Source organism: Arthrobacter sp. 05N425, from assembly GCF_056397125.1.
The window spans coordinates 55,820-106,845 of the sequence record NZ_JBFTMU010000008.1 but is presented as its reverse complement, the minus strand read 5'-3'; the positions used below and the strand labels follow the sequence as shown (position 1 = coordinate 106,845).

Here is a 51,026-nt window from a genome sequence, read left to right as displayed (position 1 = left end):
GCGCAGGGGCGGGGCCGCCGGAAAGAATCCAACGGCCCCGCACCTGTTACTGCTGACTCGCCATCAGGCGGACCGACTTAGACGCGCGGCTTTTCGCGCATCTCGAAGGTCTCGATGATGTCACCTTCGTTGATGTCGTTGTACGAGCCAAGGCCGATACCACACTCGAAGTCCGTGCGGACCTCGGTTGCGTCGTCCTTGAAGCGCTTGAGCGTCTCAACGGTGAGGTTGTCGCCGATGATCTTGCCGTCGCGGGTGATGCGGGCCTTCGCGTTGCGCCGGATGACACCGGAGCGGACGATCGAGCCTGCAATGTTGCCGAACTTGGAAGAACGGAACACTTCGCGGACCTCGGCGGTACCAAGCTGGACCTCTTCGTACTCCGGCTTGAGCATGCCCTTGAGGGCTGCTTCGATGTCATCGATTGCTGCGTAGATGACGGAGTAGAAGCGCATGTCCACGCCTTCGCGGTCTGCCAGTTCGGCAACACGCTCGGCGGGCTTGACGTTGAAGCCGATGATGACGGCGGAGTCGACCGTTGCCAGGTTGACGTCGTTCTGCGTGATCGCACCGACACCGCGGTGGATAACGCGGAGCTGGACACCTTCGCCGACATCGATCTTGAGCAGCGCGTCTTCGAGGGCTTCAACCGCACCGGACACGTCACCCTTGAGGATGAGGTTGAGGGTGTCGATCTTGCCTTCGGCGACGGCCTGGTCGAAGTCTTCCAGGCTGATGCGCTTGCGGCGCTTGGCCAGGGCGGCGTTGCGGTCTGCGGCTTCACGCTTCTCGGCGATCTGGCGGGCGGTGCGCTCGTCAGCGGTCACGAAGAAGGTGTCACCGGCGCGCGGGACGTTGGACAGACCCAGCACCTGAACGGGGCGGGACGGGCCGGCCTCGGTCAGCGCGCTGCCGTCGTCGTCGAACATGGCGCGGACGCGGCCGTGGGCCGTGCCTGCCACGATCGTGTCGCCGACGTGCAGCGTGCCGGACTGGACCAGGACGGTAGCGACCGCACCGCGGCCCTTGTCCAGGTTGGCTTCGATCGCGATACCGCGGGCGTCCTTGTTCGGGTTGGCGCGCATGTCGAGGGCGGCGTCCGCGGTGAGCAGGACTGCCTCGAGCAGCTCGTCGATGTTGAGGTTCTGGCGGGCAGAGACCTCAACGAACATGGTGTCACCACCGTACTCTTCCGGAACCAGGCCGTACTCGGTCAGCTGGCCGCGGACCTTTTCCGGGTTGGCGCCTTCCTTGTCGATCTTGTTCACGGCCACGACGATCGGCACGTTGGCCGCCTGGGCGTGGTTGAGCGCTTCGATGGTCTGCGGCATAACGCCGTCGTCCGCTGCCACCACGAGGATGGCAATATCGGTGACCTTCGCACCACGGGCACGCATGGCGGTGAACGCCTCGTGGCCCGGAGTATCGATGAAGGTGATCTTGCGATCGGTGCCCTCGTGGTTGTGCGTGACCTGGTACGCACCGATGTGCTGCGTGATGCCGCCGTGCTCGCCCGCCATAACGTCGGACTTGCGGATGGCATCGAGCAGCCGGGTCTTACCGTGGTCAACGTGGCCCATGACGGTAACTACCGGCGGACGAGCCTCAAGCTCCTCGTCGCCTTCGGCTTCCAGCTCCGCTTCGAAGTCAATGTCGAAGCCGGAGAGCAGCTCGCGCTCCTCGTCCTCCGGCGAGACGACCTGGAGCTTGTAGCCAAGCTCCTCGCCCAGCAGGGCAAAGGTTTCCTCGTCCAGCGACTGCGTGGCCGTGGCCATTTCGCCGAGGTGGAACAGGACCGTCACCAGTGCGGCCGGGTTTGCCTCGATCTTGTCGGCGAAGTCCGTGATGGACGAGCCGCGGCGGAGCCGGACAATGGTGTTGCCGTCGCCGCGGGGTACGCTCACGCCACCCAGCGAGGGGGCACTCATCTGCTCGAGTTCCTGGCGCTTGGCACGCTTCGACTTGCGCTGCTTGCCGCGGCCTGCACCGCCCTTGCCGAAGGCACCCTGGGTGCCACCGCGACCGCGGCCACCCTTGCCGAAGCCACCGCCGGCCGGAGCGCCGCCGCCGGCACCGGGAGCACCGGTTCCGGGAGCGCCACCCGGGCGGCCCGGACCACGGCCGCCGCCGCCGGGACGGCCGGCACCAGCGGGTGCGGGACGTTCGGTGCGGTTAGGCATCATGCCGGGAGTCGGACGGTTTCCGCCGGCTCCGGGACGGGCGCCGGGAGCGCCGGCCGGACGCGGAGCGCCCGGACGTGCACCGGCAGCGCCGGCCGGACGGGGTGCGCCCGGACGGGGACCACCAGCGCCTGCTGCGGGACGGGGGCCGCCGGGGCGTTCGCCCTCGGTGCGGCTTCCGCCCGGACGCGGCATGCCTTGGGAAGGAGCGAACGGGTTATTGCCCGGACGGGAGGTGCGTTCGTTGTCGCCGCCGCGGCCGCGGGGCATGCCCTGGGACGTGGCGAACGGGTTGTTGCCGGGACGGGGTCCGCCCGGACGCGGCGCCGAGCCGCCCTGGCGTGCCGGAGCAGCCGGGGTTTCGGCCTTCGGTGCCGGACGTGCGCCGGGCTTGGCGCCGGAGGACGGAGCCGCCGGGGCCTCGGCAGCCGGAGCGGCGGCGGGTGCCGCTGCTGCGGGCGCCTCGGCCGGAGCAGAGGGAGCCGACGGAGCCGGGGCTTCAGTCTTGGTTTCGGCGGCCTTCGGCGCGGCCGGAGCCGGCGCGGGCGCCGGTCGTGTCGCTGCGGGGCTGGCCTTGGGGGCGGACGCGGGCGCTTCGGACTTCGGAGCGGCAGGCGCGTCGGGGTAGGCGTTGCGGAGTTTCCGCACAACGGGGGCCTCAATGGTGGAAGAGGCGGAGCGAACGAATTCGCCCAGTTCCTGCAGTTTGGTTACTGCATCTTTGGAAGTAATACCGAGCTCTTTTGCAAGCTCATGTACGCGGACCTTGGCCACATTTCTCCTGTCTCGGTCCGCACCGAGCCAGGCACGAACCGTCTACTTCTTACTGCGGGCCTCCGCCGCGATTGCAGCTGAAAGGCCCATTGCAGAGCGCAACAAAGTTGTCATCGTTGCGCACTCATCGCTGGGAACTCATCGGGTTTCCATCAGTTTTCTGACCCGCTTTCAGGTTGGACGGTTGTTGCTGCGGCCACCGGGGTGTCCACTGCTTGCGTGCCTGCCGTGATCCGGCGTTCGACGTCGGCGGTTCCGGCAGCGCCATTGAGGGCGCGTCCGAACGCTCGACGTTTGACCGCCAGTGCCAGGCACTTTTCGCTGGGGTGCAGCCATGCACCCCGGCCAGCCATCCGGCGTCGTTCATCCACCACGACAGCGGATGAACCGCTGGCATCGGCGACGAGCCGGACTAACTCCGACCGCAGACCCTTCTTCCGGCATCCGATGCAGGTGCGCTGCGGCTGATTCCCGAGGTGTTGCACTTCTGCCACTACGAGTATCTTCCTGCCAGTACGCATCTGCCGGCCCCCGGCTCCCGGTCGGAAAACCGGTCGCGTCGAAGGCACGCGGACACCGGCCGTTAGGCGCGGTCATGTCTATTCTAGCCCCTCCGGCCCCCGTCGCCCGAAACGGGGGCTACGCGGGAACCCCGGAGGGGCCACGGGCGCGGGTGCCGCGGGACGGCCCCGGTCCGGTGCTATTTGTCGCGGTTCTCCGCGGCGTCGGAGACGATGTCGATCCGCCATCCGGTGAGCTTGGCGGCCAGGCGTGCATTCTGGCCTTCCTTGCCGATGGCCAGGGAGAGCTGGTAGTCCGGGACGACCACGCGGGCGGACCGGGTGGCCTCATCCGTGATGGTGACCGAATTCACCCGTGACGGCGAGAGCGCGCTGGCGATGAACGAGGCGGGATCGTCGCTGTAGTCGACGATGTCGATCTTTTCGTCGTTCAGTTCAGTCATCACGGCCCGGACGCGCGAACCCATTTCGCCGATGCAGGCACCCTTGGCGTTGATGCCGGGGGTGTTGGCCTTCACCGCGATCTTGGTGCGGTGGCCGGCCTCGCGGGCCAGCGCGACGATCTCGACCGAGCGGTCCGCGATCTCCGGGACTTCCAGCTCGAACAACTTCCGGACCAGCCCGGGGTGGGACCGGGACAGCGTGATCGAGGGGCCCTTGGTACCGCGGTGCACGTCGATCACGAAAGCGCGGAGCCGGTTGCCATGGGTGTACTTCTCGCCTGGAACCTGCTCGGGCGGCGGCAGCAGCGCCTCCACCGTTCCGAGGTTGACCTGGATCATGTGCGGGTTGTTGCCCTGCTGGATGGTGCCCGCGACGAGTTCGCCCTCGCGGCCCTTGAACTGGCCCAGCACGTTGTCGTCCTCGGCGTCGCGAAGGCGCTGCAGGATGATCTGCCGCGCGGTGCTCGCCGCGATGCGGCCGAAGCCGGCCGGGGTGTCCTCGAACTCGCCGATCGGCGCGCCGTCGTCGTCGATTTCGGTGGCCCAGATCGTCACGTGGCCGCTCTTGCGGTCCAGCTCTGCACGGGCCTTCTCGAAGGCCCCCGGGGTCTTGTGGTAGGCCACCAGCAGTGCCTGCTCGATGGTCGGAATCAGGAGATCCAGCGGGATTTCGCGCTCACGCTCCAGGAGTCTCAGTGCGCTCATGTCAATATCCATTAGGCCTCCTCGGAAGGTCCATTGTCGTTCTCCAGACCGGCCTCTTCGAGGTGGCTGAACTCTATCTCGACTTTTCCACTACGGATCCTGTCGAAAGGAAGTTTGACGGGTTCGCCCTGCTTGGGCTTCATCCCCTTTTTGACGGCCAGCTCCGGAACCAAGGTCACGCCGCCGTCGTCGACGGACTGGATGCGGCCGGTGACGTTGTCGCCCTGGATCACGTTGACCGTGACGAGCCGTCCGCGGGCGCGGTACCAGTGCCGTTCCTCGGTGAGCGGCCGCCCGACGCCGGGCGAGGAGACCTCAAGGTCGTAGGGGCGCGAGTCGGTGCTCGGATCGTTGTCCAGGATGTCCGAGAGGGTCTTCGAAATCTCGGCGATGACGTCAAGACTGACGCCGCCGGTCTCCTCCTGCGGCAGGTCCACCACCACGTGGACCACCCGGTTGGCGCCGGCAATGTGGATGGAAACGTCCTCCAGGTACAGCCGGTTTGCCAGGACTGCAGGCTCGAGGAGCGCGTACAGGCGCTCGGCCTCCAGATTGTGAGCGGGTGCGGCTTCAGCCTTCCCCGTCCCGGTCCGGTCTGTCGAAGTCGTGGCTTCTGCGTTGGTCATGATGCCGCCCGCCTCCCGCTAGATGATGTTGTGTCTACTAGCGTAGCGATATTCCCGGCGACGTGGTGCACCCACTTCCCGGCCGGCATGACAACATGGTCTGTTGTGAAAGACGACAGCAGGGAAGAACGACGGCGGCTCCGGGCTCCCCGGCACCTTCCCCGGCTGGCCCTCCTCGTCTGCCTCGCCCTCGTGGTGGTGAGCCTGGGTATCGCGTTTAGGCCCGGAAATCCGCCGAAACCACCGGAACCGCCCTTCTCGGAGCAGGCGCGCGCCGCCGCCCTGGCCGATACCCTGCAGTTGCGGACCGCCGGCGAGCAGCTCGGCGCCGCCCCCACCGGCACCGGACGCCCCGCCGCGCCGGCTGCCGCCCGGGCCGCCCTCACGCGGACTGTGAGTTTGCTGACAACCCAGGCCCGCGCACTGCTGCGCCCAGGTCAGGCGCCGGCTGCCGCGCCGGCAACGGCGGCTACTTCTGCGGCGGCTTCTGCAGTCCCCGCCGACGCCGCCAGGCTCGCCGCGGACCTCGCAAAGAGCGGACGGCAGCGGCTCAGCGATGCAGCCGCGGCCGACGGCGGGATGGCCCGGCTGCTGGCTGCTGTCGGGACCGCTCAGCTGCTTCAGTCCTCCGCCCTCGCCGCCGCGGCCGGCGCCCCCGACCCTGCTGGCTCGGTGCCCGCCCCGGGGGCGGCCGCACTGGAAGCGGCCCCCGCCGGATCCTGCTCCGCTGCGACGGCGTCGCCTTCGGCCGCGCCCGCCAGCAGCCCCGGAGCCGCAACCGGGAACGCCGGGCTGCCGGGCGCCCTGGCAGCCCTGGTCAGCACCGAGCTGGAGACCGTTTACGGCTACCAGGTGGCACTGACCCGCTTGAACGGTGCAGCGGCCAGGTCGGCCGCCGATCAGCTCGCGCGGCACGAAGCGCTGGTCTCCGGGGCGGAATCCCTGAGCCGATCGCAGTGTGCCCCAATCCCTCCACGGGAACCCGGCTACGCCCTGGACCCGTCGTTCCTGGCTTCCCCGGGGCCCGGACTGGCCGCGCTGGAGGCCGCCACGTTGCCCGCCTACGGGGACCTCGTGGCCCTCAGCGACGGCGAGACCCGAAAGTGGGCCGTCGCGGGGCTGCTGGGCGCTGCGCGCCGCGCCGCCCTCTGGGGCGCGGACCCGGGAGCGGTGCCGGGGCTGGGCGCGGATCCGGCGTCGTTCCCCTCCCTGCCCGCGGGCTGAGGCTGGCCGCGGACGTGTCCGCGTCAAGGCGTCCCGGGCCGGTTCTCCCCCGGACGACCAAGGTCCTGCTTACCTTGCTTAGCCTTCCAATACTGGCCCGCGGCGCCAGCTGATGATTTGCTGTAGGCATGGAAACCAGCGGAGCAGCAGCACTTCATGACAACGAGCCCCACCACAACGACATCGCGCACCGGCTCAACTGGCTCCGGGCCGGGGTTCTAGGCGCCAACGACGGCATCGTCTCGGTCGCTGCGGTCGTCGTCGGCGTCGCCGGTGTGACCACGGATTCGGGGCCGATCCTCATCGCCGGCTCCGCGGCGCTCGTGGGCGGCGCCATCTCCATGGCCCTGGGCGAGTACGTCTCGGTCAGTAGCCAGAAGGACAGCCAGCAGGCGCTGGTCGAGAAGGAACGCCGCGAGCTGGCCGAACAGCCCGAGGAGGAACTGGCGGAGCTGGCCGCCATCTACCAGGGCAAGGGACTCAGCCCGGAAACCGCCCGAACGGTGGCCACCGAGCTGACCGCGCACGATGCCCTGGCCGCGCACCTGTCGGCCGAGCTGCACATTGACGAGACGGACATCGTCAGTCCTTGGCACGCGGCCTTCGCCTCCGCCGTCGCCTTCCTGGTCGGCGCCATCCTGCCGATGCTGGCCATCCTGCTGCCGCCGGAAAACATCCGTGTCCCGCTGACCTTCGCGGCCGTGCTCGTGGCCCTCGCGGCGACCGGAGCCATGGGTGCCTGGATTGGCGGCGGCTCGAAGATGAAGGCAGCCGTCCGGGTGGTAATCGGCGGTGCCGCGGCACTGGCGGCGACCTTCCTGATCGGCAGCTGGCTGGGCGCCAGCGGCATCACTGCCTAGGCCAGCCACTACGCTGGAGGCGATGAGAACGCCAGCAGCCGTCCCGATCCCGCCCGGCCTCACCGGCCGCTACGGCAACAGTGCCGAGGGCCGGTCCTGGCTGGCGTCACTCCCCCGGCTGATCGGACGCTGCCTGGAACAATGGCAGCTCGAGCCTGACCTCGCCTCCGGCGTGCTGCCCTGGCACGGCCACGGCGCCGTCGTGGTCCCGGTGCGCCGCCGCCCTGATAACGGCGGGACTGGGCCCCAGCGGGCCGGCTCAGCGGCGGTCCTGAAACTTGCCTATCCGCACGAGGAAGCACTGGTCGAACGCCACGCCTTGGCGCTGTGGGGCGGCCGGGGCGCCGTCCTGGCCCTTGCATCCGACCCCGACGCCGGCGCGCTGCTACTTGAGCAGCTCGACGCCGGGCGCTCGCTGCAGGACGTTCCGCTGGATGCCGCCGCGGACGTCTGGGGCGGCATCGTCCACCAGCTGAGCCTGCCGCCGGACGGCCGGCCGGAGTGGCGCGAGTTCGACCATGTGGCGGCCCGCGCCGAGCAATGGAGCGACGACCTCCCGGAGAGCTGGGAACAGCTGGGCCGGCCCTTCCCCCGCTGGCTGTTGGAGGCCGCCCTGGAGGTCTGCCAGACCCGCGGCGCCGTCGGCCGTCGCTCCGGCACCGACGTGCTGGTGCACACGGATCTGCACTTCCTGAACATCCTCGCCGTGCCGGGTGCCCCGGCGGCGCCCGGGGACTTCAAACCCGGGGACTTCAAGGCGATCGACCCGCAGCCCATGATCGGCGAAGCGGAGTTCGCGGTGGCCCCGCTGCTCTGGAACCGTCTGGCCGAGCTGCCCCGGTCCGGCGCCGGCGAAGCCTTGCTGCAGCGTTGCCTGGACTTCAGCTCCGCCGCCGGCCTCGACGGCGAGACCGCCCGGCAATGGGCCCTGGCCCGCGAGGTGGACATCGCCTTGTGGTACGCGGCCAAACGGAACCACGACGGCGACCTGGCCCGCTCGCTCTGGGTCGCCAGCACCCTCGCCGGGAACACCCTCGAGGGCCTGCCCGGGCCGCAGGAGCTGCCGGCGCCCGGGGACGCCATCCACCAGCCGGGCCAGCCCTAGCGGTGCCCCCGGACCGCTGCCACAGCGTCCCGCACGGCGTCGACGGCGGCTGCCACGTCGTCGTCGTCCGTGCTCCAGTTGCTCACCGAAATCCGCAGGATGTCCCGGTCCTGCCAGCGTGAGCCGGACATCCAGACCCGGCCCTCGGCAATGATCCGGGCCGTCACGGCGCGCGTGCTCGCGTCGTCGCCGAAGGCCAGCGAGACCTGGGTGTAGCCGACGTCATTGAGCACCTCGACTCCGTCCAGCCCGGCGAGTCGTTCGGCGAGCTGCGCGGCGCGCTGGGCCAGCCTGCGGACCTGCTCTGCCACCCCGGTGCGCCCGAGCGATTTCAGCGCCGCCCACACTGGGACGCCGCGGGCCCGTCGGGAGAGCTCCGGGACGGTTTCCAGCGGATCCCCCGCCCCGTCCCCGGCTTGGATCAGGTAGCTCGTGTGCACTCCCAGCGACGAGCGGAGAGCCGTGCGGTCCCGGACCACGACGATGCCGCAGTCGTAGGGGACGTTGAGGGTCTTGTGCGCGTCGGTAGCCCAGGAATCGGCCAGCCCCATGCCCGCCGTCAGGCCGGCGAGTTCGGGCACGGCGGCGGCCCAGAGCCCGAAGGCGCCATCCACGTGGACCCAGGCGCCGTGCTCCTTCGCCACCCTGACCGCCTCGGCAAACGGGTCGAAGGCTCCGGAGTGAAGGTTCCCTGCCTGCAGGCAGACGAGGGCCGGACCGGCGCCCTCGGCGAGTTGGCGTTCCAGTTCGGCCGGGATGATCCGTCCCTGCCGGTCCGACGGAACCGGGGTGGGCGTCCCGAGCCCGAGGTAGCGCAGCGCCAGGTCCACGGAGTCGTGCCGTTCCCGGCCCACCAGGCAGCGGATCCTGGGGGCGCCGAAGAGCCCGTCCCGTTCAAGGTCCCAGCCCGCGTCGGTCATCAGCCGCCAGCGGGCCGCGGCGAGCCCGGCGAAATTCGCCATGGTCGCTCCGGTGGTGAAGCCGACGTCGGACTCCGCCGGAAGTCCGAGCAGTCCGACGAGCCAGTTCCCGGCGGCTTCCTCGATCGCGGACACCGCTGGCGCGGCATAGCGCAGTAMGGCGTTCTGGTCCCAGGCGCTGACCAGCCAGTCGGCCGCCAGCGCGGCCGGAAGCGTGCCGCCGATGACCCAGCCGAAGAAGCGGCCGGAGGGCATGGCCATCAGGCCGGGTTCCGCCCTGGCCGCAAGGTACTCCACCACTTCGGCGGCGGGGGTTCCTGTCTCCGGCAGCGGGCCGCCGAACTCGGCCGCCAGTTCCGCTGCAGTGGCGCTGGGCGCCACCTTGCGGCTGGACTGGCTGTCCAGCCATTCGTGGGCGTGGCGCACGGCGGCTTCCAGGGCAGCGCGGTAGGGGTCCGGACCGTCAGGCATAGCTGCATGCTACGCCTGGCCGCGCCGGTCCGGGAGGGCTTGGAGGTGCCGGCGCCGGAGGGCCGTGGTCCTTCAGGCGAAGGCGTCTTGCCAGACGTCGGAGCCGAGCTTGAGGATCAGCGCGCCCACCACTACGAGGAAGACGATCCGGATGAACTTGCTGCCCCGGCTGACGGCGGTCCGGGCGCCGAGGTAGCCGCCGGCCATGTTCGCTGCGCCCAGGACCAGCCCGAGCCCCCACAGCAGCGAACCGTGCGGCAGGAAGAACATCAGCGCGCCGGCGTTGGTGGCCATGTTGACGATCTTGGCCTTGGCGCTGGCCTCCAGGAAGGCGTAGCCCATCGCGGAGACCAGCGCGATGATCAGGAAGGAACCGGTGCCCGGGCCGATCATGCCGTCGTAGAAGCCGATTACGGCGCCGATCAGGCAGGCCACGACATAGTGCCGGTGGCCGTCGTGCCGCAGCTTGGTCAGCTCGCCCACGTTGGGACGGAAGGCGGTGAACAGGGCGACGGCGACCAGCGCCGCCACAATGATCGGCTTGAACACGCTGGCCGGCAGGGTCGCCGCCAGCACCGCCCCGCCGAAGCTGCCGGCCAGGGCGATCACCGCCATCGGCACCGCGGTGCGCAGGTCCGGCCGCACGCGCCGGTAGAAGGTGACGGCGCTCGTGGTGGTGCCGAAGATGGAACCCATCTTGTTCGTCGCCAGTGCCTGCACCGGGCTGATCCCGGGGATCAGCAGCATGACCGGGAGCTGGATCAGCCCGCCGCCGCCCACCACCGCGTCGACCCAGCCGGCGGCGAAACCGGCCACCACCACCAGGATGAGCGTGCCGAGCTGGATCGACTCAAGTCCGGAAACCATTCCCTGCAACGCCGGGGCGGGTCAGTTGTTGCGGACGGCGTTGACCACGTAATCAACGGCCTTGTCAACGGTTACGTTCTCGGCGTTGCCACTGCGGCGGTCCTTGATCTCCACGACGCCGTCCACCAGCCCGCGCCCGACGGCGAGGATGGTGGGGACGCCCACGAGTTCGGCGTCGCCGAACTTGACGCCCGGGGACACCTTGGGGCGGTCGTCGTAGATGACCTCGAGGCCGGCGGCCTCCAGGTCGAGGGCCAGCTGCTCGGCGGCCGCGAAGATCTCCTCGCCGCGGCCCACCGCGACGACGTGGACGTCGGCCGGAGCGACGGCGCGCGGCCAGACCAGTCCCTTGTCATCGTGGTTGGATTCGGCCAGCGCGGCCACCGCGCGGGTGACGCCGACGCCGTATGAGCCCATGGTCACGACGACCTGCTTGCCGTTCTGGTCCAGGACCTTCAGGTCCAGGGCCTCGGCGTACTTGCGGCCTAGCTGGAAGATGTGTCCCATCTCGATGCCGCGGGCGGTTTCCAGCGGGCCGGAACCGTCGGGGGCTTCGTCGCCGGCGCGCACCTCGGTGCACTCGATTACGCCGTCCCAGCCGAAGTCGCGGCCGGCGACCAGGCCGAAGACATGCTTGCCGGCCTCGTTGGCGCCGGTGACCCAGGCGGTCCCGCGGACCACGCGGGGATCAACGAGGTAGAGGAGCTTTGAGGCAGCTTCGGCACCGAGCAGCGGCGCGTCCAGGGACAGGCCGGGGCCGATGTAGCCCTTGACCAGTAGGGCCTGCTTCTTGAGGTCTTCCTCGTTGGCTGCCTCGAGCGTGATCTCGCCGCCGATGGGCAGGAAGGCGCCGATGTTCGCTTCGACGCGCTTGAGGTCCACGCCGCGGTCGCCCGGCACGCCGATCACGACGAGCTGGCGTTCCCCGGTGGGCAGGGTCACGGCGAGGACCACGTTCTTGAGCGTGTCCGCGGCGGTCCAGGCGCCGCCGTCGGCCTCGCTGCGGGGAGCCAGGGCGTTGGCGGCGTCGACGAGCGTTTCGATCGTCGGCGTGTCCGGGGTGTCGCGGACCTCCGCGGCCGGGGCGTTGGAAAAGTCGATGTCCGCGGGGACAACGGTGGTGACGGCTTCGACGTTGGCTGCGTAGCCGCCGGCGGAGCGCACGAAGGTGTCCTCGCCGATCTCGGTGGGGTGCAGGAATTCCTCGCTCTTGGACCCGCCCATGGCGCCGGCCGTGGCCGTGACCGGGATGACCTCAAGGCCGAGGCGTTCGAAGATCTTCAGGTAGGCGCCGCGGTGCGCCGCGTAGCTGGCGTCCAGGCCGGCGTTGTCGACGTCGAAGGAGTAGGAGTCCTTCATGATGAATTCGCGGCCGCGCAGCAGGCCGGCCCGGGGACGGGCCTCGTCGCGGTACTTGTTCTGGATCTGGTAGATGCTCAGCGGCAGGTCCTTGTACGAGGAGTACAGGTCCTTGACCAGCAGGGTGAACATTTCCTCGTGCGTGGGGGCCAGCAGGTAGTCATTGCCCTTGCGGTCCTTGAGCCGGAAGATGCCCTCGCCGTACTCGGTCCAGCGGTTCGTCGCCTCGTAGGGCTCCTTCGGCAGCAGCGCGGGGAAATGCACTTCCTGCGCGCCGATGGCGGTCATTTCCTCACGGATGATCTGCTCCACCCGGCGCAGCACACTCAGCCCCAGCGGCAGCCAGGTGTAGATGCCCGGGGCCGCGCGGCGGATGTAGCCGGCCCGGACCAACAGCCGATGGCTGGCCACTTCGGCGTCGGCGGGGTCTTCACGCAGGGTGCGCAGGAACAGCTTTGAGAGTCGAAGGACCACTGGGAGGTATCCGTTTCTGAGGAAGTGCGGGTGGACTGGGTAGGTACGAAAATGTCCAGAGACTAATCTACCGCCAAGCCGGGGCCCGGTTCCCTTCCGGAAATGGAAGAGCCACGCCATGACACGGAAGCCCCTGGCCGTTTCCGGCTGGTCATCCTGTGATGGCGTGGCCCCTGCGACCCCAGTGCCGCTAAGTCCAAGGCTGCCGGGTTGACTGATGCTGCCCTGCCGGGTGGCACCCGCAGCCCACGGTTGGTTTCCCCCTGAGACCGCACGCGCCTGCACGGCGCGGCTAGCTAGAACCTATGTGATCCAAGTCGCTAAAACAAGAGTCTGCAACCAGATTTCTGTCATAAATGGCTGTCACGAACGTGTCTAGAAGAGCACGGTCGCAAAAGTTCCCACCTGGTGGAAACCCACCCGCTCATAGCTGGCGCGGGCACGGGTGTTGAAGTCGTTGACGTACAGGCTCGTGACAGGCGCCAGGGTCTGGGCCAGGACCACGACGGCGGCCATGTAGCCGGCGCTCAGGCCCAGCCCGCGGGAGGCCGGGTTCATCCAGACGCCCTGCACCTGTGTGACCTCCGGTGTCACCGCACCGAGTTCGGCCTTGAACACCACGTCGCCGTCCGGACCCAGATGGACCAGCGAGTGGCCGGCCCGGATCAGGCCCTTGACCCGGCGGCTGTAGTACTCTCGGCCGCCCAGGTAAGGCGAATAGCCCACTTCCTCCTCGAACATGGCCGCGCAGGCGGGCAGGATCCGGTCGAAGTCGGCGAGGTGGCCGAAGCCAAGCGCAGGGTTGGGCTCGACGGCCGGCGGCCCGGCGATGGTCAGGAGTGGCTGCTCGCTGCGGATTTCCTGGGCGGAATGGCCCAACTGCTCCAACGCGGCATGGAGCGCCAGGACCGCCTCGGCGGGGCCGAAGATGGAGGCGTAGCGGCGGCCTGCGCGGTGCGCCGCGGCTGCCACCGGGCCGGCCAGCTCCGGATCCAGCTGCACCGGCACCAGATTGGCGCCGGCCCAGCAGGCGCCGACCAGGGCGCCGCCGTCGAACACGCCGAAAATGCTGGCGCCGCCGGCGGTGGGCGACGCCGTCCCGGCGGTCTCGAGGTGGGACAGGATGAAGACGTTGGCGACGGCGTCCTGCCGGGCCAGGTCCAGCAGGGCACGGGTGTCCGCGCCCGCCAGGACCCTGACGGTGAGGCCGGCGGTGAGGCCGGCGGCGGCGCCGGTTGCGGCGCCGTCCCTACGAGACGCTAACCACGGGGCTACCCTGGACAGCATCTTCGCCATCGGACTCCCCCATCTCTTCAGCGAGACGCATGGCCTCTTCGATCAGTGTTTCAACAATCTGGTCTTCGGGAACAGTCTTGATGACTTCGCCCTTCACGAAGATCTGGCCCTTGCCGTTGCCGGAGGCGACGCCGAGGTCCGCTTCCCGGGCCTCGCCGGGACCGTTCACCACGCAGCCCATGACGGCGACGCGCAGCGGGACTTCCATGCCTTCCAGTCCGGCCGTGACCTGCTCGGCCAGCGTGTAGACGTCCACCTGGGCACGTCCGCAAGAGGGGCAGGAAACAATCTCGAGCTTGCGCGGGCGCAGGTTCAGGGACTGCAGGATCTGGTTGCCCACCTTGATTTCCTCCACCGGCGGTGCGGAAAGGGAAACCCGGATGGTGTCGCCGATCCCGCGGGAGAGCAGGGCGCCGAAGGCGGTGGCGGACTTGATGGTGCCCTGGAAGGCCGGGCCCGCCTCGGTCACGCCGAGGTGCAGCGGCCAGTCGCCCTTTTCCGCCAGCATTTCGTAGGCGGCCACCATGATCACGGGGTCGTTGTGCTTGACCGAGATCTTGAAGTCGTGGAAGCCGTGCTCTTCGAACAGCGAGGCTTCCCAGACGGCGGATTCGACGAGGGCTTCGGGGGTGGCCTTGCCGTATTTCTTCAGGATGCCCGGCTCCAGCGACCCGGCGTTGACGCCGATCCGGATCGAGGTGCCGTGGTCCTTGGCCGCGCGGGCGATTTCCTTGACCTGGTCGTCGAACTTGCGGATGTTGCCCGGGTTCACGCGGACGGCCGCGCAGCCGGCCTCAATCGCGGCGAACACGTACTTCGGCTGGAAGTGGATGTCCGCGATCACCGGAATCTGCGACTTCCTGGCAATGATCGGCAGGGCCTCGGCGTCGTCGGCGGACGGGCAGGCCACCCGGACAATGTCACAGCCTGAGGCCGTGAGTTCGGCGATCTGCTGCAGGGTGGCGTTGATGTCCGTGGTCGGAGTCGTCGTCATCGACTGCACGCTGATCGGCGAGTCGGAGCCGACGCCGACCGAGCCCACCTTGATCTGGCGGGTCTTCCGGCGCGGGGCAAGTACGGGGGGCGGTGCCGACGGCATTCCCAGGCTGACCGAGGTCACGTGGACTCCTCTGTGAATCGAATTCTAGGTCGATGGATCGATGGCGGGATTGGCGGTGTGGGCTAGGCCGCAGGGCCGGCCAACAGGCCGGTCAGCGGAGCCCAAGCCATCGTACGGGTGCCGGAGATAGCGCTGGCACTGGCGAAGGGGTCCTGCTTGAGCAGCTCATTCAGGGCCTCTTCGTCCGCGGCCTTGAAGATGAGCAGGGCGCCGGCGCCGTCCGAGTAGGGGCCGCTGGCCAGGATGGTGCCCTCCTGCGCAAGTGCGGCGGTCCATTCGCGGTGCGCGGGACGGGCAGCGTCCCGGGCTTCGGCGGATTCGGCATCGTAAACGTACTCAACAGCAAAAACAGTCATACAGCTACCCTATCGCCCTGCCCGCCCGGTTCCCATCCGCCCGGGCCCGTTCGCATTGTCGGGGATGTCCAACGCCGGCCCGGCTTCCGTTTGCGCCGCCTGGCGCCGTTTCCGCCGGGACGGGCGTCTCAGCCGAGGAAAAGCACCTTGGCGAGGGCCGCGACTCCGGCCGCCCACAGCAGCGAGGTGAGGGTGCCGATGATGAACCGTTCCGCGGCCACCGGCGTTTCCTTCAGCTCCGCGAAGCGTCCGAGGCCCTTGATCGCCACGACGTAGGCGATCGCGACGGGCTGGCCGGTCAGGATGGCCAGGCAGACCGCCAACCGTTCGAGCACGCCGATGATCGCGCCGCCGCGCAGGATGCGGGTGCCGGCTCCCGGAACCGCGGGCGCCGGTCCGGTGCCGTCCGCAGCAGCCTCCGGGGTGGCGCCGTCCTCCGCGGGCAGGGACGGCGCCGCAGCAGGCCGGGTGATCTCGCCGTCGACCGTTCCGTCCGCGTCGGGACTGTCAGGGGTACGGGAACCGCCGGCGGCGTCGGCCCGGCTGTCCGAGCGGTCATCAATGGTCCGGGCGAGCCGGAACACCAAGGCGGTGACCGGCCAGCCGGCGAACCCGGCAATCAGCAGGGCCAGCGTGATCCAGAGGGTGTTCACCGGTCTCCTTCGCTAGGGGCTTGGCGGGCGGCGTTCCGGCCGGCGTCGTTGTCCGGCCCGGCGGTCAGGCCGTTGGCCAGGGCCAGCAGCATTTCCGCAGCAGGCCTCGCCGCCCATTCTTCCTGCCAACCGGAACGAAGCAGCGCGCGGCTCACCGATTGTTCCGTGATTCCGAGTTGCCTGGCCGCGATCTTCTGGGTCCCGTGGGCGCCGGCGAGTCCCTGCCGGACGCCGCGCAGCACGTCGACCACCTTCCACTGCGCGGCGGTGCGGTCCTGGACCAGGCGCCCGATCAGCCGCAGCACGGCCTCCGCGTTGGCGCACTCACGGGCGCCTGGCGAATCGTCCGCCGGGCCGGCGCCACTCCTCCGCCKTCGGCCGCCGGAGACGACGGCGAGCGGGACGTGGGAGGAGGCGGACTTGGCCCGTTCCACCGCGAGGCGGGCCGCGACAAAGGCCGGCCCCGAGCCTTCCCGCGGGCTCGCGGGCAGCGGGAGGTCCACGGACCCGACGCCGATGCCCACATACCAGCGCCCGCTGCGGAGCGCGTGCAGGGCAATCTCCACGACCTGGCCGGGGCGTTCCAGCACGCCCTGGACCTCGTCGCCGACGGAGCGCTCGAAGCGTGCGCCGGGGCAAAGCTGCACAAGTTCGGCCAGGAGCCCCGGGACGCGGTCGACGTCGGTGCTGCTGCCGCGCTGATCGATGGTCATCACGTACATAGCCCAACCCTAGGCGGCTGATCCTAATGTATCAACCGTTTAGGACTGATTATTCAAAATCAGCCGAAATAAGCTGAGGATAGCTAAACAGTCCCCCACGGTTAAGTGGTTACCGGTTGGGGCGGCCGGAGCCCGCGGCGGCCGGTGCCCGCGGTGCCCGGCCGGCAGGACGTTGCCGGCCTAGCCGAAGAGGTTGACCGGCTTGACGATGTCCGCGTAGATCAACAGCGCGCCCATGCCCATCAGCAGCGCGGCCACAACGTAGGTCACCGGCAGCAGCTTGGCGATGTCGAACGCACCGGGGTCCGGCCGGCCCAGCAGCCGGGCAATCTGGCGGCGGGCCCCCTCGTACAGCGCCCCGGCAACATGGCCGCCGTCGAGCGGCAACAGCGGGACAAGGTTGAACACGGCCAGCGCGAAGTTAAGCCCGGCGAGCAGCCCAACCAGGGCGGCCAGCCGGCTCTGCAGCGGAACCTGTTCCATGGCGGCGACCTCGCCCGCCACGCGGCCCACCCCGACGACGCTGATGGGACCGTTGGGGTCGCGGGGCTCCTCGCTGAAGGCGGCCTGCGCCACGCCGGCCACGCGGGCCGGGAGGTTCACGACGACGCCGGCGATCTGCTTGATGTTCTCGCCGGCCAGCGGCAGCACGGCCGACGCCGGCTGCTGCACGAGCGCGGTCTGGGCGCCGATGCCAAGGAAGCCGACGTCCTGGTAGCGGAGCTTGCCGTCGGCGTCCTTGGCTTGCCGGCCGTCCGCCCCGACGACCGGCCGCGAGGACAGCACCGGAGTGACAGTGGTGGCGACCGGAGCGCCGTCGCGCTCCACCGTGATGCCGACCTGCTTGCCCGCCGAAGCGCGGATCCAGCCGGTGAGCTCCTCCCAGCTGGTGACCGCCCTGCCGTCGAAGGAGGTGATGCGGTCCCCCGGCTTGAGGCCCGCGGCGGCGGCGGGAGTGGGCTTGCAGTCGGCCGAGTTCGGATCCACGGTCTCGCCGGCCTTTACCTGGCATTTGGAGACGTCGGCGATGGTGGTGGTGGACGCGGACACGCCGAAGCCCATAAGCAGCACGGCGGTCAGCGCCACGCCGATCAGCAGGTTCATCGCGGGGCCGCCGAGCATGATGATGATCTTTTTCCAGACCGGGAGCCGGTAGAAGACCCGGTTCCCGTCGTCCGGACCGATTTCCTCGTGCGCCAGGGAACGCGCGTCGGCGGCGAGGGACTGGAACATACCGGTGCTGGAGGGCCGGACGCTGCCGTCGGCCTCGTTCGGAGGGTACATGCCGATCATGGAAACGAAGCCGCCGAGCGGGATCGCCTTGAAGCCGTACTCGGTCTCGCCCCGGCGCTTGGACCAGATGGTGGGTCCGAAGCCGATCATGTACTTCGTGACCCGCACCTTGAAGAGCTTGGCCGGGACCAGGTGCCCCACCTCGTGCAGGGCGATGGACACGGCGACGCCGATCACGACGAAGACGACGCCGAGGATAAAGAGGACAACGGGACTCATGCTGGGCTTTGCTACTTCCTGGGCACTGGTGGGCTACTTCTTAGGCACTTCCCACGGACAAACGCTCGAGCGTCCGCGCACGTGCCCACTGTTCAGCATCCAGCACGGATTCGACCGTCAGCCCCGAGGATCCTGAATGCTCACTGAGGACGGCTTCGATGGTATCGACAATATCGGTGAAGCGGATCCGGCCTGCGTGGAAGGCCGTCACGGCTTCCTCGTTGGCGGCGTTGAAGACCGCCGGGAAGGTGCTGCCCCGCCCGGCGGCGTCCTTGGCCAGGCCGACGGCGGGGAACGCCCGGGTGTCCAGCGGCTCGAAGGTCCAGCTGGTGGCCTTGCTCCAGTCGCACGGCTGCGCGGCGCCGGCCACCCGGTCCGGCCAGCCCAGGCCCAGGGCGATGGGCAGCCGCATGTCCGGCGGCGAGGCCTGGGCGATGGTGGAACCGTCCACGAACTGGACCATCGAGTGCACCACCGACTGCGGGTGGACCACGACGTCGATCCGCTCCAGCGGGATGTCGAAGAGAAGGTGGGCCTCGATGACTTCCAGGCCCTTGTTGACCAGGCTCGCGGAGTTGGTGGTGACCATCAGGCCCATGTCCCAGGTGGGGTGCGCGAGGGCATCCCGGGGGGTGACGTCCTGCAGCTGCTCCCGCGTCATGCCGCGGAACGGGCCGCCCGAGGCCGTCAACACCAGCCGGTCCACCTCGGCGGCCGTGCCGGAACGCAGGCACTGGGCAATCGCCGAGTGCTCGGAATCGACCGGGACGATCTGGCCTTCGCGGGCGGCCGCCTTGACCAGGGCTCCGCCCACGATCAGGGATTCCTTGTTCGCCAGCGCCAGCGTGGCGCCGGATTTGAGCGCGGCCAGCGTGGGGGCGAGCCCGATCGAGCCGGTGATGCCGTTGAGCACGACGTCGGCGGGGATTTCCGCGATCCGGGTGGAGGCGGCGGGGCCGGTGATGATCTCCGGACGGTAGCCGGTGACGCCGGCCGCGCGGGCGGCGTCGTCGATCAGCTGTTGAAGCGCCACCGCGTCCCCGCTGGCGATGCCGACGGCCCGGGCCCGGGTGTGCACGGCCTGCCGGGCGAGGAGGTCGGGGTTGCCGCCGCCGGCGCTGAGGGCCACGATCTCGAAGAGGTGCGGGGCGCCGTCGACGACGTCGATGGCCTGGGTGCCGATGGACCCCGTGGATCCGAGGAGGACGATTGTGCGCGGCTGCATGGCTTAAGTATCCCGCACCGCGCGAAGTGGCAGGTCACGGCAGTGTTTGCGAGGAACACTGCCGTGATCTGTCAGCTCGGCGATTACACGGACACCGGCGGCGTCACGCCGGCTTCAGCTCGTAGCGTCGTTCGGGACGGCCCGCGCCGTACTTGAGGCGGACGCCCACCCTCGCCTCGTCGTGCAGGTACTCCAGGTAGCGGCGGGCGCTGACGCGGGACGTGCCCAGCAGGTCCGCGACTTCGGCCGCCGAGAGATCCGCCTCGGCCGCCTGAAGCACGTCGACCACCCGCCGCAGGGTCTCGGCGCTGCACCCCTTGGGGAGGCGGATTTCCGTCCGCTCCCCGCGCTCGGTGCGCTCCAGCCCGAAGACGCGGTTCACGTCCGCTTGTTCGGCCACGTCCTTGGCCTGGTCCAGCCCCTGGTAGGCGTTGCGATAGTGCTCCAGCCGCTCCTGCAGGTCCGACTGCGAAAACGGCTTGATCAGGTAATGCACGATCCCGCCCCGCAGTGCCCGGCGGACGGTCTCGACCTCGCGGGCCGCGCTGATCACCAGCACGTCCAGTTCCGGCGCCGTCTCCCGCAGCCTGGTCATCAGGTCCAGCCCATTGATGTCGGGGAGGTGAATGTCGAGGAGGACCAGGTCAGGCTGCAGCCGGGCGGTTTCCGCGAGCGCCTGGGCTCCGGTGTGCGCCAGGCCCACGACGGCGAAGCCGGGTGTGCGCTGAATGAATCCGGAATGGACTTTTGCCACCATGAAGTCGTCGTCGACGATGAGGACATTGATCACAGCCTGCCCACCTTTCCTTTCCCCGGCGCCCGCTTGGCCGGCGTCCTTTTCAGCCGGGCCGTAAAGACTGCCCCGCCGTCGTTAGCCACTGTGAGGCTTCCGCCGCTGCGCCGGCAGACCACGCGCGAGAGCGCCAGGCCAAAGCCCCGGCCGCCGTCGGGACCGGGTTGCTTGGTGCTGAACCCCTGGCGGAAGATCTCATCGGCCGCCGCGCCGTCAATGCCCGGGCCGGTGTCCCTCACGGTCACGACAACTTCGCCGTGGCTGTCCTCGACAAGGACCCGAACGGAGGCCTCCGTTGCCCCCGTGACGGCGTCGAGTGCGTTGTCCACGAGGTTTCCGGCGACGGTGGTCAGGTCCCGGGAAAGTTCGTCCCCCACCCGCGACAGTGACGACGCGGGGTCCAGCTGCAGCAGCACTCCGCGCTCCACGGCGAGGCTCGACTTGGCGATGAGCAGAGCGGCGAGCGCCGGGTCCTGGATGCGGCTGGTCACGTCGTCGCTGAGCCGCGTCCGCTCCACGGTGACGCCGTTGACGAACTGCACCACGGAGTCGTACTCGCCAATCTGGATCAGTCCCGAAATGACGTGCAGCTGGTTTGCGAACTCGTGGGCCTGCGCCCTGAGGGTGTCCGTGGCCGTACGCGTTGCACCGAGCTCGCGTTCCAGTGACGAGAGCTCCGTCCGGTCACGCAAGGTAGCGACGGAACCCATAACCCGGCCCTTCGAACGAATGGGCACCCGGTTCAGCACCACGAGTCGTTCCCCCACCAAAACCATCTGGTCCTGGCCCGGCTGTTCGCCGGTCATCACTTCCTTGAGCGCCGGTTCAACCGGGAGCCCGGCCAGGTCCTTGCCCACGCAGTCCGGCGGCAGGCCCAGCAGCGCCCGGGCACTGTCGTTCGCCACGGTAATCCGTCCGCGGAGGTCCAGTGCCACCACTCCCTCCTTGAGCCCGAACAGCATCGCCTCGCGGTTCTCCACCAGGCCGGAGATTTCGCTCGGCTCCATGCCGAGGGTCTGCCGCTTCACCCTGCGGGACAGCAACAAGGAGCCGGCGACGCCGAGCACGCTGGCGACGCCCAGGTAAGTGAGCAGGTTGGGGATGGCGTCGCCCAGCCGTTCCCACGCGGAAGGGTAGTTCCGGCCGATCGAGGCAATGCCGATCATGGTGCCGGAATCGTCCAGGACGGGAACGTGGGCTGAGAGCAGGACGGTGCCCGTTCCTCCCACCACACCGGTCCAGGCCCGTCCCTCCATGACGCGGCTCTCCCCTAGTTGCAGCGAGCGGCCCAGCAAGGACGGGTCTGAGGAGGCCACAACCGTGCGGTCCAGCTTGGCGAGCGCGACCTGCGATGACCCGGAAACCGTCCGGACGGATTCCGCGACCGACGGCAGGGCCGAGCCTTTTGCCGGCTCTGCCGCGGGAAGCAACGCCCGGACGGCGGGATTGCTGCCCAGCGCTTCGGCGGCGGACAACGCCCGGCGGCCCTCGATACGCTCGAAGGCAGCAGCAGACTGCGCCAGCGAAATAGCGACGACGCCCACCAACACGGCCATGACAATAAGCAACTGCAGAACCAGATACTGTCCTGCCAGGGACATTCCTCTTCGTCGAGTCACGAACTGTCTTTCCTCAGGGTGCTTGCCACGCCGCGGGGAGCGCGGGAACGGCGCGTCTGTGCATCACAATCCGCGGCGGTGCCGTGAACTATACCCCACCCAACGGTGCCGCTTCCGCTCCGCTGCGGGCCATGTGAAGTGCCGGAAACGTGAACGAAATGAACTTAACTTTCTCTGCGTACACAAGAGTGGCCCCCGTCACGTCGGCCCCTAACATCAAACCACCGGCCAGTCCGCTGGCCGATTATTGACTAACCAAATTTGAGAAGAGGAAACATGCGCCAAATCCGCGCATTGCGAATTGCCGCCGTCGCTGCCGGCATCGCGCTGATGGCCACCGGCTGCGGTGCCACCGGCAAGAGCTCCACCGGTACGGCCAGCTCCGGAGCCGCTGCGGGGCCCATCACGGGCCTGCAGATCCTAGTGCCCAACACCCCGGGCGGAGGGTACGACACCACGGCCCGCGCCGCCGCGAAGGTCCTCGACGACGAGAAGATCGCCAGCAACACGGAGGTCTTCAACCTCGCCGGCGCCGGCGGTACGGTGGGCCTGGCCCGCGTGGTCAACGAGAAGGGCAACGGCGACCTCGCCATGCTGATGGGCCTCGGCGTCGTCGGCGCGAGCTACACCAACAAGTCCGGGTCGAAGCTTACGGACACCACTCCGCTGGCCCGACTCATCGAAGAGCCGGGCGCGATCATGGTCGCCAAGGACTCCCCGTATAAGACCATCAAGGACCTGGTGGCCGCGTGGAAGGCCAATCCCGGATCGATCAGCGTAGGCGGCGGCTCCTCCCCCGGCGGACCCGACCACCTTCTCCCCATGCAGCTGGCCGGTGCCGTCGGCATCGACGCGACCAAGGTCAACTTCGTTTCCTACGACGGCGGCGGCGATCTCCTTCCGGCCATCCTCGGCAACAAGCTCGGCTTCGCCGCCTCCGGTGCCGGTGAGTACCTGAAGCAGATCGAGTCCGGCGAAGTCCGCGTGCTGGCGACCAGCGGGGAGAAGCGACTCGACGGCGTCGACGCCCCCACGCTCAAGGAATCCGGCATCGACCTGGTCTTCAGCAACTGGCGCGGTGTTGTTGCCCCTCCTGGCATCAGCGACGCCGACAAGGCTTCCCTGATTGCTGCCCTGGAGAAAATGCACGGCACCGCTTCGTGGAAGGAGGCCCTCAAGTCGCACAGCTGGTCCGACGCCTTCCTCACCGGTGACGACTTCAAGTCCTTCCTGACCGAGCAGGACAAGCGCGTGGCCGATGTCTTGACGAAGCTTGGACTGGCGTGACGTCTTTGACTTCCAGGCTCAAAGGCCGCTCCGAGCTGGGGGTCGCCCTCCTGCTCGGGGCGGCCGGCGGGGTGGTCCTATGGGACGCCGTCGGCCTGGTAACCCCGTACTCCAAATCGGACCCGGTCGGCCCGAAAACGGTCCCCTACATCGTGGCCGGCCTGCTGATTGTGTGCGCAGTGATGCTGGCCATCAACGTCCTGCGGGGCGGACATGGCGAGACTGAAGGCGGCGAAGACGTCGACCTGTCCCATCCGGCCGACTGGAAGACCGTGCTTCCCCTCGCGGGCGCGTTCATCGCCAACGTCCTGATCATTGATTGGGCCGGCTGGGTCATTTCCGGAACCGTTCTCTTTTGGGGCAGCGTCTGGGCCCTCGGCAGCCGGCACTACGTCCGCGACGGGCTGATCTCCGTTGCCCTGTCCCTGCTCACCTTCTATGGCTTCTACCTCGGCCTCGGAATTTCGCTGCCCGCCGGGCTGCTGGAAGGGATCCTCTAAATGGACGTCTTTAGTTCCTTGATGGACGGCTTCGCCACCGCCCTGACCCCCATGAATTTCCTCTACGCCGTGATCGGCGTGGTCCTTGGCACCGCCGTCGGCGTCCTGCCGGGACTGGGCCCGGCGATGACCGTGGCGCTGCTGCTGCCCGTCACGTACGTGCTGGAGCCCACCAGCGCCTTCATCATGTTCGCCGGCATCTACTACGGCGGCATGTACGGCGGATCCACCACCTCGATCCTGCTCAACACCCCCGGTGAGTCCTCGTCCGTGGTCACGGCCATTGAAGGCAACAAGATGGCCAAGGCCGGGCGGGCGGCCCAGGCGCTGGCCACCGCGGCCATCGGTTCCTTCGTGGCCGGGACAATCGGCACCGCCCTCCTCGCGGTCTGCGCACCCATTGTGGTTAAATTCGCCGTCAGCCTCGGATCGCCGAGCTACTTCGCCATCATGGTCCTGGCGCTCCTGGCCGTCACCGCAGTGCTCGGCTCCTCCCGCCTCCGCGGTTTCGCCTCGCTGGGCCTGGGCCTGGCGATTGGGCTGGTCGGAATGGACTCGGTCACAGGGCAGGCTCGCCTCACGTTCGGCCAGCCGCTGCTCAGTGACGGGCTCGACATCGTGGTGGTAGCCGTGGCCATCTTCGCCGTGGGCGAAGCCCTGTGGGTGGCCGCCCACCTTCGCCGGACCCCGCTCCACATCATCCCGGTGGGGCAGCCCTGGATGGGCAAAGAAGACTGGAAGCGGTCCTGGAAGCCCTGGCTGCGGGGAACCGTGCTCGGCTTCCCGTTTGGCGCGCTGCCCGCCGGGGGCGCGGAGATCCCGACCTTCCTGTCCTACGTCACGGAAAAGCGGCTCACCAAGCACCCCGAGGAGTTCGGCAAGGGCGCCATCGAGGGTGTCGCCGGACCGGAAGCCGCCAACAACGCGGCGGCGGCCGGCACCCTGACCCCGATGCTGGCGCTGGGGCTGCCGACCAACGCCACCGCCGCCGTGATGCTGGCGGCCTTCACCTCGTACGGCATCCAGCCGGGGCCGCAGCTGTTCGAGAGCGAAGGACCGCTGGTGTGGGCCCTTATTGCCAGCCTCTTCATCGGAAACTTCCTGCTGTTGGTCATCAACCTGCCGCTGGCACCGCTCTGGGCAAAACTCCTGCAACTGCCGCGACCCTACCTCTACGCCGGGATCCTGTTCTTCGCCACCCTGGGCGCCTACTCCGTGAACCTGCAGGCGTTCGACCTGGTGATCCTGCTGGTGCTCGGCGCGCTCGGGTTCATGATGCGCCGGTTCGGCCTGCCGGTCCTGCCGCTCATCCTCGGAGTGATCCTGGGCCCCCGGGTCGAAGGCCAGCTGCGCAAGACACTGCAGCTCAGCGCCGGGGACCCGGCCGGTCTGTGGAGCGAGCCGATCGCCGTCGGCATCTACGTCGTCGTGGCGATCATCCTGGCGTGGCCGTTGCTGCTGAAGGCCTGGCGCAGGTCGCGGCCACAGGCGGAGCCGGCGTTTGCCGGCATGCACGCCACGCCGGAGGCTGACCCTGACCGGACAGACGCCGGTGGCGCGAACGCCCAGCCCTTCGATGACCGCGATCTGGACACCACCACGAACACAGCAGCAGGACGACAGGAGCGACCATGAGCATCATCGTTGGCTACCTTCCCACTCTGGAGGGAACGGCGGCACTCGAAGCAGCCATCAGCCAGGCCCGCAAGGATGCGAAACTCCTGGTGGTGATCAATTCCTCACGGGGCGACGCCCTCGTGGACAAGCGCTACGCCGAGGATGAGGAGATCGTCGGGATCGAGGAACGGCTGAAGAACGAGGGCATCGAGCACCTCGTCCAGCAGCCGGTCCGTGGAAACGACGCAGCCACCGAGGTCCTGCAGGCAGCAGAACAGCACCGGGCGGACCTGATCGTCATCGGCCTTCGGCGGCGCACCCCGGTGGGGAAACTCATCATGGGGAGCACGGCCCAGCAGATCCTCCTCGAGGCAGGCTGCCCGGTGCTTGCCGTAAAGGCCGGCCACCAGCCCTGACCGGGCCCTAAGCCCGAGATGACACTTCGCGGCAATGCCTGGGTGCAGCATTGCCGCGAAGTGTCATCTCGCGAGGGCAGTTGTCACGGGCGTCCGGCGCGGCGGAGCGTGGCTTCGGCGTGCTTGAGGATGGGACCGTCGATCATCTTGCCCTGGTACTGGAACACGCCCGTTCCGGCGGCAGCAGCGGCGCGGAGCAGTTCGGTGGCCGCGGCGACGTCGGATTCGGACGGGGCGTAGGCGTCCCGGACGATGGCCACCTGGTTCGGGTGGATGCAGGCCTTGGAGCCGAAGCCGGACGCGACGGCGTCGCGGGCCTCGGCTCCGAGGCCGTCGAGGTCGGGAATGTTGACGTAGACGGAGTCGATCGCTTCCTTGCCGAACGCGCGGGCGGCCAGCAGCACGGTGGAGCGGGCGTGCAACGCAACGGCGCGGTAGCCGCCGTCGTCGCTCCGGCTGGAGGTGCCGCCAAGTGAGGCGAGCAGGTCCTCGGCGCCCCACATCAGGCCCACCACGTTGGGTTCCGCGGCGATAGCGGCGGCGTTGACGATGCCGGCGGCCGTCTCGCACAAGGCGATCACGCTGTAGCCCTCGAGCTCTTTGAGCTGGGCGGCGCTTTCGGCCTTGGCAAGCATCACGTGCCGGTAGGGGGTGTGCTTGAGGCAGTGCAGGTCTTTTTCAAACTCCTCCGTACCGGCCGGGTTGAGCCGGATGATTGTGCGGCTGGGATCCAGTTCGGGGACGTCCCCGGCGGAGCCGAGCTGGGCGAGAATGGCGCCGCGGGCGCGCTGCTTGTCCGCCGGCGCGACGGCGTCCTCGAGGTCCACGATGACGGCATCGGAGCGCTCGGCGGCCTTTTGGTAGCGCTCGGGTCGGTCGGCGGGGCAAAACAGCAGGGCGGGGCCCATCAGGAAGCTCATGCTTCGATTGTCCCCTTTTCGGCTGCGTCTTTCTGCCCCGGTGCCTGCTGCGCGGGTTCCTGCTGCGAGGCGTGCGCCTCCCGCGTCCACATCAGGCAACTGCGGGTCGCTTGGGCCACCACGACGCCGTCCTGGTTCCGGCCGGTGTGCTGCATGGTCACGATGCCCTGGCCTGGCCGGGACGAGGAGAGCCGCTTGCCGGTGACCACGGTCTCCGTGTAGAGCGTGTCCCCGTGGTACAGCGGGTGCGGGAAGGACACGTCCGTCAGTCCCAGCTGCGCGATGATGGTTCCTTGGGTCAGTTGCGGGACGGACTGCCCTACCAGGGTGGCGAGGGTGAACATCGAGTTCATCAGCCGCTGGCCGAACGGCTGTCCGGCGCTCCAGGCGGCGTCGAGGTGCAGCGCCTGGGTGTTCATGGTCATGGTGGTGAACAGGACGTTGTCCGTCTCCGTCACGGTCCGGCCGGGCCGGTGCGCGTAGAGCACGCCCTCTTCAAGTTCGTCGAAGTAGAGGCCGCGCTGTTCAATCACCCGGCGGCCGGTTCCGGGCCCGGGCGCTGCATTCGTTGTCATACGGTGAGTTCCTGGTCTTCCTCGAAGAGTTCGGCGCCGGTGGCCGCGGCCACGTCCTCCGCGGTGACGTCGGGCGCCAGCTCGCGCAGCACCAGCCGGGACTTGCCGCCTTCGGTCACGACGTCGATCACGGCAAGGTCGGTGATGATCCGGTCGACGCAGCCCTTGCCGGTCAGCGGCAGGGTGCACCGTTCCACGATCTTCGGGTTGCCGTTGCGGTCCACGTGCTCCATCATCACGATGACCTTCTTGGCGCCGAAGACCAGGTCCATCGCCCCGCCCATGCCCTTGACCATCTTGCCGGGGATCATCCAGTTGGCGAGGTCCCCGTTCTGCGCCACTTCCATGGCGCCGAGCACCGCCACGTCGACGTGGCCGCCGCGGATCATGCCGAAGGATGCGGCCGAGTCGAAGAACGCGGCGCCCTTGTTGACGGTGACCGTTTCCTTGCCCGCGTTGATCAGGTCCGGGTCCACCTGGTCCTCGGCCGGGTAGGGCCCGACGCCGAGGATCCCGTTCTCCGAGTGCAGCACCACCTCGACGCCGGCCGGAATGTAGTTGGGGATCAGCGTGGGCATCCCGATGCCGAGGTTGACGTACTGGCCGTTGTGCAGCTCCTGGGCCACCCGGGCGGCCAGTTCGTTGCGCGTCCAGCCCTTGCCTTGCACACCGGCGGGGTGTTCGACGGCGGAGCGCCGGTATTCGTGCCGGACCGCTTCGGGCCTGGGCGGCGCGCCCTGCGCGTTGTTCGTCTCCACGGCTATGCTCCTGCCTTCTCGGTGGTGCTGGAGGTGGTGCTGGAGGTGGTGCGCTTTTCGATCCGTTTCTCCGCCTGCGGCGCGAGGACCACCCTCTGGACAAAGATGCCGGGGACGTGGACGTGCTCCGGGTCCAGCTCCCCCGGCTCCACGAGCTCCTCGACCTCGGCGATGGTGATCCGGCCGGCCATGGCGCAGAGCGGATTGAAGTTCATTGCGGTGGCATGGAACACGAGGTTGCCGTGCCGGTCGCCCTTCCAGGCGTGCACCAGGCCGAAGTCGGGGGTCAGCGCCTCCTCCAGCACGTAGTCGGCGCCGTGGAAGCTGCGGACTTCCTTGGCCGCGGAGGCGATCGCGACGGTCCCGTCGGCGTCGTACTTCTGCGGCAGGCCGCCGTCGGACACCTGGGTCCCGACGCCGGCGGGCGTGTAGAAGGCCGGGATGCCGGCTCCGCCGGCCCGCAGCTTCTCGGCCAGCGTGCCCTGCGGGGTGAGGACTACTTCGAGTTCGCCGGCCAGGTATTGCCGGGCGAACTCCTTGTTCTCCCCCACGTATGAGCTGATGGTGCGGCGGATCCGGCCGTCCTTGAGCAGGATGCCGAGCCCCCAGTCGTCCACGCCGCAGTTGTTGCTCACGGTTTCCAGGTCGGTCGCGCCGCTCTCATGCAGGGCGTCGATTAGCGCCACCGGGATGCCGCACAGCCCGAAGCCGCCGACGGCGAGGGAGGCGCCGTCGGGGATGTCCGCGACGGCCTCGGCGGCGCTGGCAACAACTTTGTTGATCATCGGTGACCCTTCCGGCCGGCTACAGTCCCAGTTCGCGGGCGATCAGCATCAGCTGGACCTCCGTGGTGCCCTCGCCGACTTCAAGGATCTTGGAGTCGCGGTAGTGGCGCGCCACGGTGAATTCGTTGATGAAGCCATAGCCGCCGAACACCTGGGTGGCATCCCGCGCGTTGTCCATGGCTGCCTCGCCTGCGACCATCTTAGCGATGGCCGCCTGTGTCTTGAACGGCTTGCCGGCGAGCATCCGGGCGGCCGCGTCGTAGTAGGCCAGGCGGGCGGTGTGGGCGCGGGCTTCCATCCGGGCGATCTTGAACGCGATGGCCTGGTACTTGCCGATGTTCTGGCCGAAGGCGCTGCGCTCCTTGGCGTATTTCACCGACTGGTCCACGCAGCCCTGGGCGGCGCCGACGGCGAGGGCGGCGATCGCGATCCGGCCCTCGTCGAGGATGGAGAGGAAGTTCGCGTAGCCGCGGCCCCGGGTGCCGAGCAGGTTTTGCTCGGGGACACGGACGTTGTCGAGGGTCAGCGGGTGGGTGTCCGAGGCGTTCCAGCCGACCTTGTTGTAGGCCTTCTCCGCCGTGAAGCCGGGCGTGCCGGCGGGCACCAGGATCGTGGAGATTTCCTTCTTGATGCTTCCGTCCGGGCGTTCCTCCTGGCCGGTCACCGCGGTGACCGTGACGAGCTTGGTGATATCGGTGCCGGAGTTGGTGATGAACTCCTTGTTCCCGTTGATGACCCACTCCCCGCCCTCGAGGCGCGCGGTGGTCTTGGTACCGCCCGCGTCCGAGCCGGCCTCGGGCTCGGTCAGGCCGAAGCCTGCGAGCGCCTTGCCGGAGGCCAGCAGCGGCAGCCATTCCTGCTTCTGCGCGTCAGTGCCGAAGCGGTGGATCGGCATGGCGCCAAGCGAGACGCCGGCCTCGAGGGTGATCGCGACCGACTGGTCCACCCGGCCGAGCTGTTCCAGGGCCAGGGCGAGGGCGAAGTAGTCCCCGCCCATGCCGCCGAACTCTTCCGGGAACGGCAGGCCGAACAGGCCCATGTCCGCCATCTGCGAGACGACCTCGTAGGGGAAGCTGTGCTCTTCGTCGTGCTTGGCGGAAACCGGGGCCACCACCTGGTCGGCGAATTCGCGGACGGTGTTGCTGAGGTCCTGGTAGTCCTCGCTGAGTTCAAAATCTGGCATGGGGGTGACTCCTGTGTCTGGTGTGGCTGTGGTGTGGTGGTGAGCGTGCGGGGCTAATCCGCCGCGCCCATCGCGATGACGGCTTCTTCGATCGTGTCTTCGGCTTTCGACGGCTCGGCGGGGTGGATGGTGGCCAGCACCTGGTCCGCCTTGACGAGGTCTCCGGTGCCGGCGCTGATGTGGACGGTGCCGTCCAGCGGCGCCACCAGCTGGTGCTCCATCTTCATGGCCTCCACCGAGAGCAGGACCTGGCCGGCTGTCACGGTCTCGCCGTTGCTGACCGAGACGGACACCACGGTGCCGGGCATCGGCGAGCGCACCGCCGGGTCGGCGGCGCCTTCCTCGCGTTCGACGGCGGCCAGCACCCGGGCGAGCCGGGCCTCGCGGCTCAGCACCTCGAGGCGGCAGGACCAGCCGTCGTTGCCGAGGAATATGTCGGTGGGCGCAGGGCTGTCCGGCCCCGGGTGGTGGGGGCCCGTGGACACCTGTGCAAGGGAAAACCGTCGGGCTTCCCCGCCGAGGGTCACCTCTGCCTGGTTGCGCCCGGCGAAACCCAACGATGCTGTGCGTTGCGGGCCGCCATTGACGCTGACCGTCGCAGTCCCCCGCCCTAGCGAGCCGGACACCTCAACGGTGGCGATTCCGCCGTCGGGCGTTCCGAGACTGATCCGGCGCGGGGCAGCTACACCGAGCCTCCAGCCGTCACGGCGGTGCCAAGGTCCTTCCCCGGCGTCAACTGAATCGGGTTCCCGCATCGCCGCGGCGAAGACGGCGGCAGCGGCCACCTCGAAGTCGCCCGCATGCCGGAACGTGAACTCGGGCATCTTGCGTTCGATCAGGCCGGTGTCGAGGCGTCCGGCGCGGACATCGGCGTCATTGATCAGCAGCCGCAGGTACTCGACGTTGGTGTCAATGCCCAGGGCGGTGTACCCGGCGAGCGCCCGGTCCAGGGTGTCCAGGGCCTCCGCCCGGTCCCCGCCCCAGGCGATGACCTTGGAAATCATCGGGTCGTAGCTGCTGGAGATCTGGAGGCCCTCCAGCAGGGCCGAGTCGACTCGGACGCGGCCCGCTGCGGCATCCGGCTCTTCGTCCAGCAGCACGACGCGTCCGATGGATGGAAGGAAGTTCTTCTCCGGTATCTCGGCGTATACCCGGGCCTCCACCGAGTGTCCGGTCAGCACGACGTCGTCCTGGCGGAGGGTGAGTTCCTCCCCGGCGGCGATCCGCACCTGCCATTCGACCAGGTCCACGCCGGTGACCATCTCGGTGACCGGGTGTTCGACCTGCAGCCGGGTGTTCATCTCCATAAAGAAGAACTCGTCCGGGGCGTTGTCCGAGACGAGGAACTCCACGGTGCCGGCGCCGCTGTAGCTGACGCTGCGTGCGGCCTGGCAGGCGGCCTCGCCAATCCGGGCACGGATGTCCGCCCCGTCGGGCAGGGTTTCGAGCAGCGGCGAGGGTGCCTCCTCGATGACCTTCTGGTGCCGGCGCTGCAGGGAGCACTCACGCTCGCCGAGGTGGATGACGTTGCCGTGGTTGTCCGCCAGCACCTGGACCTCGATGTGGCGCGGCGTGGTGACGAGCCGTTCCAGGAACAGGGTGTCGTCGCCGAAGGCGCTTGCCGCCACCCGGCGGGCGGTGGCCAGCGTGGCTTCCAGGTCCTCAGGCCGTTCGACGACGTGCATCCCCTTCCCGCCGCCGCCGGCGGAGGGCTTGATCAGCAGCGGGAAGCCGACGCCGGCCGCCGCCTCGATCAGCTGCGCGTCGCTCATGCCGGGTTCGGCGATGCCCGGAACCACGGGGACGCCGTAGCCGGTGACGTGGTTCTTGGAACGGATCTTGTCTCCCATGACGTTCAGGGATTCGACGCCGGGCCCAATGAACGTGATCCCGGCTTTTTCCAGGGCGCGGGCAAAGTCGACGTTCTCGCTCAGGAAGCCGTAGCCGGGGTGCACGGCGTCGGCGCCGGTGTCCCGGCAGGCCTGGATGATGGCCTCGATCTTGAGGTAGCTTTCGGTGGCGGCCGCAGGGCCGATCCGGACGGCGACGTCCGCCTCGCGCACGTGGCGGGCGTCGGCGTCGGCGTCGGAATAGACCGCCACGGAACGGATGCCGAGGGCCCGGAGGGTGCGGATCACGCGACAGGCGATCTCGCCGCGGTTGGCGACGAGGACGGTGCCGAAGAGCGGCTTCCGGGGTGCTGGAAGAGGAGTAGTCGGCGAAGAAGTAGTCATTGCTGGCTCACATCCGGAACAGGCCGAAGGAGGTCTCCGGCAGCGGGGTGCGGGAGACGACGTCGAGCGCCAGTCCCAGGACGGTGCGGGTGTCCGCGGGGTCGATCACGCCGTCGTCCCAGAGGCGGGCAGTGGAGTAGTACGGGCTGCCCTGGTCCTCGTACTGGGCCTTGATGGGGGCCTTGAAGGCTTCCTCGTCCGCGGCGGACCATTCCTCGCCGCGGGCCTCGTACTGGTCCCGCTTGACGGTGGCGAGCACGCTGGAGGCCTGGTTGCCGCCCATCACCGAGATCCGGGAAGCCGGCCACATCCAGAGGAAGCGCGGCGAGTAGGCGCGGCCGCACATCGAGTAGTTGCCGGCGCCGAAGGACCCGCCGATCACCACCGTGAGTTTGGGAACCCGGGCGGTGGCGACGGCGGTGACCATCTTGGCGCCGTTCTTGGCGATGCCGCCCTGCTCGTAGTCCTTGCCGACCATGAAGCCGGAGAGGTTCTGCAGGAAGATCAGCGGGATGCAGCGCTGGTCGCAGAGTTCGATGAAGTGCGCGCCCTTGAGCGAGGACTCGCTGAAGAGCACGCCGTTGTTCGCCACGATGCCCACGGGGTGGCCGTGCAGCTTCGCGAAGCCGGTGACCAGGGTGGTGCCGTAGTTCTTCTTGAATTCGTGGAAGCGGCTGCCGTCCACCAGCCGGGCGATAACCTCGCGGACGTCGTACTGCGCGTTGACGTCGGTGGGCACCGCGCCGTACAGCTCGTCCGGGTCCGCCTGCGGTTCGACGACGGCGTCCACGTCCCAGACGGGGGCCGCCGGCTTCGGCAGGGTGGAGACGATGTCCCGGACAATCTGCAGGGCGTGTTCATCGTTTTCGGCGAGGTGGTCGGTGACGCCGGAGATCTTGGAGTGCACCTCGCCGCCGCCAAGCTCCTCGGCCGTGACGATCTCGCCGATCGCGGCCTTCACCAGCGGCGGGCCGCCGAGGAAGATGGTGCCCTGGTTGCGGACGATCACGGTCTCGTCGCTCATCGCGGGAACGTAGGCGCCGCCGGCGGTGCAGGAGCCCATCACCGAGGCGATCTGCGGGATCTTGGCTGCGGACATCTTGGCCTGGTTGAAGAAGATCCGGCCGAAGTGCTCCTTGTCCGGGAAGACCTCGTCCTGCTTTGGCAGGAAGGCGCCGCCGGAGTCCACGAGGTAGATGCAGGGCAGCCGGTTCTCCAGCGCGATTTCCTGCGCCCGGAGGTGCTTCTTCACCGTCATCGGATAGTAGGTGCCGCCCTTGACGGTGGCGTCGTTGGAGATGACCAGGACCTGGCGGCCGTGGACCAGGCCGATCCCGGCAATCACCCCGGCGCCCGGCGAGTCGCCGTTGTACATGCCCTCGGCCGCCAGCGGGGCGATCTCCAGGAAGGGGCTGCCGTCGTCGAGCAGCCGGTCGATCCGTTCCCGCGGGAGCAGCTTGCCGCGTGCCACGTGCCGTTGCCGGGACTTCTCCGGCCCGCCCAGCGCGACGGCGGCGAGGCGGTCCTTCAGCTCCCGGGCCAGGCCGAGCTGCGCCTCGCGGTTCGCGGCGTAGCCCGGGCTGCCCGCGTCCAGCTGGCTGGCGATTGTCTCCATTGACTGCTTTCCGTCCCCGGCCGTGCGGTGCCCGCCCCCGCGGGGCGTCCCGGCCATTTCGGTTAGTAACGCATAACTGAGATTTAGGTTAGTCTCTATTAACTGTGATGTCCAACACAGGATAGTCTCAACACAGGACAGTCGAGAGGGACGCCGGTGACCGAGTCCAGCCAGACAACCCAGCGAAGCCAGGCCAAGGAGAACCGCCGGAAGGCGCTGCTCACTGCGGCGGCCGCCCTCTTCGCAGCGGACGGCTTCAACCGCGTTTCCTTGGAGGACCTGGGCGCCGCCGCCGGGGTCAGCGGGCCCGCCGTGTACCGCCACTTCGCCGGCAAGCAGGCGGTCCTCGGGGCCCTGCTGCTCAGTGTCAGCCAGGACCTGCTGGAGGGCGGCCGCAGTGTGGTGGCCGGATCCGAGGGTGCCGCCGCGGCCCTCGCCGGGCTGGTCGAATTCCACGTGGACTTCGCGCTCAGCAACCCGGACGTCATCCGGGTCCAGGACCAGGACTTCAGCAACCTCGACGACGATGACGAGGCCGAGGTCCGCACACTGCAGCGCAACTATGTGGAGCTCTGGGTGGACGTCCTGGCCGGGTTGCATCCGGACACCGATCCGGCCGAGCTGCGAATGCGCGCGCACGCCACCTTCGGCCTGATCAACTCCACGCCGCACTCGGTACGCAACCACGGGCGCCGGATGGCCCTCAAACGGGCCCGGCCGCTGCTGGAAAGCATGGCCCTGGCCGCCTTGACGGCGCCGGCCACACCGCGCCCGCTCGGCTGAGGGCTGGCCTCTTCCCGGCTCAACCCCGCAGCACTCCGGGGCACATTGGCGCGGACACGCCGACAAACCAGGGCCCGCCGTCGAATATTGCCCTCAAAGTGCCCCCGGACGGCAACCGGCCGGGCACAGCGGGATGCGGCTGGGAGGCCCAATGACTTACTGTTCGTTGCAGATCAACCCCAAGCGGAGAAGGTGCGAGTGGCAGCGTTACGCGACCCAGGCTTCTGGGGGCACGACGGCCGTGTCGGAGTAATTACCCAAGGAACGTGGGCAGATCGTCTGGTTTTGGTTTATCCGGACGCTCTGGAGACTTGGACCTTCATACCAAGCTCTACTCCGGAAGAAGAGATGCTTGATTTCTACCCGGTCACGGACCAAGCCGCTGAAGAGGTCATCACGGAACTGGGCATAGTTTGGTTGGCCCGGAACCAGCAAGAGAACCAACTTGAAAGACTGATCTTTGACCAGCGGTCTCATCTGGGCGAGGACACATCCATACGTGGAATGCTTGCTGAAGCGATCAAGCGACTCCTTGGGGAGAAATAAACAGGCGGCCCGTCGAACAGGACAGGCTATTGCCGGCACCCACGGCCAGAAGCATTGGCGGCTCAACCCCGCAGCACTCCGGGGCACATTGGCGCGGACACGCCGACAACCAGGGCCAGCCGTCGAACATTGCCCTCAAAGTGCCCCCGGACGGCAAAAGGCCGGGCACCCATAGCGTGGATGCCCGGCCCCGAAGTGCCTAGACCATCGCCAGCGCCATGCCGGGATCGGCCAGGATGGCGCCCAGGTCCTGCAGGAAGCGGGAGCCCTGTTCGCCGTCGACCAGCCGGTGGTCGAAGGACAGGCTCAGCGTCATGACCTGGCGCAGCGCCACCTCGTCCTGGTACTCCCACGGCATCTTCCGCACCGCGCCGAGAGCCAGGATGGCGGCCTCGCCGGGGTTGAGGATGGGCGTGCCGGCGTCGATGCCGAAGACGCCGATGTTCGTGATGGAGATGGTCCCGCCGGAGAGGTCCGCCGGGGCCGTTTTGCCGGCCCGGGCGGTCTCAGTCAGCTCCGTAAGCGCGGTAGACAGCTGCAGCAGCGACATCTGGTCCGCGTCCTTGATGTTCGGCACGGTCAGCCCCCGCGGCGTGGCGGCCGCGATGCCGAGGTTGACGTAGTTGAACTGGACGATCTCCTGGTTGGCCTCGTCCCACCGGGCGTTGAGCGTCGGGTGGTTGCGCAGCGCGATCAGCACAGCCTTGGACACCAGCGTCAGCGGTGTCAGCTTGTAGCCCGCGAACGAGCGGCTGGCCTTGAGCCGGCCCAGCAGTTCCATGGTGGGCGTGACATCGAGGGTCAGGAACTCGGTGACGTGCGGCGCCGTGAAGGCGCTGGATACCATGGCCGCGGCGGTGAATTTCCGCACGCCCTTGATCGGGGTCCGGGTTTCCCGCTCGCCCTGTACCGGTGCCGGCGCAGCGGCCTGGCCGCCGGCGAGTTCCTGGGGCGCCACCGGAAGGTCGCCGCCGCCAACGAAGTTCCGGACGTCATCGCGGGTGATGAGCCCGCGCTCCCCCGTGCCGGTGATGGCTGCGAGGTCGACGCCGAGGTCCTTGGCCAGCTTGCGCACCGGCGGCGTGGAGCGCGGACGCTCTGCCGGAGTGGTGTCAGCGCCATGGGTGTCTGCCACCGGCGCGGGTTCGGCCACGGTCTGCACGGCTGCCACGACCGGCGCGGCAACCGGGGTTTCAGCGGGAGCTGCCACAGGAGCCGTCGGGGCTGCCGCGGCGGCGAAGCTGCGGGCGCGGCGGGCCGGACGGCCGGAGCCTTCCAGCACGGCGCCGTAGCCGACCAGGTTCGGTTCCCGCTTGGCGGGGGCTTCCCCGGAGTCACCGCCGCCGTCGTCGCCCTCGATCTCGAAGGAGACGATCGGCTTGCCGACCTCAACCACGGTGCCCGGCTGCTCATGCAGCGCCGTCACGACGCCGGCGAACGGCGAGGGCAGTTCGACGACGGCCTTGGCTGTTTCCACCTCGGCGATGATCTGGTTAAGCGTGACGGTGTCCCCGACGCCCACCTTCCACGCGACGATTTCTGATTCCGTCAGGCCTTCGCCGAGGTCCGGAAGCCGGAATTCCTTGATCATGGTGGCGGTCATCCTTCCAGCCCGCTAAGGGAGTTGGGGCGGCCCAGGGCCCGGTCGACGCCGTCGAGGATCCTGTCCAGGCCCGGCAGGTGGTGCATTTCAAGCTTTGAATACGGGTACGGGACATCGAAGCCGGTCACCCGGACGGGCGCCGCTTCGAGGTGGTAGAAGCAGCGTTCCGTGATGCTGGCGGCCACTTCGGCGCCGAGGCCGCCGGACTGGCTGGCTTCGTGCGTGATGACCAGCCGGCCGGTCTTCCGGACCGAGGCCTCCAGGGTCGCGAAGTCCAGCGGGGCCAGCGAGCGCAGGTCGATCACCTCGACGGAGACGCCTTCATCCGCGGCAGCGAGCGCGGCGTCGCGGGCGGTCTTCACGAGCGGACCGTAGGCGACCAGCGTCACGTCGGTGCCCTCGGTGACCACGCGCGCCTTCTCCATGGACAGGGCGGCGGCGAGGTCGAGCGACTCATCGACTTCGCCCTTGTCGTGGTAGCGGCGCTTGGGCTCGAAGTAGAGCACCGGATCGTCAGAGGCGATGGCCTGCTGGATCATGGTGTGGGCGTCCTGCGGGTTGGAGACGCTGACCACGCGCAGGCCCGAGGTGTGGGTGAAGTAGGCCTCGGGCGACTCGGAATGGTGTTCCGGTGAGCCGATGCCGCCGCCGAAGGGCACGCGGATGGTGATCGGCATCTTGACCGCGCCCTGGGTGCGGTAGTGCATCTTGGCAACCTGGCTGACAATCTGGTCGAACGCCGGGTAGATGAAGCCGTCGAACTGGATTTCAACCACCGGGCGGTAGCCGCGGTAGGCGAGGCCGACGGCGGTGCCGAGGATGCCGGATTCGGCGAGCGGGGTGTCCACCACGCGGTGCTTTCCGAAGTCTTTCTGCAGGCCGTCGGTGACGCGGAAGACACCGCCAAGGGTGCCGATGTCCTCGCCCATGAGGATCACCTTGGGATCGTTTTCGAGGGACTTGCGCAGGCCCGAATTAATGGCTCGGGCAAAGGTCATCTGCGTCATCAGCGTGCACCTTCTTCGGAAGCGGCCTCTGCGGGATCGCCGAAGGAAGCCAGGTAACGGGTGTAGTGGTCCTGCTGGCGCTCCAGCGAGGAGTTGGGCGTGCTGTACACGTGCTTGAAGATGTCCAGCGGCGCCGGTTCCGGCATGTTGATGGTGCCGGAGCGCAGTTCCTTGGCGACGACGTCGGCTTTGGCGGCGACGGCGGTTTCCAGCTCGGCGGTCAGCAGGCCCTTACGCTCGAGCAGGGTCTTCAGCCTGGCGATCGGGTCCTTCGCGGCCCAGTCCTCGAGCTCGTTGGCGTCCCGGTAGCGGGTGGGGTCATCCGCCGTCGTGTGCGGTCCCATCCGGTAGGTGACGGCCTCAATGAAGGTGGGTCCCCCGCCGCGGCGGGCACGGTCGATGGCGATCCTTGTGGCGGCCATGACGGCCAGCACGTCGTTGCCGTCGACGCGCATGCTCGGGATGCCGAAGCCGGAGGCGCGGTCCGCGATCTGGATGTGGGATTGCAGCATTACGGGCTCGGAGATGGCCCAGTGGTTGTTCTGGCAGAAGAAGACCACGGGGGCCTGGAAGCTCGCCGCGAAGACCATGGCCTCGTTGACGTCGCCTTCGCTGGTGGCGCCGTCGCCGAAGTAGGCCACGGCCACCGAATCAGCGCCGTCGTTCTGGATCCCCATGGCGTACCCGGTGGCGTGCAGCGACTGGGCGCCGATGATGATTTGCTGCGTCGCCACGTTCACCGTGTAGGGATCCCAGCCGGCCAGGGCGTTGCCGCGCCAGGCTTTCACGATGTCCGCCGGCTGGACCCCGCGGACATAGGCGACGCCGTTGTCACGGTAGCTGGGGAAGACGAAGTCGTCGTCGCGGAGCGCACGTGCCGAGCCGATCTGGGATGCTTCCTGGCCCAGCAGCGGAGGCCACAGGGCGAGCTCGCCCTGGCGCTGCAAGGCGGTGGCCTCGGCGTCGATCCGGCGGATGGCCACCATGTCCTCGTAGAGCGAGGTGAGTTGTTCGTCGCTCACGTCCTGGACCCAGGAGTCGAACTCCGGATGGCTTACGCGCTCACCTCCCGGGGTGATGAGCTGGACGAGATCGCCGCCCGAGCGCCTGTTTGATTCTGCACTGTTCCCGGGGCCGCCGGCGGCAATGCCGCCCTTGCCCGCGTCGTCGGTAAACACAGTTTGTCCGCACCTTCTGACGTCGTCTGACCCTGCCCGCGGGACTCGTGATCCCTACGCGCGACGGCCACCCGGGCGCCGTTGCCCCGGATAATTGTGACCCTACTCACAACTGCCATTGGGTACAACCACCCTCGAATAAATTGAGCATTCTGCCCTGTCTGGCCCTTTGGGACCGTGCTAACCTTGCGCATTATGCAAGCTTTGGATGGCACCGACACCCGCCTACTTTCGGCCATGGCGAGGGATCCCCGGCGTACCGTGGTGGCACTGGCGCAGAAGCTGGGCTTGTCGCGCAATACGGTGCAGGCCCGGATGGCCCAGCTGGAGAAAAAGCACGTCTTCCTCTCCTTCGAACGCCGGATCAACCCGGCCGCCCTGGGCTATCCCCTGATGGCGTTCATCTCCGTCCACGTCCAGCAGCAGAAACTGGGCCAATTGGCGGTGGAACTGGCGGGCATCCCGGAAATCCTGGAAGGCTACGGCCTCACCGGTTCCGCCGACCTGCTGCTCCGGGTGGTCGCCCTCGACGCCGAGGACCTCTTCCGGATCAACGGCAAGATCCTCGCCTGCGACGGCGTGGAGCGCACCGATACCGCCCTGGCCATGGGTGAACTGATTCCCTTCCGGATCCAGCCGCTGCTGGAACGCGGCTCCGCGGAGGCCTGAGCCGTTCACCTGGCTGCCTGGCAACCGCAAGGCAAAGAGGAGCCCCCGTGCAACTGCACGGGGGCTCCTCGTCATTGGTGTTGCCTGCCGGGGCCGCCTGCTTGTGGTCCGCGGCCCGGCCGGGCGTTTAGTGGTTGGTGGCCTTTTCGGCGCCCACCCCGGTCAGGGAGCGGACCTCCATTTCGGCCTGCTTGGTGGTGTCTTCGAGCTTCTTGTCCAGGACCGTGCCCAGCCAACCCAGCAGGAAGGCGAGCGGGATGGAGACGATGCCGGGGTTGCTCAACGGGAAGATCGCGAAGTTGGCCCCCGGGATCATCGACGTTTTGGCGCCGGAGACCACCGGGGAGAGCGCGATCAGGATGATGGCCGAGCCGAGCCCGCCGTACATGCTCCAGATGGCTCCCTGGGTRGTGAACCGGCGCCAGAACAGCGAGTACACGATCGTGGGCAGGTTGGCCGAGGCCGCCACCGCGAAGGCGAGTGCTACGAGGAACGCGACGTTCTGTCCGTTGGCGAAAATTCCGCCGATGATGGCGAGCAACCCGATCACGACGACCGTGCGACGGGCAACCTTGACCTCGGTATTGGCGTCGGCCTTGCCCTTGGCGATGACGCTGGCATAGATGTCATGCGCGAAGGACGCTGCCGCCGTGATCGTGAGGCCGGCGACGACGGCCAGGATCGTGGCGAACGCCACCGCGGAGATGAATCCGAGCAGCAGGGGTCCGCCCAGGTGGAAGGCCAGCAGCGGCGCTGCCGAGTTGACGCCGCCCGGCGCCCCCTTGATCGTGTCGGCACCCACCAGCGCGGCTGCGCCATAGCCCAGGACCAGCGTGAACAGGTAGAAGATACCGATCAGCCAGATGGACCACACCACGGACTTGCGGGCTTCCTTGGCGGTCGGAACCGTGTAGAAGCGCATCAGGACGTGCGGCAGGGCCGCCGTGCCGAGGACGAGCGCCAGGCCAAGGGACATGAAGTCAAGCTTGGAGGTCTCGGTCTTGCCGTACTGCAGGCCCGGGTTCAGGATGCTCGGGTTCTTCGAGGTTTCCACCGCGCCGCCGAGCAGGTCGGAGAGGTTGAAGCCGTAGATGGCCAGCACCCAGAAGGTCATGACGGCCGCGCCGGCAATGAGCAGCATGGCCTTGATGATCTGGACCCAGGTGGTGCCCTTCATCCCGCCGATCAGCACATACATGATCATCAGGGCGCCGACGACGACGATCACGAGCGCCTGGCCGCCCCAGTCGCTGATGCCCAGCAGCAGCGAGATCAGGCTGCCGGCTCCCGCCATCTGGGCCAGCAGGTAGAAGAAGCAAACGGCCAAGGTCGAGATGGCCGCGGCGATGCGGACCGGGCGCTGCTTGAGCCGGAATGAAAGGACGTCGGCCATGGTGAACTTGCCGGTGTTGCGCAGCAGTTCGGCCACCAGGAGCAACGCGACGAGCCACGCCACGAGGAAACCGATGGAGTACATGAAGCCGTCATAGCCGTTGATGGCGATGGCGCCGGTGATACCGAGGAACGAAGCCGCAGAGAGGTAGTCGCCGGCGATCGCGGTGCCGTTTTGCGGGCCCGTGAAGGAGCGGCCGGCGGCATAGTAGTCCGCCGCGGTCTTATTGTTTCGGCTCGCCCTGACGACGATGACCATGGTGATCGCGACGAACAGGGCGAAGATGCCCATGTTCAGCGCGGTGGTGTCCTTGAGATCCGCAACGTTGACCGCGGGAACCATAAACGTCATTTTGTTTCTCCGCTCACTCGGTTGCCGTGCTTGTCGAACTCGTGGCCTTCGATTCCGTGGCGGATATCGGCGGCGATCGGGTCCAGTTTCCGGTTCGAGTAGCTGACGTACCAGCCGGTGATGGCGAACGTGGAGACGAACTGCAGCAGGCCCAGGATCAGGCCGATGTTGATGTTGCCCCAGACCTTGGTGGACATGAAGCCCACCGCGTAGTCGGCCAGCAGGACGTAGGCGAAGTACCACAGCAGGAATGCGATGGCCATCGGAAAGACAAAGCTGCGGTGACGTTTACGCAGTTCCTGAAACTGCTCCGTCGATTGGACTTCCTTGAAGTCCACGAACGCCGGTGCGTCCGTTTCTTGGGCTTCGTGACCCATCGTTCCTCCTCATTGAGACTGGCGAGCCACCCCCGGGTACCCCGGGCTCCGGGAAACAGACTTCCGGCCTTGTGTGACTGCAATCACTGTGCCTCGTGATGCGTATTACATTCCAGCACCGCCGTGTTTCCCGTCGCTCAACGGTCGCGATGCTGCGCCCAACGGCGCCTTTCGGCCGTTCCGCCGGTGTTCTCCCCCGGCCTGCGGGCCGCCACGCTACGCTGGCAGCATGCCGGACTCTCCCCTCTTCACCGCCGCGGCGATCGCCGTGATCGCCTTGGCAATCGCCGTCGTCGTGGCTGTCGGGCTCAAGGTCCTGCGCTCCTTCCGCGAGCTGGGTACCGACGCGGAACGCGCCACCTACAAGACGTTGCACGCGGCGTCCCGCGCCGGCCAGTATCTGCGCACCGGACTGAACCCGGCCGGCGCAGCCAAGGCGAGCCGCCAGCTGCGCAGCCTGCTGGGCTGCGATGCCCTGGCGATCACCGACACGACCGGGGTGCTGGCCTGGGACGGTGCCGCCGAAGAGCTCAAGCCCGCCTTGATGGGCCTCGCCGCCAAGGTACTGGAAGGCGGCCACACCGCCGTGATCCCGGCAGGCGAACTGCAACTGCTCGCCAACGGCAAGGCCGCCGCGCCGCTGGCCCCCGGGACGGAACGCGCCGTCGTGATCGCCCCGATCAAGGCCAGCACCCGGGTGGTGGGCGTGGTGGCGGCCTTCGCCCCGGCGGCCGGCGCGGGGCTGGTGCGCGCCACCAGTGAGGTGGCCGACTGGGTGGCGACGCAGGTGGAACTGGCCGAGCTGGACGCGTCCCGGACGCTGCTGATGGAGGCCGAGGTCCGTGCGCTCCGGGCCCAGATCAGCCCGCACTTCATCTACAACTCGCTGAACGCGATCGCGTCCTTCATCAACACCGACCCGGTCCGCGCCCGCGAGCTGGTGGTGGAGTTCGCGGATTTCACCCGATATTCCTTCCGCCGGCACGGCGACTTCACCACGCTGGCCGAGGAACTGCGCTGCATTGACCGGTACCTGCTCCTGGAGCGCGCACGCTTCGGCGACCGGGTGCAGGTGAGCCTGCGGATCGCCCCCGAGGTGCTCAGCACCGTCATCCCGTTCCTGAGCCTGCAGCCGCTGGTGGAGAACGCGGTCCGGCACGGGCTGGAGGCCAAGGAGGGCCCGGGCCACATCAGCATCACGGCCAACGACTCGGGCGCCTTCGCCGAGGTGACCATCGAAGACGACGGCGTCGGCATGGATCCGGAGAAACTGCGTGCCGTCCTGGCCGGGCACAGCGACGGCGAACACGTCGGCCTGCACAACGTCGATGCCCGGCTGCGACAGGTGTACGGCGAGGACAACGGCCTGGTGATCGAGACGGCGCCGGGCGAGGGCACCCTGATCACCATGCGGGTGCCCAAGTCCCAGCCGCGGCACGACGCCTGAGTCCGTACCCGGCAGTACCCTAGAACCATGATTAACGTCCTCGTCGCCGATGACGAGCTGCCCGCTGTCGAGGAGTTGGCCTTCCTGCTGGGCCGGGACGAGCGGATCGGGGCGATCCACCGTGCTTCCTCCGGCGCCGAGGCGCTGCGCGCCCTCGAGTCCCAGGAGGTCGACGCCGTGTTCCTGGACATCCATATGCCGGCCCTCTCCGGCCTGGACATCGCCCGGGTCATCGCCCGCAGCGCCAAGCCTCCCGCCGTCGTCTTCGTCACCGCCGACGAGGACTGCGCGCTGGAGGCGTTCGAGCTGGCGGCCGTCGACTACCTGCTCAAGCCGGTCCGCGCCGAGCGGCTGGCCAGGTCGATCGGCCGCATCAGTGAGCTGATCCGTGAGGGGGCACCGGCGCCGGAGATGATCACGGTGGATCTGGGTGGAACCACCAAGATGATCCGGCGCGAGGACGTCACCTACGTCCAGGCGCAGGGCGACTACGCCAGGCTGCACACCGCGGACGCCAGCTACCTCATCCGGGTGCCGCTGGCAGACCTCGAGCAGCAGTGGGCCGATGCCGGGTTCCTGCGTATCCACCGCTCGTACCTGATCGCCCTGAACCACGTCGGCCACATGAAACTGGCCGCGGCCCGTCCCAGCGTGACCGTCGCCGGGGCCGAACTGCCGATCAGCCGCCGGCACCTGCCGCCGGTCCGGGAGAAACTCGAGGCGACCCGGATCCGGCCGCAGGCATGACCCGGGTCCGCGTCACCGCACCGCGCAGCTTCAAGGTAGGCAGCGCCGCGTCAGGCAGCATCGCCGCCGGGCGCTCGGCCGCCGACACGCGCGAGGCCGCCGAGGAATCCGACGCCGGGCAGGTGTTCGTCCGCTCTCTAATCCGCTCCCAGCTCCGGCTTGGCATCGTGGTGGCCGCCGGTTTCCTGCTCATCCTGCTCGCCTTCGCGCTGATACTGGGGCTGGTGCCTGGCCTGGCCGAGCTGCGGATCGCGGGGCTGCCCTTCGACTGGGTCCTGCTGGGCGCCGGGATCTACCCGGTGATCGGGCTCAGCGCCTGGCTGTACGTCCGCACGGCCGCGCGGAACGAGTCCCGCTACCGCGACCTGGCCGGGGACAAGTGAGGCGCGGGTGAACCCGGTCGTCGGCATCGCGGCCTTCGCGGCAGTCTCGCTGGCCACCGCCGTCATTGGTTTCTACGGCCTCAGGGTCTCGCGCACCACCGGGGATTTCTACGTCGCCTCCCGCACGGTGCGGCCCTGGTGGAACGCCTCGGCGATCGGCGGCGAGTACTTGTCCGCCGCCAGTTTCCTCGGCGTCGCCGGACTCATCCTGCTTTCCGGCACCGATGCCTTGTGGTTCCCGGTCGGGTACACGGCCGGCTATCTGATGCTCCTGCTGTTCGTGGCCGCCCCGCTCCGCCGGTCCGGCGCGTACACGATTCCCGACTTCACCGAGGCCCGGTTGGATTCCCGCGCGGTCCGCCGGGTCACGAGCTTCGTGGTGGTGGTGGTCGGCTGGCTTTACATCGTCCCGCAACTCCACGGCGCGGCGCTGGCCATCCGCATCACCACCGGGCTGCCGGCCTGGGTGGGACAGGTGGCTGTAGTCGCCGTCGTGTGCGTGACGGTGGTGTCCGGCGGGATGCGCTCCATCACCTTCGTCCAGGCGTTCCAGTACTGGCTGAAGCTGACCGCGCTGGCCGTCCCTGCGCTGTTCATCCTGCTGGTGCTGGCCGGCAACGGCTCCCGTGCGGTCGCCGAGGCGTCGGTGAACCCCACCGCGATGGCCCCGGCCGGGCCCTACCAGAACATCTCGCTGCTGGTGGCGCTGCTGTTCGGGACCCTGGGGCTGCCGCACGTGCTGGTGCGCTTCTACACCAACCCGGACGGCCAGTCGGCGCGCCGGACGACCTTGATTGTGCTCGGCCTGCTCTCGGTCTTCTACCTGTTCCCGACGGCGTACGGCCTGATCGGGCGGACGTTCGCCCCGGGTCTGGCCAAGAGCGGCCAGGCCGATGCCCTGGTGCTGCTGCTGCCGGGCCGGATGATCGGCGGAACGGCAGGCGACCTGCTCTCCGCGCTGGTGGTGGCGGGCGCCTTCGCCGCCTTCCTGTCCACCACCTCGGGGCTGGTGGTGTCGCTGGCGGGTGTCATCAGCCAGGACATCCTGGGCGGCAGCGTGCGCGGGTTCCGGCTCGCGGCGCTGATCTCGGCAGTGGTTCCGCTGGGGATCGCGACCATGACGGACTCCACGGCGCTGGCCGGGAGCGTGGGGCTGGTCTTTGCCTTCACGGCCTCGACCATCTGCCCCGTGCTGTTGCTGGGCATCTGGTGGCGCGGGCTGACAGACGCCGGCGCGATCGCCGGAATGCTGACCGGGGCGGTGTCCTGCGGCGGCGCCATGCTGGCCGGCGCCATGCTGGGCTCCGCCGGCACGCCGCCGTGGCTCGCGCAGCCGGCCGCGTGGACGGTCCCGGCTGCGTTCGCGGTGATGGTCCTCGTCTCGCGGGCCACCCAGGGCCGGGTTCCGCGGACCATCACCCGGCTGATGACAAGGCTGCACACCCCGGAACGGCCGCTCGCCACCGAACGGTGACGCGCCAGTCTGTGACGCGTCGGCCGGTGGCGTCAGTCGATCGCGGCCATCAGTTCGACGACGCGGTCCAGGAAAGCGTCGACCTGGCTTTCCTCGTAGCCTTCGCGTCCGACGGCGGGACGGAAGACGGCGCGGCGGATGTTGTCCACGCTGAGCGGCTGGTCTTCCTCGAGGTAGCCGATCAGCTCGTGGCAAAGGTCGTCGACGTCGGTGGTGTTGTAACTGCGCACCTTGGCCTTGGCCGGGCGGCGGAAGCGCTGGCCGTCGGGGCGGTGCAGGCGGCCGCGGAGCAGGCCCGCGAGCCGGCCGATTTCACGCAGCCAGGCTTCCTCGCCGCGCTCCCCGATCAGTTCGTCGCGTTCCCGGCGGGCCAGGGCGTCCTCGAGGCGGTCCAGGGCCGCGTCCACCCCGGCGGCTGAGTAGCCGCCCTTGACCGGGTCGAAGGAGACGGCCCGGACATCGGCGCTCTTGACCGCCCGTCCCGCGGCCTGGGGTGTTTCGAACGAGACCCGCGCGCGCTGCAGGAACTGGTCCACCTGCTTGGCGTTATAGCCGTACTGGTTCCGCTGCACGCGGTCAAAGGAGGCCGGAATCTGCCGTTGAATGTCCACTGTAACTATGTTTCCTTCGATGCCGTTCGGCTCTGGTTGCGCCAACTTCAGGCGTGTTTGCCCGGCACCATTCTAGGCACCGGGAGGAGGCGGGATGCCGCCTTAGCCGCCGGCGCCGGCGGAGAAGATCATGAATGCCACCGGGGAGGCGAAAACGATGGAGTCAAGGCGGTCCATGACTCCCCCGTGGCCGGGCAGGATGCTGCTCATGTCCTTGATGCCGAGTTCGCGTTTGACCATGGATTCGGCCAGGTCGCCGGCGGTCGCCGCGGCGACCATGCCCACGGCGAGGGCGGCGCCGAACCACCAGGGTTCGCCCAGCACGTAGACGCTGGCAAGGATGCCGACCAGGACGGCGCCCGCGATCGACCCGCCGAAGCCTTCCCAGGACTTCTTCGGACTGATCTTGGGGGCCATCGGGTGCTTGCCCAGCGAGGCGCCGACGAGGTAGCCGAAGGTGTCGTTGGAGACCACCAGCAGCAGCAGGGTGCCGATCTGCCAGGCCCCGATCGGCACCACACCGCCGGGCCAGGGTCCGATCGGGGTGACGCCGCCGGAGGCATGCAGCGGCAGCACGGCGAAACTGATCAGGAACGGAACCCATGTCATCGTGAAGACGCCGGCGAAGATGCTGCGCGCGGACCCGGCCGCCCCCTCCAGGGAGCGCCACAGGAGCACCGCGACGCTGCTCAGTAGCAGCGCGAACAGTAGACTTTCGGGGCCGCCGAAGTAGGCTGCGAGCGGCATCGCCACGGTGCCCGTCATCGCCGGGATGATGGGCAGCCGGGTGCCGGAGGCCTCCAGCGCGCGGAACACCTCCCAGACGCCGAAAACGGCAAAGGCGGTGACGATCAGTACGAAGGCCAGGGGCAGGAACAGCAGGCCGCCCAGCACGGCGAAGAGCATGGCAAGGCCTACCGCCGTGGCGGCAGGAAGGTTCCTGCCGGCTTTGGGCGTCGGATTCTTCCGCTCTCTCCCCCGCACCCGGACGCGAGGTCCGGATGCCTGCTGTTCGTCCCCCATCAGACCTCGAGCAGCTCGGCTTCCTTGCGCTTGAGCAGCTCGTCGATGCCGTCGACGTGGGCCTTGGTCAGGGCGTCGAGTTCCTTCTCGCCGCGGGTGCCCTCGTCTTCGCCGGCTTCGCCGTCCTTAACCAGCTTGTCCAGGGTTTCCTTGGCCTTGCGGCGGATGTTGCGGATGGACACCTTGGCGTCCTCGCCCTTGGACTTGACGATCTTGACGTATTCCTTGCGGCGTTCCTTGGTCAGCTCCGGGATGGTGATCCGGATGACGTTGCCATCGTTGGAGGGGTTGGCCCCCACCTCGGAGTCGCTCAGGGCCCGCTCGATGTCCCGCAGGGCGGTCTTGTCGAACGGGGTGATGAGGATGGTGCGGGCGTCCGGGACAGCGAAGGAGGCCAGCTGCTGCAGCGGCGTCGGCGAACCGTAGTAGTCCACCAGAACCTTGTTGTACAGGCCCGGGGTGGCACGTCCGGTGCGGATCGAGGCGAAGTCTTCCTTGGCTACCTCAACCGCCTTGTCCATCTTGTCCCCGGCTTCGAGCAAGGTTTCTTCGATCACGTTCTCTCCTCAGAAATTGGTGCGCACCCCTTTGCCCGGGGAGCGGAGCTGTCCTAAAAACATCCTAGCCGCAGCTAGGGGGTGACTACGGTGCCCAGGTCCTCGCCGCGGATGGCCCGGGTGACGTTGCCTTCGCCCTCCATGCCGAACACCACCATGGTCAGGTTGTTGTCCTTGCACATGGTCATCGCCGTCTGGTCCATGACCCGGATATCGCGGCGCAGGGCCTCGTCGTAGCTGAGCCGGTGCAGTTTCTCGGCTGAGGGGTCCTTCTTCGGATCGGCGGTGTAGACGCCGTCGACCCCGCTCTTGGCCATCAGGACGACGTCGGCGTGCACCTCCATGGCGCGCTGCGCGGCGACGGTGTCGGTGGAGAAGTACGGCAGGCCGGCGCCGGCGCCGAAGATCACGACGCGGCCCTTCTCCATGTGGCGGATGGCGCGGCGCGGAATGTACGCCTCGGCAACCTGGCCCATGGTGATGGCGCTCTGCACGCGGGTCTCCACGCCGGCCTGTTCCAGGAAGTCCTGGAGGGCGAGGCAGTTCATCACGGTGCCGAGCATGCCCATGTAGTCGGCGCGGGAGCGGTCCATGCCGCTCTGCGAGAGTTCGGCGCCGCGGAAGAAGTTCCCGCCGCCGACGACGATTGCGACCTCGACGTCGGGAACGGCGGCCGCGATCTGCTTGGCGACTCCGCGGACCGTGTCCGGGTCAACGCCCAGTTTGCCGCCGCCGAAGACCTCGCCGGACAGCTTCAGGAGCACGCGGCGCCTGGTCTTCTTTGGCTGGGCTGAATTGTTGACGGTATCCATGGTGCCTTCCCGTTGGTGAGCTCTGAAAAAGGTTATCGTGCCGGGGGCCAAAGGCTGCATTCCGCCCCGGGCCAGCGTGAGCGGGTGCATGCAAAAGGGGCGGCCACCGCAGTGACCACCCCCTCAGCGTGACTTACTTAGGAACCGACGCGGAAGCGCGTGAAAGCGGTTGCCTTGACGCCGGCCTCTTCGAGGACCTGCGCGACGGACTTCTTGGCATCCTTGGCGAATGCCTGGTCAACGAGGACCTCGCCCTTGTAGAAGCCGGTAACGCGGCCTTCCACAATCTTGGTCATGGCAGCCTCGGGCTTGCCCTCGGCCTTGGCGGTTTCCTCGGCGATGCGGCGCTCGGACTCGACCAGCTCCGACGGAACGTCCTCGCGGGTCAGGTAGTTCGGGGCCATCGCGGCGATGTGCACGGCGACGTCGTGGGCGGCGGTGGCAGCAGCTTCGCCTTCGCCGTCAACGGCGAACAGCACGCCGACCTGGGCCGGGAGGTCCTTGGAGGTCTTGTGCAGGTACGCGTCGACCGTGGGGGCCTCGATGCGGGCAATGCGGCGGACGACAACCTTCTCGCCCAGGATGGCGCCTTCTTCGACGACGACCTCGGAGAGCGGCTTGCCGTCGACGTCGGTGGCCAGCAGGGTGTCGAGGTCGGCAGCGCCGGACTCAACAGCGACAGCGAGCACCTTGTCGGCGAGCTGGATGAACTTGTCAGCCTTGGCGACGAAGTCGGTCTCGCAGTTGACCTCGATCATCACGCCGACGCCGCCGTCGACCTTGGCAGCAACCAGGCCTTCTGCGGTGGAGCGGCCTTCGCGCTTGGTGGCGCCCTTGAGGCCCTTGATGCGGATGATTTCGATGGCCTTCTCGGCGTCACCGTTGGCTTCGTCAAGAGCCTTCTTGACATCCATCATGCCGGCGCCGGTGCGCTCGCGCAGAGCCTTGATATCAGCGGCAGTGTAGTTCGCCATGTGAACCCCTCTGTCTAGAAATTTTGTGTGGTGTACGGACTGACAGGACGGCTGCTCACCGAGTGAGCGGCCATCCTGTCAGTACCCCTTGCGCAGCAGGCAGCTGCCTGCAGCGGTCGGGGAGATCCAGATTTACTTGTCTGACTACTTGGCTTCGTCGGCGGCCGGAGCAGCTTCGGCAGCGTCAGCGGCCGGGGCAGCTTCGGCGGCGGGAGCCTCCGGGGCAGCCTCTGCGGCTTCCGGAGCAGCAGCTTCAGCGGCGGCCGGAGCGGCAGCCTCTTCGGCCTTGCTGCCTTCGAGGAGCTCGCGCTCCCACTCGGCCAGCGGCTCTTCCGGAGCTTCCGTGGTGCCGGTGGCGCGCTGGTTGCGGGCGATCAGGCCCTCAGCAACGGCGTCGGCAACAACGCGGGTCAGCAGGTTTACGGAGCGGATGGCGTCGTCGTTGCCCGGGATCGGGAAGTCGACTTCGTCCGGATCGCAGTTGGTGTCCAGGATGGCCACAACCGGGATGTTCAGCTTCTTGGCCTCGTCAACGGCGAGGTGTTCCTTCTTGGTGTCGACAACCCAGAGGAGCGAAGGCGCCTTGGTCAGGTTGCGGATACCACCGAGGTTGGTCTCCAGCTTGGTCAGCTCGCGGCGAAGGAGCAGCAGTTCCTTCTTCGTGTAGGCGGAACCGGCGACGTCGTCGAAGTCGATCTCTTCGAGTTCCTTCATGCGCTGGATGCGCTTGGAAACCGTCTGGAAGTTGGTCAGCATACCGCCGAGCCAACGCTGGTTCACGTACGGCTGGCCGACGCGGGTTGCCTGCTCGGCGATGGCTTCCTGTGCCTGCTTCTTGGTACCGACGAAGAGGACGGTGCCGCCGTGTGCAACGGTGGCCTTCACGAACTCGTAGGCACGGTCGATGTAGGACAGCGACTGCTGCAGGTCAATGATGTAGATGCCGTTGCGCTCCGTGAAGATGAAACGCTTCATCTTCGGGTTCCAACGACGGGTCTGGTGTCCAAAGTGGACGCCGCTGTCAAGCAGCTGGCGCATAGTTACGACGGGCATGCCGACGCTCCTTCCGGCAGGTCATTCATGAGAAAGCCCTGGGCTCTCTTACCCTGCCAATAGTTGACGGTTATTTAGCAACACCCAGGCGGGTGTTCCTCCTGGCATCCACCGCACCCCTCATCCGGACCCTGGGGCCGGACCGTAAGAGGCGCAGTCCTCCGCACCCGGAAGCCGGGCTTCGGACAGGGAGGGCTGGATACGCGTAGTCAGCCACTGCTCCCGCACTCCTGAATGAGATGTGCTGCCGCTCCAAATGACTGGAACAAAAACGGATCCAGCCAAAGTGAACAAGGCATGAGGGCACAGCAAACTGCTCCACC

Annotated in this window: 48 protein-coding genes; 14 read left to right on the top strand and 34 right to left on the bottom strand. The window is 68.2% G+C overall.

Annotated elements, in window-relative coordinates:
• Positions 1–77 precede the first annotated feature (77 nt).
• From infB to AC1DGE_RS12455, 4 genes are all read right to left on the bottom strand, one after another.
• Positions 78–2,954: a translation initiation factor IF-2 gene (gene infB / locus AC1DGE_RS12470; protein WP_441419359.1), complete on the bottom strand. Its 2,877-nt coding sequence runs from the start codon at positions 2,952–2,954 to the stop codon at positions 78–80.
• A gap of 152 nt (positions 2,955–3,106) precedes the next feature.
• Positions 3,107–3,448, bottom strand: coding sequence for a YlxR family protein (locus AC1DGE_RS12465; protein ID WP_476917543.1), 342 nt, complete (start codon positions 3,446–3,448; stop codon positions 3,107–3,109).
• Positions 3,449–3,654: 206 nt separating this feature from the next.
• Positions 3,655–4,635 carry a transcription termination factor NusA gene (gene nusA, locus AC1DGE_RS12460; RefSeq protein ID WP_175323181.1) on the bottom strand — a complete coding sequence of 327 codons (981 nt, stop codon included), beginning with the start codon at positions 4,633–4,635 and terminating at the stop codon, positions 3,655–3,657.
• Positions 4,635–5,249, bottom strand: a complete 615-nt coding sequence (locus AC1DGE_RS12455; RefSeq protein ID WP_441419357.1) for a ribosome maturation factor RimP — start codon at positions 5,247–5,249, stop codon at positions 4,635–4,637. The genes nusA and AC1DGE_RS12455 overlap by 1 nt, the downstream gene beginning before the upstream one ends.
• Positions 5,250–5,354: 105 nt before the next feature.
• Between AC1DGE_RS12455 and AC1DGE_RS12450 the strand changes: the two genes are divergently transcribed.
• The 3 genes from AC1DGE_RS12450 (at position 5,355) to AC1DGE_RS12440 (ending at position 8,438) form a co-directional block, all read left to right on the top strand.
• Complete coding sequence (locus AC1DGE_RS12450; protein WP_476917542.1) at positions 5,355–6,473, top strand: ferritin-like domain-containing protein; 1,119 nt, start codon at positions 5,355–5,357, stop codon at positions 6,471–6,473.
• Positions 6,474–6,601: 128 nt separating this feature from the next.
• Positions 6,602–7,333 carry a VIT1/CCC1 transporter family protein gene (locus AC1DGE_RS12445; protein WP_441419355.1) on the top strand — a complete coding sequence of 244 codons (732 nt, stop codon included), beginning with the start codon at positions 6,602–6,604 and terminating at the stop codon, positions 7,331–7,333.
• Positions 7,334–7,355: 22 nt separating this feature from the next.
• Positions 7,356–8,438 (top strand): aminoglycoside phosphotransferase family protein, encoded by a 1,083-nt coding sequence (locus AC1DGE_RS12440; protein WP_476917541.1) that lies wholly within the window; start codon positions 7,356–7,358, stop codon positions 8,436–8,438.
• Here AC1DGE_RS12440 and AC1DGE_RS12435 read toward each other — a convergent pair.
• The 12 genes from AC1DGE_RS12435 to AC1DGE_RS12380 all read right to left on the bottom strand — a co-directional run bounded on the left by AC1DGE_RS12435 (position 8,435) and on the right by AC1DGE_RS12380 (position 21,807).
• Entirely contained in the window at positions 8,435–9,829 is a 1,395-nt protein-coding gene (locus tag AC1DGE_RS12435; protein WP_476917540.1) for a pyridoxal phosphate-dependent decarboxylase family protein, read from the bottom strand. The genes AC1DGE_RS12440 and AC1DGE_RS12435 overlap by 4 nt on opposite strands.
• 72 nt (positions 9,830–9,901) lie before the next feature.
• On the bottom strand, positions 9,902–10,696 hold the full coding sequence (locus tag AC1DGE_RS12430; protein WP_476909699.1) for a sulfite exporter TauE/SafE family protein: 795 nt from the start codon (positions 10,694–10,696) through the stop codon (positions 9,902–9,904).
• A gap of 21 nt (positions 10,697–10,717) precedes the next feature.
• Positions 10,718–12,529 (bottom strand): proline--tRNA ligase, encoded by a 1,812-nt coding sequence (locus AC1DGE_RS12425; RefSeq protein WP_476917539.1) that lies wholly within the window; start codon positions 12,527–12,529, stop codon positions 10,718–10,720.
• 375 nt (positions 12,530–12,904) lie between these two features.
• Positions 12,905–13,816 (bottom strand): GNAT family N-acetyltransferase, encoded by a 912-nt coding sequence (locus AC1DGE_RS12420; RefSeq protein WP_476917538.1) that lies wholly within the window; start codon positions 13,814–13,816, stop codon positions 12,905–12,907.
• Positions 13,779–14,945 (bottom strand): flavodoxin-dependent (E)-4-hydroxy-3-methylbut-2-enyl-diphosphate synthase, encoded by a 1,167-nt coding sequence (gene ispG, locus AC1DGE_RS12415; RefSeq protein WP_138769799.1) that lies wholly within the window; start codon positions 14,943–14,945, stop codon positions 13,779–13,781. The genes AC1DGE_RS12420 and ispG overlap by 38 nt, the downstream gene beginning before the upstream one ends.
• A gap of 62 nt (positions 14,946–15,007) precedes the next feature.
• On the bottom strand, positions 15,008–15,301 hold the full coding sequence (locus AC1DGE_RS12410) for a YciI family protein (RefSeq protein WP_476917537.1): 294 nt from the start codon (positions 15,299–15,301) through the stop codon (positions 15,008–15,010).
• A gap of 128 nt (positions 15,302–15,429) precedes the next feature.
• Positions 15,430–15,954, bottom strand: coding sequence for a hypothetical protein (locus tag AC1DGE_RS12405; RefSeq protein WP_476917536.1), 525 nt, complete (start codon positions 15,952–15,954; stop codon positions 15,430–15,432).
• A complete protein-coding gene (locus tag AC1DGE_RS12400; protein ID WP_476917535.1) occupies positions 15,951–16,676 on the bottom strand; it encodes a MarR family transcriptional regulator in 726 nt (241 codons plus the stop codon). Before AC1DGE_RS12400 ends, AC1DGE_RS12405 begins: the two co-directional genes overlap by 4 nt.
• Before the next feature lie 180 nt (positions 16,677–16,856).
• Positions 16,857–18,188: a M50 family metallopeptidase gene (locus AC1DGE_RS12395; RefSeq protein WP_476917534.1), complete on the bottom strand. Its 1,332-nt coding sequence runs from the start codon at positions 18,186–18,188 to the stop codon at positions 16,857–16,859.
• Between the two features lie 40 nt (positions 18,189–18,228).
• Positions 18,229–19,413: a 1-deoxy-D-xylulose-5-phosphate reductoisomerase gene (dxr, locus tag AC1DGE_RS12390; RefSeq protein WP_476917533.1), complete on the bottom strand. Its 1,185-nt coding sequence runs from the start codon at positions 19,411–19,413 to the stop codon at positions 18,229–18,231.
• Between the two features lie 103 nt (positions 19,414–19,516).
• A complete protein-coding gene (locus tag AC1DGE_RS12385; protein ID WP_441419344.1) occupies positions 19,517–20,203 on the bottom strand; it encodes a response regulator in 687 nt (228 codons plus the stop codon).
• Positions 20,200–21,807 (bottom strand): sensor histidine kinase, encoded by a 1,608-nt coding sequence (locus AC1DGE_RS12380; protein WP_441419343.1) that lies wholly within the window; start codon positions 21,805–21,807, stop codon positions 20,200–20,202. The genes AC1DGE_RS12385 and AC1DGE_RS12380 overlap by 4 nt, the downstream gene beginning before the upstream one ends.
• Positions 21,808–22,101: 294 nt before the next feature.
• Between AC1DGE_RS12380 and AC1DGE_RS12375 the strand changes: the two genes are divergently transcribed.
• The 4 genes from AC1DGE_RS12375 to AC1DGE_RS12360 are packed head-to-tail and all read left to right on the top strand — an operon-like array spanning position 22,102 to position 25,645.
• Complete coding sequence (locus AC1DGE_RS12375; RefSeq protein ID WP_441419342.1) at positions 22,102–23,112, top strand: Bug family tripartite tricarboxylate transporter substrate binding protein; 1,011 nt, start codon at positions 22,102–22,104, stop codon at positions 23,110–23,112.
• Complete coding sequence (locus AC1DGE_RS12370) at positions 23,109–23,612, top strand: tripartite tricarboxylate transporter TctB family protein (RefSeq protein WP_441419341.1); 504 nt, start codon at positions 23,109–23,111, stop codon at positions 23,610–23,612. The genes AC1DGE_RS12375 and AC1DGE_RS12370 overlap by 4 nt, the downstream gene beginning before the upstream one ends.
• Positions 23,613–25,247 (top strand): tripartite tricarboxylate transporter permease, encoded by a 1,635-nt coding sequence (locus tag AC1DGE_RS12365; RefSeq protein WP_476917532.1) that lies wholly within the window; start codon positions 23,613–23,615, stop codon positions 25,245–25,247.
• Positions 25,244–25,645, top strand: coding sequence for a universal stress protein (locus tag AC1DGE_RS12360; RefSeq protein WP_476917531.1), 402 nt, complete (start codon positions 25,244–25,246; stop codon positions 25,643–25,645). The genes AC1DGE_RS12365 and AC1DGE_RS12360 overlap by 4 nt, the downstream gene beginning before the upstream one ends.
• A gap of 83 nt (positions 25,646–25,728) precedes the next feature.
• Here AC1DGE_RS12360 and AC1DGE_RS12355 read toward each other — a convergent pair whose 3' ends face one another.
• From AC1DGE_RS12355 to AC1DGE_RS12325, 7 genes are read right to left on the bottom strand one after another with little or no spacing between them, the layout of a single operon-like run.
• Positions 25,729–26,565, bottom strand: coding sequence for an HpcH/HpaI aldolase/citrate lyase family protein (locus AC1DGE_RS12355; RefSeq protein WP_476917530.1), 837 nt, complete (start codon positions 26,563–26,565; stop codon positions 25,729–25,731).
• Complete coding sequence (locus tag AC1DGE_RS12350) at positions 26,562–27,140, bottom strand: MaoC family dehydratase (RefSeq protein WP_476917529.1); 579 nt, start codon at positions 27,138–27,140, stop codon at positions 26,562–26,564. Before AC1DGE_RS12350 ends, AC1DGE_RS12355 begins: the two co-directional genes overlap by 4 nt.
• Complete coding sequence (locus tag AC1DGE_RS12345) at positions 27,137–27,898, bottom strand: CoA transferase subunit B (RefSeq protein WP_476893539.1); 762 nt, start codon at positions 27,896–27,898, stop codon at positions 27,137–27,139. Before AC1DGE_RS12345 ends, AC1DGE_RS12350 begins: the two co-directional genes overlap by 4 nt.
• 2 nt (positions 27,899–27,900) lie before the next feature.
• Positions 27,901–28,683 (bottom strand): CoA transferase subunit A, encoded by a 783-nt coding sequence (locus tag AC1DGE_RS12340; protein WP_441419335.1) that lies wholly within the window; start codon positions 28,681–28,683, stop codon positions 27,901–27,903.
• Positions 28,684–28,702: 19 nt separating this feature from the next.
• Entirely contained in the window at positions 28,703–29,866 is a 1,164-nt protein-coding gene (locus AC1DGE_RS12335; RefSeq protein WP_476893537.1) for an acyl-CoA dehydrogenase family protein, read from the bottom strand.
• A 53-nt stretch (positions 29,867–29,919) separates the two neighbouring features.
• Positions 29,920–32,100, bottom strand: coding sequence for an acetyl/propionyl/methylcrotonyl-CoA carboxylase subunit alpha (locus tag AC1DGE_RS12330; protein WP_476917528.1), 2,181 nt, complete (start codon positions 32,098–32,100; stop codon positions 29,920–29,922).
• Positions 32,101–32,107: 7 nt separating this feature from the next.
• Positions 32,108–33,715: a carboxyl transferase domain-containing protein gene (locus AC1DGE_RS12325; protein ID WP_476917527.1), complete on the bottom strand. Its 1,608-nt coding sequence runs from the start codon at positions 33,713–33,715 to the stop codon at positions 32,108–32,110.
• A 156-nt stretch (positions 33,716–33,871) separates the two neighbouring features.
• Between AC1DGE_RS12325 and AC1DGE_RS12320 the strand changes: the two genes are divergently transcribed.
• Complete coding sequence (locus AC1DGE_RS12320) at positions 33,872–34,498, top strand: SACE_7040 family transcriptional regulator (protein ID WP_441419331.1); 627 nt, start codon at positions 33,872–33,874, stop codon at positions 34,496–34,498.
• 198 nt (positions 34,499–34,696) lie between these two features.
• Positions 34,697–35,044, top strand: coding sequence for a hypothetical protein (locus AC1DGE_RS12315; RefSeq protein WP_476917526.1), 348 nt, complete (start codon positions 34,697–34,699; stop codon positions 35,042–35,044).
• A gap of 199 nt (positions 35,045–35,243) precedes the next feature.
• Here AC1DGE_RS12315 and AC1DGE_RS12310 read toward each other — a convergent pair whose 3' ends face one another.
• Genes AC1DGE_RS12310 through pdhA form a run of 3 tightly spaced genes read right to left on the bottom strand, consistent with a single transcriptional unit; the run spans position 35,244 to position 38,832 of the window.
• A complete protein-coding gene (locus AC1DGE_RS12310) occupies positions 35,244–36,647 on the bottom strand; it encodes a dihydrolipoamide acetyltransferase family protein (RefSeq protein WP_476893534.1) in 1,404 nt (467 codons plus the stop codon).
• A complete protein-coding gene (locus AC1DGE_RS12305) occupies positions 36,644–37,654 on the bottom strand; it encodes an alpha-ketoacid dehydrogenase subunit beta (protein ID WP_441419329.1) in 1,011 nt (336 codons plus the stop codon). The genes AC1DGE_RS12310 and AC1DGE_RS12305 overlap by 4 nt, the downstream gene beginning before the upstream one ends.
• Entirely contained in the window at positions 37,654–38,832 is a 1,179-nt protein-coding gene (gene pdhA / locus AC1DGE_RS12300; RefSeq protein ID WP_476917525.1) for a pyruvate dehydrogenase (acetyl-transferring) E1 component subunit alpha, read from the bottom strand. Before pdhA ends, AC1DGE_RS12305 begins: the two co-directional genes overlap by 1 nt.
• Before the next feature lie 195 nt (positions 38,833–39,027).
• Between pdhA and AC1DGE_RS12295 the strand changes: the two genes are divergently transcribed.
• Positions 39,028–39,501, top strand: coding sequence for an Lrp/AsnC family transcriptional regulator (locus AC1DGE_RS12295; protein WP_441419327.1), 474 nt, complete (start codon positions 39,028–39,030; stop codon positions 39,499–39,501).
• 127 nt (positions 39,502–39,628) lie between these two features.
• Here AC1DGE_RS12295 and AC1DGE_RS12290 read toward each other — a convergent pair whose 3' ends face one another.
• A complete protein-coding gene (locus tag AC1DGE_RS12290; protein WP_441419326.1) occupies positions 39,629–41,245 on the bottom strand; it encodes a solute symporter family protein in 1,617 nt (538 codons plus the stop codon).
• Positions 41,242–41,622: a DUF485 domain-containing protein gene (locus AC1DGE_RS12285; protein WP_441419325.1), complete on the bottom strand. Its 381-nt coding sequence runs from the start codon at positions 41,620–41,622 to the stop codon at positions 41,242–41,244. The genes AC1DGE_RS12290 and AC1DGE_RS12285 overlap by 4 nt, the downstream gene beginning before the upstream one ends.
• Positions 41,623–41,851: 229 nt before the next feature.
• Here AC1DGE_RS12285 and AC1DGE_RS12280 point away from each other — a divergent pair, with 229 nt between their 5' ends.
• Genes AC1DGE_RS12280 through AC1DGE_RS12265 form a run of 4 tightly spaced genes read left to right on the top strand, consistent with a single transcriptional unit; the run spans position 41,852 to position 45,673 of the window.
• The gene (locus AC1DGE_RS12280) at positions 41,852–43,069 is read left to right on the top strand and encodes a sensor histidine kinase (protein WP_441419324.1); all 1,218 of its coding nucleotides are present in this window, start codon (positions 41,852–41,854) and stop codon (positions 43,067–43,069) included.
• A 27-nt stretch (positions 43,070–43,096) separates the two neighbouring features.
• Positions 43,097–43,816 (top strand): LytR/AlgR family response regulator transcription factor, encoded by a 720-nt coding sequence (locus tag AC1DGE_RS12275; protein ID WP_175323149.1) that lies wholly within the window; start codon positions 43,097–43,099, stop codon positions 43,814–43,816.
• The gene (locus AC1DGE_RS12270) at positions 43,813–44,199 is read left to right on the top strand and encodes a hypothetical protein (RefSeq protein ID WP_441419323.1); all 387 of its coding nucleotides are present in this window, start codon (positions 43,813–43,815) and stop codon (positions 44,197–44,199) included. Before AC1DGE_RS12275 ends, AC1DGE_RS12270 begins: the two co-directional genes overlap by 4 nt.
• A 7-nt stretch (positions 44,200–44,206) precedes the next feature.
• A complete protein-coding gene (locus tag AC1DGE_RS12265; RefSeq protein ID WP_441419322.1) occupies positions 44,207–45,673 on the top strand; it encodes a sodium/solute symporter in 1,467 nt (488 codons plus the stop codon).
• Between the two features lie 32 nt (positions 45,674–45,705).
• On the opposite strand, the gene AC1DGE_RS12260 is transcribed toward AC1DGE_RS12265, so the two are convergent.
• From AC1DGE_RS12260 to rpsB, 6 genes are all read right to left on the bottom strand, one after another.
• Positions 45,706–46,284: a DivIVA domain-containing protein gene (locus AC1DGE_RS12260; protein ID WP_441419321.1), complete on the bottom strand. Its 579-nt coding sequence runs from the start codon at positions 46,282–46,284 to the stop codon at positions 45,706–45,708.
• Between the two features lie 102 nt (positions 46,285–46,386).
• On the bottom strand, positions 46,387–47,307 hold the full coding sequence (locus AC1DGE_RS12255) for a phosphatidate cytidylyltransferase (RefSeq protein WP_476893532.1): 921 nt from the start codon (positions 47,305–47,307) through the stop codon (positions 46,387–46,389).
• The gene (frr, locus tag AC1DGE_RS12250) at positions 47,307–47,864 is read right to left on the bottom strand and encodes a ribosome recycling factor (RefSeq protein ID WP_138769830.1); all 558 of its coding nucleotides are present in this window, start codon (positions 47,862–47,864) and stop codon (positions 47,307–47,309) included. Before frr ends, AC1DGE_RS12255 begins: the two co-directional genes overlap by 1 nt.
• Positions 47,865–47,938: 74 nt before the next feature.
• Positions 47,939–48,676, bottom strand: a complete 738-nt coding sequence (pyrH, locus tag AC1DGE_RS12245; protein WP_146335261.1) for a UMP kinase — start codon at positions 48,674–48,676, stop codon at positions 47,939–47,941.
• A 137-nt stretch (positions 48,677–48,813) separates the two neighbouring features.
• Positions 48,814–49,650, bottom strand: a complete 837-nt coding sequence (gene tsf, locus AC1DGE_RS12240) for a translation elongation factor Ts (RefSeq protein ID WP_441419319.1) — start codon at positions 49,648–49,650, stop codon at positions 48,814–48,816.
• Between the two features lie 144 nt (positions 49,651–49,794).
• On the bottom strand, positions 49,795–50,703 hold the full coding sequence (gene rpsB, locus AC1DGE_RS12235; protein ID WP_476893531.1) for a 30S ribosomal protein S2: 909 nt from the start codon (positions 50,701–50,703) through the stop codon (positions 49,795–49,797).
• Between the last annotated feature and the right edge of the window lie 323 nt (positions 50,704–51,026).

Bases quoted from the DNA above. Each gene is read 5' to 3' on its own strand.
- AC1DGE_RS12255 (WP_476893532.1), bottom strand. From the start codon at position 47,307: ATGGGGGACGAACAGCAGGCATCCGGACCTCGCGTCCGGGTGCGGGGG.
- AC1DGE_RS12270 (WP_441419323.1), top strand. From the start codon at position 43,813: ATGACCCGGGTCCGCGTCACCGCACCGCGCAGCTTCAAGGTAGGCAGC.
- AC1DGE_RS12410 (WP_476917537.1), bottom strand. From the start codon at position 15,301: ATGACTGTTTTTGCTGTTGAGTACGTTTACGATGCCGAATCCGCCGAA.
- pyrH (WP_146335261.1), bottom strand. From the start codon at position 48,676: ATGGATACCGTCAACAATTCAGCCCAGCCAAAGAAGACCAGGCGCCGC.
- AC1DGE_RS12350 (WP_476917529.1), bottom strand. From the start codon at position 27,140: ATGACAACGAATGCAGCGCCCGGGCCCGGAACCGGCCGCCGGGTGATT.
- AC1DGE_RS12340 (WP_441419335.1), bottom strand. From the start codon at position 28,683: ATGATCAACAAAGTTGTTGCCAGCGCCGCCGAGGCCGTCGCGGACATC.
- rpsB (WP_476893531.1), bottom strand. From the start codon at position 50,703: ATGCCCGTCGTAACTATGCGCCAGCTGCTTGACAGCGGCGTCCACTTT.
- AC1DGE_RS12455 (WP_441419357.1), bottom strand. From the start codon at position 5,249: ATGACCAACGCAGAAGCCACGACTTCGACAGACCGGACCGGGACGGGG.
- dxr (WP_476917533.1), bottom strand. From the start codon at position 19,413: ATGCAGCCGCGCACAATCGTCCTCCTCGGATCCACGGGGTCCATCGGC.
- AC1DGE_RS12440 (WP_476917541.1), top strand. From the start codon at position 7,356: ATGAGAACGCCAGCAGCCGTCCCGATCCCGCCCGGCCTCACCGGCCGC.
- AC1DGE_RS12285 (WP_441419325.1), bottom strand. From the start codon at position 41,622: ATGGGTCACGAAGCCCAAGAAACGGACGCACCGGCGTTCGTGGACTTC.
- AC1DGE_RS12355 (WP_476917530.1), bottom strand. From the start codon at position 26,565: ATGAGCTTCCTGATGGGCCCCGCCCTGCTGTTTTGCCCCGCCGACCGA.
- nusA (WP_175323181.1), bottom strand. From the start codon at position 4,635: ATGGATATTGACATGAGCGCACTGAGACTCCTGGAGCGTGAGCGCGAA.
- AC1DGE_RS12445 (WP_441419355.1), top strand. From the start codon at position 6,602: ATGGAAACCAGCGGAGCAGCAGCACTTCATGACAACGAGCCCCACCAC.
- AC1DGE_RS12330 (WP_476917528.1), bottom strand. From the start codon at position 32,100: ATGACTACTTCTTCGCCGACTACTCCTCTTCCAGCACCCCGGAAGCCG.
- AC1DGE_RS12420 (WP_476917538.1), bottom strand. From the start codon at position 13,816: ATGCTGTCCAGGGTAGCCCCGTGGTTAGCGTCTCGTAGGGACGGCGCC.
- AC1DGE_RS12430 (WP_476909699.1), bottom strand. From the start codon at position 10,696: ATGGTTTCCGGACTTGAGTCGATCCAGCTCGGCACGCTCATCCTGGTG.
- AC1DGE_RS12360 (WP_476917531.1), top strand. From the start codon at position 25,244: ATGAGCATCATCGTTGGCTACCTTCCCACTCTGGAGGGAACGGCGGCA.
- AC1DGE_RS12305 (WP_441419329.1), bottom strand. From the start codon at position 37,654: ATGACGCAGATGACCTTTGCCCGAGCCATTAATTCGGGCCTGCGCAAG.
- AC1DGE_RS12335 (WP_476893537.1), bottom strand. From the start codon at position 29,866: ATGCCAGATTTTGAACTCAGCGAGGACTACCAGGACCTCAGCAACACC.
- AC1DGE_RS12295 (WP_441419327.1), top strand. From the start codon at position 39,028: ATGCAAGCTTTGGATGGCACCGACACCCGCCTACTTTCGGCCATGGCG.
- AC1DGE_RS12280 (WP_441419324.1), top strand. From the start codon at position 41,852: ATGCCGGACTCTCCCCTCTTCACCGCCGCGGCGATCGCCGTGATCGCC.
- AC1DGE_RS12275 (WP_175323149.1), top strand. From the start codon at position 43,097: ATGATTAACGTCCTCGTCGCCGATGACGAGCTGCCCGCTGTCGAGGAG.
- AC1DGE_RS12375 (WP_441419342.1), top strand. From the start codon at position 22,102: ATGCGCCAAATCCGCGCATTGCGAATTGCCGCCGTCGCTGCCGGCATC.
- AC1DGE_RS12395 (WP_476917534.1), bottom strand. From the start codon at position 18,188: ATGAGTCCCGTTGTCCTCTTTATCCTCGGCGTCGTCTTCGTCGTGATC.
- AC1DGE_RS12380 (WP_441419343.1), bottom strand. From the start codon at position 21,807: ATGTCCCTGGCAGGACAGTATCTGGTTCTGCAGTTGCTTATTGTCATG.
- AC1DGE_RS12310 (WP_476893534.1), bottom strand. From the start codon at position 36,647: ATGACCGCCACCATGATCAAGGAATTCCGGCTTCCGGACCTCGGCGAA.
- AC1DGE_RS12325 (WP_476917527.1), bottom strand. From the start codon at position 33,715: ATGGAGACAATCGCCAGCCAGCTGGACGCGGGCAGCCCGGGCTACGCC.
- tsf (WP_441419319.1), bottom strand. From the start codon at position 49,650: ATGGCGAACTACACTGCCGCTGATATCAAGGCTCTGCGCGAGCGCACC.
- AC1DGE_RS12365 (WP_476917532.1), top strand. From the start codon at position 23,613: ATGGACGTCTTTAGTTCCTTGATGGACGGCTTCGCCACCGCCCTGACC.